We start from the raw sequence: 41,819 nt of genomic DNA, 5'->3' as shown, positions 1-41,819 counted from the left end.
TCCATCAGCTTTTCGCTGATCTCGTTGACCCTCGCCGGGTCATGGCCTTTCTTCGGTGACACCGTAGTCATTATCGGTGAAACTCCTTCTAGATCAGAGCCTCACACACAAACTTCCTGACACTCTCACAGACAACAAGGCGAGGCGGATCTTCCACTTCTCCTTCTCGGTACCCAACTTGCGGACTCGCTGTTCAATGAGCACCAACTGATCCAGTGACTTCGCAGTCTGTCGGGCAACACGAACAGCATTAGCCTGCTGGCGAGAAAACCGAGTCTTTCCGTAATAGACCTCGTAGACGCCCTTCCAATCGGCAACGCGGGTGGGGTTGGCGCCGGCGTCGACAAGCTGCTGGGCGTTGAAACTACCCAGCAGGTCGATGGCGTTGCCTGCGCCCACATGCGCCGCGAATTGGTTCATGCCACAAACGTTAAACCGCGCGCAACCCACAATCCACCAAACGATGTCTACTTCAGTAGACATCGCCTAAACGGGCAGGCCACAGGGCACAGAAATGGACGAAACCCCGCCGCACACCGCGGTGTGAAAGGGCGTGGGGCGGGGTGTTGTGGGAGACAGTGTGGTGTCGTCAAGCGAAAGCGGGAGAAGGCCGTCGTCGACATCGAGATCAGTGAACGCCCAGCGAATTCAAAACTGGACAACTACATATTCGTCTACATTCGGGCGCAAGGCCGGATAACAAAGTCCGCGCACAACGACCCGTAGGAGCACCAATGGATGAAGCAGCCTGGAAGAACTTCAAACGCACTTTCAAACAAGAGCTGGATCCTCGCATCGACGCAGCGGTAAAGCAGGGCGACGCTTCGACGCTGGTCGCCTTGTACAACCAGATGTGGGCCATGTTCCCCGGTGATGAGGAAGACACCGAGAAGCTCAAACTCATCCTGAACACCGCATTGGCGCAGATGATGCGACTGGGCGCCTACAACGACATGGCTCGGTGGTTCCACCGCTTCGCCCGGTGGTACCCGGAAGACGACCAGGAACGCCGGTTCTATGAAGGTGTGATCGAATGGCACGTTGGCTCCCCAGAGTGGGCACGGGCGATCTTTTCCGGGCTGTACGAAGAGTTCGGTACGGCCGGGTTCGGCAAGGACAAAAGCTATGTGGCTGTCGCTACAGGTGAGATCACTAGTCCCGAAGAAACTCCCGCACAGCAATCCGAGGTCGACTCACCGGAGGTGCAAGAGCTCGCCGAGCGCATCAATGATCTGATGGATGCCGAGGATTACCGTTCTGCCATCGAGTTGTGCCACCAAGGTTTGGCACTTCTGGGTAATCCCCGGTTGGCGGACGGGGCCATGTGGTTCTTAGGCACAATGGGCGATGCCCTAATAGAACTTGGTGAATGGCAGGCCGCCCGCGATGCGTTCTTCGAGGCAACGCAATCCCCCGGCGGAATCGAGAACCCGTATATCCAACTGCGGCTGGGTCAGTGCGAGTACGAGCTCGGCTACGAGCGACCAGCCGCAAACGGGCTCATCGCGGCATACATGATGGTCCCGGAGATTTTTGAAGAAGAGCCTCCGCGTTACCTCCAGTTCTTGAAGGATCAGGGGCTGATTTAGGCGGTCTGATTCTTACAGGCCGTATGCCTGGATCAGGTTGAGGCCGATGATGCAGACGATCCAGATGATCGCCACGGCCACGGTGTAGCGGTCGAGGTTCTTCTCCACGACGGTGGAACCGGACAGGTTCGCCTGGACGCCGCCGCCGAAGAGGGAGGACAGGCCGCCACCTTTGCCCTTGTGCAGCAGAACGAAGACAGTCATCAGCAGGGATGCGATGACGAGGATGATCTGCAGTGCGAGGGTCATGTGATGATGCCTCCATATCGGGTACGGGCGGTTAACCGTTCACATATTACATGAACGGGCAAGCTTCCCCAGCATCGGCGTGCCGGGGAAGCTTTGGGGTGAGGGCCTTTAGGCGCGGACTGCGTCGCCTGCGGCGGCGATGAGTTTGGCGAAGTCGTTGCCGTCGAGGGATGCGCCGCCGACGAGGCCGCCGTCGACATCGGGCTGGCCGATGATGTCGGCAATGGTGTCGGCCTTCACGGACCCGCCGTAGAGGATGCGGATGGAGGAGGCGACGGTGTCGTCGGCAAGCTCGGCGATGAGGCCGCGGATGGCGGCGCAGATCTCCTGGGCGTCTTCAGCGGACGCGCTCTTGCCGGAGCCGATGGCCCACACGGGCTCGTAGGCGATCACGGTCTTGGCGAGTTCCTCGGTGGACAGGCCAGCGAGCGATTCGCGCGTTTGCTTGACGACGAAGCCCACGTGCTCCCCTGCCTCCCGCACCTCCAAGGGCTCACCGACACAGACGATCGGGCTGATGCCGTTGTCGAGTGCGGCCTTGGCTTTAGAGGCGACGAGTTCGTTGGACTCGTTGTGGTAATCGCGGCGCTCGGAGTGGCCGACGACGACCCACGTGCAGTCCAGCTTGGCCAGCATCGCCGCGGAGATCTCGCCGGTGTGGGCACCGGACTCGTGGGCGGAGACGTCTTGGGCGCCGTAGGTGATCTTCAGCTTGTCACCCTGGACGAGGGTCTGCAGGGACCGCAGGTCGGTGAAGGGGACGGTGAGCGCGACGTCGACGTCCTCGTAGTAGTCGCCCGGCAGCGCGAATGCGAGGCGCTGCGCCTGGGAGATGGCCTCGAGGTGGTCGTAGTTCATCTTCCAGTTGCCGGCGATCAGTGGTGTGCGTGCCATTAGTGGTGGCTCCTTTCGCTCTAGTTCTGTTCCAGGACGGCGACGCCCGGAAGTTCCTTGCCTTCGACGAGCTCGAGGGAAGCGCCGCCGCCGGTGGAAATGTGGGAGAAGCCGTTCTCGTCGAGGCCGAGCGTGCGCACAGATGCGGCAGAGTCGCCGCCGCCGACGACGGTGAAGGAGCCGTTGTTCGCGGTGGCGTCGATCATGGCCTGGGCGACGGCGCGGGTGCCGTCGGCGAAGTTCGGCTTCTCGAACACACCCATGGGGCCGTTCCAGAACACGGTCTTGGAGTCGGCGATGATCTCTGCGTACTTCTTGGCGGTCTCCGGGCCGATGTCGAGGGACATCCAACCTTCAGGGGTGCCGTCGAGGTCGACGACCTTGCGGTCGGCATCGTTGTCGAATTCGGAGGCGACCACGAGGTCGACCGGCAGGACAATCTTGTCGCCGTACTTCTCGATGAGTTCCTTGCAGGTGTCCACCATCTCTTCCTGCAGCAGGGAGGCCTGGGTGTTGTGGCCCTGCGCGGTGAGGAAGGTGTAGCACATGCCGCCGCCGATGATGACCTTGTCAGCCTTCTCGGCCAGAGCCTCGATGACACCGAGCTTGTCGGAGACCTTGGAGCCGCCGAGCACGACGACATACGGGGAGGTCGGGTTGTCCTTGACAGAGGCGAGCTTTTCCACCTCGTCCTGGACAAGGTAGCCGGCGTAGGCGGGAAGGCGCTTCGCTACGTCAAACACGGAGGCCTGTGCGCGGTGAACAACGCCGAAGCCGTCGGAGACGAAGGCGCCGTTGTCTGCGGCCAGGGCGGCGAGCTCATCGGCGAAGGTGCCGCGCTCGGATTCGTCCTTGGAGGTCTCACGGCCGTCGAAACGCACGTTCTCGACGAGGAGCACATCGCCTTCAGACAGGCCGTTGGCGCGCTCGTGAGCGTCCTCGCCGGTGACATCGGATGCCAGGGCGACGTACTGACCGAGCTTGTCGGACAGGGCCTCTGCCACAGGCTTGAGGGAATACTTCGGGTTGACTTCACCTTTGGGACGGCCGAGGTGGGCGGTGAGGATGACCTTGGCGCCGCCGTCGATAAGCGCCTTGATGGTGCGCAGCGACGCGTCAATGCGTCCGGCGTCCGTGATGTTGCCGTCGTCGTCGAGCGGGACGTTGAAGTCAGAGCGGACGAGCACGTGGCGTCCGTCGACGCCCTCCTTGAGCAGTTCGTCGATGGAACGTACAGCCATGATTTTTACTCCTTGGAATCAGGGTGAAACGAGCAAAACCCGGACAGGGTGCAAGACTGCACTCTACCCGGGCATCGCGATTGGAAGTTGTGGTTTAGAGGTTGTCCGCGACGTGCTTGGTCATGCGGATGTACTGGGACGTGTACGAGAACTCGTTGTCGTACCAGGAGATGATCTTCACCAGGTTGCCGTCGATGACGCGGGTCATGCCGGCATCGAAGATGGCGCCGTGGGAGTTACCGATGATGTCGGAGGACACGATCGGATCCTCGGTGTACTCCAGCGCGCGGCCGAACTCGGTGTCCTGCACAGCGTTCTTGACTGCCTCGTTGACCTCCTCGACAGTGACGTCCTTGCCAACGGTGACGGTGAGGTCGGTCGCGGAACCGGTGATGGTCGGCACGCGCATCGCGAAGCCGTCGAGCTTGCCCTCGAGCTCCGGCAGGACGAGCGCGACGGCCTTGGCGGCACCGGTCGTCGTCGGGACGATGTTCTGGGCTGCGGCGCGGGCGCGGCGCAGATCCTTGTGCGGCGCGTCCTGGATGCGCTGGTCGCCGGTGTAGGCGTGAATCGTGGTCATCAGGCCGCGCTCGATGCCGAATGCGTCGTTGAGGACCTTGGCCACCGGAGCCAGGGAGTTGGTGGTGCAGGACGCGGCGGAGATGATCGTGGTGTCGTTGGTGTAGTCGGTGTGGTTCACACCCCACACGTAGGTGCCGTCGACCTCCTTGCCCGGTGCGGAGATGATGACCTTCTTGGCGCCGGCGTCGATGTGGGCCTTCGCCTTCTCGCCGTTGGTGAAGATGCCGGTGCACTCGAGCACGATGTCCACGTCGGCGTCGCCCCATGCGAGGTTTGCCGGATCCTTCTCGGCGGTGACTTCGATGCGCTTGCCGTCAACGGTGATCGACTCATCGTCGTACGTGACCTCGCGGCCGATCTGGCCGTAGGCGGTGTCGTACTTGGTCAGGTGAGCCAGGGTCTCGTTGTCGGTGAGATCGTTGATCTTCACCACCTCGAGGTCGTCGGCGTACTCGTTGAGGATAATGCGGAACGCGGAGCGGCCGATGCGGCCGAAGCCATTGATGCCAATACGGGTGGTCATGTGTGAGTGCTCCTTCGGGGAGTATTGGGTTCCTTCTGTTAGACCGTGCGATGTTTCTTTGTCAATTCGCGGTCTCCGAAACCCAGTGTAGAGAATTGGACTCTCCCCCGCAGTCGCTTTTCGACGACTGCGTACCCCACCTTTCCAGCACCGTTACAGCACCGAGGGCGAACTATGCTTCCTCGTCGACGGCGGCGTGGGTGTCGGGGATGCCGAGTTCTTCGGCGCGTTTGTCCGCCAGCGAAAGCAGTCGGCGGATGCGTCCGGCAACGGCGTCTTTGGTCATCTGGGGGTCGGCGAGCCGGCCGAGTTCCTCGAGGGAGGCGTGGCGGTGCTTGACGCGGAGGTAGCCGGCGTCGGCAAGGTGCTCGGGCACGTCATCGCCGAGAATGTTCATGGCGCGGTCGACGCGGGCGGCCGCTGCGGCGGCTGCTTGGGCGGAGCGGCGCTGGTTCGCATCATCGAAATTGGCGTGGTGGCTGGCACTGGTGCGCTCATCGCGAATCTTGCGTTTTTCATCCCATTCGAGGCGGGTGCGGGGTGCGCCCATGCGGGACAGGAGGATGCCGATGGCGTCACCGTCGCGCACGAAGACGCGTTCGGTGCCGCGGGTCTCTTTGGTCTTGGCCGGCACGGACAGGCGACGTGCGAGTCCGACGAGCGCCAGGGCGGTTTCCTGCCGTGGGCAGATCACTTCGAGATTGGAGGTGCGGCCGGGTTCGGTGAGGGCTCCGCGCGCGAGGAATGCCCCGCGCCATGCAGCTTCGACCTCGGCGGTGGTGCCGGAAATGATTGTGCGGGGCAGCCCCACGACAGGGTGGCCGGAGGCCGTGACGAGCTTGAAGCGGCGGATGACATCGCGGGCGCCGTCGGTCACGGTGACTTCGTAGCGAGTCTCGCGGGAATTGCTGCCAGCTGCAACGGAGTCGACGGCCACGTCGACCTCGCATACGTCGCGGATGGTGGTGGCGAGGTGATCAGCCACGGCGAGCTCAGCGAAATCGGCACGCACCTCGATGCCCTGCAGCCCCTGGGTGAACTCCCCTGCCACGCGGAGCATCGCGGTCGCCTCGGCGATGCGGGCGTCCGTCCCTGACGGGGTGACCGCCAGCAATTCGTCTTTGACTTTCGCTGTCAACGCCACGTGAGAGTTCTCCCTTTCCCTGGTGCCAGCAACGTTTCGTGAATGAACCGGTAGCTGTGCGACAGTCTAGTTTCCGTCGAGTTCCGCCGTGATGGCAGCTGCCAATTTGTCCGGATCGTGCCTGTTCATGGGCTCACCCGATGCATCGATTTCGCGGAGATCCGCGAACACCATCCGCGCGCCAGCTTGGTCGGCGGTGCGTGTGAGGTAGCTGCGTTCCCCTGCGGTCAGGTCGGTGCCGTTATCGACCAAGAACATGTCCACGTGTAGCTCGGGTGCATGTTGGCTCAAAACATGAATGTGGCGTTCGGTGGAGAATCCGGGGGTCTCCCCTGCTTCAGGCGAGAGGTTGAGGATCACCACGACGGTGGCCTTGGTCTCGTTCAAGGCTGCCACGATCTCCGGGATGAGCAGGTGCGGCAGCACTGAGGAAAACCAGGACCCGGGACCGATGGTGACGATGTCGGCGTTCAAGATAGCGTCCACCGCCTCCGGGTTCGCGGCTGGCTGGGCCGGGTGCAGGCGAACGCGGCGGACGGATCCAGGAGTCGTGGCGACGGCGACTTGGCCGCGGACGGAACGGATCAGACGCGGGTCGTCGTCAAGCCCGGCGACTTCTGCTTCGATGTCGAGCGGCTCGAGCGCGACCGGCAGGACGCGTCCTTTTGCGGACGTCCAGCGCGTGACGGTATCGAGTGCTTGCTGGATATTCCCCGTCATTTCGGTGAGACCCGCAATGATGAGGTTGCCGACGGCGTGCCCCGCCATAGCCCCGTTTCCACCGAAGCGGTGCTGTAATGCATCGCGGCGGAGATCACCGTCGTCGGTTTCGGGGGTCAGCGCCGCCATGGCCATGCGCAGGTCGCCGGGAGGGATGACAGCGAGTTCGCGGCGCAGGCGGCCGGAGGATCCGCCGTCGTCGGCGACGGTCACAACGGCGTGGACGCGGCAGGCCTCGGGGTCGCAACCGTCGCCGTCTTGTGCGCTGGTCATGCGTTTAGCGGCGATCAAGGTCTGATGCAGGCCGTGGCCGCCACCGAGACTGGTGATGCGGAGTTGGGTCATGGTCGGGTTGCTGTTCTTTCTAGTGGCGCTGCAGGTCGCGGTGCATGACTGAGACGTCGAGGCCTGCTTGCTGGGCGAGCCTGCGGCCGACTTCTTCAGAAATCGCGACGGATCGGTGGTGACCGCCGGTGCAGCCGATTCCGACGGTGACGAAGTCTTTTCCTTCGTGTTTGTATCCGTCCATCATAGAGGTCAGTAGTTTGACGACACCATCGACGAAGTCCCCGGCACCAGGACGCGAGAGCACGTAGTCGCTGACGGGTTTATCGACGCCGCGGAAGTGGCGGAGTTCTTCGATCCAGTAGGGATTCGGCAGGAAGCGGACGTCGAAAACGAGGTCAGCGTCGCGCGGCGAGCCGTGCTTGAAGCCGAAGGATTGAACGGTGACGTGCTGCTTGGCGGAGTCGAGGTCGCCGATGGACGCTTCGATGGCGCGGCGCAGGTCGTGGATGGACAGGTTAGAGGAATCGATGATCACGTCGGCGGTGTCGCGCACGCGGGCAATTTCCGCGCGTTCGCGGGCGATGCCGACGCTCAAGGGGTAGTCGCCCTGGAGAGGGTGGGTGCGCCGGACGCTGTCGAAGCGGCGGATGAGAACATCATCACGCGCTTCAAGGTAGAGCACGAAGGGGTTGAAGCCGCGATCACGCGCGACGCTGATCATCTCCATCAGGGAGCCTTTGAAAATGCGGGCGCGAACATCGGTGACGACGGCGAGCTTGTCCACGGGCGAGTCCTTGCGCGCCGCGAGGTCCATGAGCTCGAGAATGAGTTGCGGCGGGAGGTTCTGGGAGACGAAGTAGCCCTTGTCCTCGAAGACTTTCGCGGCGGAGGACAGCCCGCCACCGGAAAGACCCGTGATGATGACGGGTCGCAGCTCAGTTGGGGTGGTCATGTGCCCCATCGTATCCAATTGCACGCTTGACGACGTCAGCTTTTCCGCAGATGCTCGTACACCGTTTCCGCGAGCTTGGGACCAATCCCCTTGACTTCTGCAATGTCGTCGACGCTGGCTTGTTTGAGCTTTTTCACGCTGCCGAAATGTTTGACTAGGTCGCTGCGACGAGCGGGACCGAGGCCGGGGATCCCGTCGAGGGCGGACGCGCGCATGCGTTTGGAGCGTTGCTGCCGGTGGTAGGTGATGGCGAAGCGGTGCGCTTCGTCGCGGATCTGCTGCAGCAGGTACATGCCTTCGGAATTGCGGGGCAAGATAAGGGGTTCATCGTCGTCGGGCACCCAGATTTCTTCGAGGCGTTTAGCGAGACCGATGAGGGTGACGTCGATAATGCCGAGCTCATCGAAGACTTTCTGCGCGGCGGTGACTTGCGGCTTGCCGCCGTCGACGATGAACAGCTGCGGCGGGTACGCGAACCGCTTGTTGTCGGTGGTCTCCGTGGAAGCGTCGGCGAGTTCCTCGTCGGTGAAGCTGGTCTCGTCGAGGTCCGGGTCCTCCGGGTTGGCCAGCTTGTCCTGGTTGTGGCGCTTGAAGCGCCGGCGAGTCACCTCGGCGATGGAGCCCACGTCATCGCTGCGGCCGTCGCCCGCGGCTTCCTTGATGCGGTAGCGGCGGTAGTCGGATTTCTTGGGCAGCCCGTCTTCGAAGACGACGAGCGAGGCGACGACGTCGGTGCCCTGAATGTGGGAGATATCGGTGCACTCGATGCGCAAGGGTGCGTCATCCATGCCGAGGGCGTCTTGAATGTCCTGGAGTGCCTGCGACCGCGCGGTGAGGTCGCCGACGCGCTTCAGCTTGTGCTGGCGCAGCGATTCCTTGGCGTTGCGCTGGACTGTCTCCATGAGCGCCTTCTTGTCGCCGCGCTGCGGGACGCGGAATTCGACGGGGCCGCCGCGGAGCTGTTCCAACAGTGCCCGGGTCTCTTCCGGCTCGTCCGGCATCACTTGAACGAGAATCTCGCGTGGGACAGGCATCGGCGGGCGGATTTTCTCGTGCGATTCCTGGTCGACACCGCGGCGCCGGACCTTCTTGGCCGCCAGCCGTTCATCCTCGGCTTTTTCCTGCTCCATGCGTTCGACAGCATCGGAATAGTGCTGCACCAGGAAATTCTGCATGAGGGCGGGCAAGGCGGGATCGGCTTCGCCGTCGTCAAGCCGTGTGAGCGATCCCGGCTCGTCTCCCGTTTTCTCGACGACCCACCCGCGCTGCGAGCGGATCCGACCCTCGCGCACGGCGAAGATCTGCACGGCGGCCTCGAGCTCGTCGGTGTCGAAGGCGATGATGTCGGCGTCTGTGTCGATGCTGAGCACGACTGTCTGGCGCTCCATGACCTTCTTGACGGCACCGAGGTCGTCGCGCAGCCGCGCCGCTTTTTCGAATTCGAGGTTCTCGCTCGCCTCCATCATCTGGCTGGTGAGCCCTTTGACGACGTCGTCGGTACGGCCAGACATGAAGCCCATGAAGCCGGAGACGATCTCGTCGTACTCTGGCTCGTCGACACGCTGCACGCATGGCGCGGAGCACTTGTCGATGTAGCCGAGCAGGCACGGCCGCCCGAGCTGCTCGTGGCGGTTGAAGACGCCGTTGGAGCACGTTCGGACGGGGAAGACTCGCGTGAGCAGGTCCAGCGTTTCGCGTACAGCCCAGGCGTGGGAGAACGGCCCGAAATAGCGCACGCCTTTGCGGCGCGGACCGCGGTAGAAGAACGCGCGCGGGTAGCGCTCCCCCACGCTGACGGCGAGCATCGGGTACGTCTTGTCGTCGCGGTACATGACGTTGAACCACGGGTCGTACCGCTTGATCCAGGTGTATTCGAGCTGGAGCGCTTCGACTTCACTGGCGACGACGGTCCACTCCACCTTGGAAGCGGTAAACACCATCTGGCGGGTACGCGGGTGGAGCTGCTCCGGCGGCTGGAAGTAGTTGTTCAGGCGGGCGCGGAGATTTTTCGCTTTGCCGACGTAGACGACGCGTCCGGCGCCGTCGCGGAATTTATACACGCCCGGCTCGGTGGGAATCGTCCCGGGCGCGGGGCGGTAGGTAGCTGGGTTGACCACAGCGACTGCCCCTAGTCTTCCGGCATGTAGCGGGCCTCGAGACGGCGGAATTCCTTCACCGACTCGACAGCGCGCTCTTTATCGCCTGACTGAATGGCCCACAGCGGGACGTACTCAAATTCAGGGAGTTCGAGGCGGGCCATGCGTGAGCCGCGCGGGAACGACAGGCCGTAGACGACGACCCACGGGTAGAAGCGGGTCCCGATGATATTGCGGACCTCCACCCCGTCCTCGTTCGCGCGGACGCGAGGGCGGGTGAGCGCCAGCCACACGAGCACGGACAGGATCAGCCCGATCGCCGGAAAAGCAAACTTATCGACGGTCGTGATCGCCGCTCCCGTGAATTCCACGTCCACCATCACGCCGGTGAAGATATGCGCCGCCATGATCACGATGACGGCGGCGAGAGCAACGCGACGCAGGTATTTCGAGGCGATTTCAACTTCCCACGGCTTGGTCGAGGTGACCGCGTGCGGGTCGAGTGCGTTGAAAAGGGCAATATCGCGGTCGCGGTCAGGGATGTGCTCGTTGCCTCCGTTTTCGGCCTTGGCTACCTCATTGACCACGTGTCTCCCCTTTGTCGTTCCTTTTCTCGCGCAAGTGCTGCGCGGCGGGGCCATGGTCGCGTGTGCCCCGCCGCTGTGTCGCTGACTGCGAAAGCCAGCCCTGTTACTGCGGTGTCTTTTTACCAGGCGTCGTGAGCGTCGCCGCGGGTGAGCTTCATCAGCGGGAAGCGCTCGATTTCTTCCATGACCTTGGCCGCACCGACAGCGGCGGCGAATGCCTCTGCGCCCTTGTCCTCATGGGCGTCCGGGCCGCCGGTGCGGTCCATCGCCTGCGCGTAGGTGTCCACAGTGAGGACACCGTTGCCGACCGGGACAGACATGTCCAGGGCGACGCGGGTGAGGCCGTCGGTGACGGAACGGCAGACGTAGTCGAAGTGCGGGGTTTCGCCGCGGATGACGCAGCCGAGAGCCACCACAGCGTCGAAGCGCTTGGCGGCGGCCTGCGCCATGAGCGGGAGCTCCATTGCGCCGGAGACCATGAACACATGGACCTCGGCACCAGCTGCTTCAGCCAGCTCCACTGCGCGTTGGATCAGGTGGTCCACGACCTCAGCGTTCCACTCGGTTCCGACGACGGCGACACGCATGCCTTTCGCGTCGATCTTATCCGGTGACGTGTCGGGCGCTCCGAAAATCATGGTTGCTCCTTAATCAGTTTCGAACATCTTCGGCGAAGAGTCGTACAACCCCATCTTAGATGCCATGCGCCTTATCCCATTCTTTGACTACAGGGAGGTCGTGTCCCATTCGGTCTCGCTTGGTCCGCAGGTACTTGATGTTGCTGTGCGAAGGTGCGATTTCCACGCGTGTCCGGCCCAGAACGACCGGACCGTAACCGCTCAACGCCTCCACCTTAGCGGGGTTATTCGACAACACCTCCATCGAGGCGAGGCCGAGGTCAGCGAGAATGTGACCGGCGACGGAATATTCGCGCGCGTCAGCTGGAAGACCTTGCTCGAGATTGGCGTCGACTGTGTCGAGGCCGTCCTCCTGCAGGCGGTATGCCCGTAGCTTCGCGGCCAGACCGATGCCGCGGCCTTCGTGGCCGCGCAGATAGACGATCACGCCTCGGCCGGCCTCCTGGATGATCCTCATCGACTCGTGCAGCTGCGGCCCGCAATCGCAGCGTCGCGAACCGAACACGTCGCCAGTCAAACACTCTGAGTGCACGCGGACGAGGACGTCTGCACCGCCGGAAACGTCGCCGTGGACGAGGGCGATGTGCTCGGAGGCGTCGATAAGCGATTTGTATGCGTACGCAGTGAAGTCCCCGTACTCGGTGGGAAGCGTCGTCGAGACAACGCGCTCGACAATGCGCTCCGCGCGGCGGCGGTACGCGATGAGCTGGGCGATGGAAATCATCTTCAGGCCGTGCTCGTCGGCGAAACGGCGAAGCTCGTCACCGCGGGCCATGTCCGTCGGGTCGTCTTCGGAGACGATCTCGCACAGCGCGCCGACCGGCTGACACCCGGCGAGCCGCGCGAGGTCCACCGATGCCTCCGTGTGCCCGTCACGGACGAGCACCCCGCCGCGGCGGGCCCGCAACGGCACGACATGGCCCGGACGGGTGAAATCCGCGGCGGTGCAGGCTGGATCGGAAAGGCGACGGATCGTCTCCGCGCGACAACGGGCGGAAATGCCGGTGGTGCCGGTAGCCGCGTCAACGGTGACGGCATAGGCAGTGCTGCGCGCATCCTCGTTCACGGCGACCATCGGTGGCAGGTCGAGGCGCGTGGCTGCCTCTTCGTCCATGGCCACGCAGATATAACCAGAGGAATAGCGCACCATGAACGCGACGAGCTCCGGGGTGGCGTGCTCGGCCGCGAAGATCAGGTCGCCCTCGTTCTCGCGGTCCTCGTCGTCCACCACAACGACCGCTTCACCGCGGTCGACCGCCGCAACAGCTTCTTCAATTGAATCGAGTCGCAGGGTGTCCGTCATGAGGACTAATGGTAGACCCCCACCATTTTCTCAACGTATTTGGCCACCACGTCGACCTCGAAGTTGACGGTCTCGCCCACGGTGAGCTCTCCGAAAGTGGTGTCCCGCAGCGTTGTCGGGATGAGGGAGACTTCGAGATAGTCCTCCCCCACCGCTGACACAGTCAAGGAGGTGCCGTTGATCGCGATGGAACCCTTCTCAACGACGTAGTGGCAAAGCGCTGCCGGCAGGGAGAAACGCAGGACGTCCCAGTGCTCGGAGGGCGCACGGGAGATGAGTTCGCCTACTCCATCGACGTGGCCTTGAACGATGTGCCCGCCCAGGCGCGTGCCAACGGACACAGCGCGTTCGAGATTGACGCGCGAACCAGACTCGTAGCTGCCGAGTCGAGAGCGGTCGAGCGTTTCCTTCATCACGTCCGCGGTAAACACTCCGTTGACTGAATCGACGACGGTCAAGCACACGCCGTCGACGGCGATGGAGTCACCAGGTGCGGCGTCGGAGGTGACGGTCGGACCTGACACTGTCAGGCGCACAGCGTTATCCAACTGCTCAAGTGTTTCTACGGTGCCGATTTCTTCCACGAGGCCTGTGAACATTAGTCGCTCTCCTTGTCGTGTGGTCGCGGGCGGCGCAATTCGACGACGGCGTCGTCCCCGAGGGAGAAGGCGTCGTACAGCTCGAAGCGGTGGGCGTCGGCAAGCGTGCCGGCGAGTGGCCCGTCGAGCAGACCCCGTCCGCTGCCGAGCAGCATGGGCGCGAGGTAGGCGTGGACGCGGTCCACGACGTCGAGCTCGAACACGCTGCGCATGAGCGTCGGGCCGCCCTCGACGAGGACATCGCGGGCGCCGGATTCATACAGGGCATCGAAGGCTTCCTGTGGGGTGGCGTATTGCTCGAAGCCGAGGCGCGTCAGGTTTCCGTCGGGCACTTGCCGTGTGCCGACAACGACCCTGCGCGGCTGGTGCTCAAGGAAGGATCCGTCGCGGTCGCGGGCGGTGAGCGATGGGTCATCGGCGATGGCGGTGCCTGTCCCGATGACGATCGCGTCGCGCATTGCACGGTCGAAATGCGTGTATTGGCGGGTGTTGTCGGAGGTGATCCACTGGCTCGTGCCGTCGGATGCCGCGGTGAAACCGTCGAGGGTGGCGGCGAATTTCGCGGTGACGGACACGCGGTCGTACACCGTCGCGTCGAGCCACGGCTCGAGACCGTCGACTGGGTAGCTCACTTCGGTGACCTGCACTCCGCTGGCGCGGAGATGCTCTGCACCTCCCGTGGCGAGCGGGTGTGGATCGCGGTGAACGAAATAGACGTGCGCAATACCTGCCTCCATGATGGCTTCGGCGCATGGGCCTGTCCGGCCGGTGTGGTTGCAGGGTTCGAGGGTGACGGCGAGCGATGCGCCGCGGACACGCTCGGGCGCGGTTGCGGCAGCGGCATCGAGGGCGACGCGTTCAGCGTGCCGGCCGCCGACGGGTTCGGTAGCTCCGGTGGCGATGATGCCCGCGTCGTCGAAAAGTGCGCAGCCAACAGGCGGATTCGGGCTCGTCGTTCCACGGACACGTTGGCCCGCATTCGTTGCGGCGATCATCGCGGCTTGAACAGCCGGAGACATGTCCGCGTGAAAGTGTGCGGTCATGCTAACGCTCGGAGGCCGCGGTAGCGAGAGTACGAAGGGTCTCTACCGCCTCGGCCGGGTCTTCGGCGCCGAAGACCGCGGAGCCTGCGACAAAGGCGTCCACACCAGCTTCGGCCGCCAGGGCGATCGTGGATTGGGCGATGCCGCCGTCGATGCCGATGATCGTCGATAAGCCAGCTTCTTCGATGCGTTCGCGCGCGGCCGCGACCTTGCTCAGCACTTCAGGCATGAATTTCTGGCCGCCGAAGCCCGGTTCAACGCTCATGATCATGACTTGCTCGAAATGCTCGAGGTCGTCGAGGTACGGCTCGATCGGGGTGCCGGGCTTGATGGCGAATCCAGCCTGAACTCCCAAGTCATGGATCTGCTTCGCCGCGGCGATATGGTTATCGGTCGCCTCAATGTGGAATACGAGACGGTCGCCGCCAGACTTGATATAGGTCTCAAACCAGGTTTCCGGCTCCTCGATCATCATGTGGATGTCCAGGAACTGGTCAGTCACGCCGTCGACGGCTTTGGTCACGTCGGGCCCGAAGGAGAGATTGGGCACGAAGTGGCCATCCATGATGTCGACGTGGATCAGGTCAGCGGACGGCACTTTGCGCACGTCAGCACCAAGATCGGCATAGTCTGCGGCGAGGATCGACGGGGCGATGTAGATCATGACCCCAGACTATCGCTTTCGCAGGGCGGCGAGGAACATCGCGTCGGTGCCGTGGCGGTGTGGCCACATCTGTGCACTCACGTGCGGGCCGAGATCGCCCATCTCCGGCAGCACGTCACGCACGTCGAGCTCGTCGGCATCGCCTGCAGCGAGCTGCTTATCGACGATCCCCCGCGTCTCCCTTTCATCCGGCGAGCACGTGGAATACACGATGACACCACCAGGCTTGGCCAACCGCACGGCGGAGGCCAGAAGCTCGGACTGCAGCTTAGTCAGCTCCGCGATGTCCTCCTCGCTCTTGCGCCACCGGGCCTCGGGGCGGCGGCGCAGCGCACCCAACCCGGAGCACGGAGCGTCGACGAGCACGCGGTCGTATCCCGGCTCGAGCCCCGGGTCGCGGCCGTCGGCGACGTGAACCGTCACCGGCATTCCTTCAGTGGATTTCCGGATCAGGTCCGCGCGGGTCGCGCTGACTTCGATCGCGTCAACGCGTGCGCCGTCGATGGCAGCCAGCGAGCCCACGAGTGCCGCCTTGCCGCCCGGCCCCGCGCACAAGTCGAGCCAGCGTCCACCATCGTCGGCGACAGGCAGTTCGGCCACAGCACGGGCAATGAGCTGCGAGCCTTCATCCTGCACAGCGGCCATCTTGTCGCGGACGGGCTCGAGCGAACCTGGGTCTCCGCCCTCGTCGAGGTACACGGCGTACGGGCTGTAGCGTCCTTCTTCCCCACCGGTGACCAGCGCTAGTTCCTCTGCCGACATCTCGCCCGGGCGTGCGACGAGGTGAACGATCGGGCGCTGCGAGTCGGCCTGGAGAGCTTCCTCCAGCTCGCCAATCCCGACGACGCGGGCGAAAGACTGCGCGATCCATTCCGGGTGCGCCGTGCGGAACGCAACGGCTGCGATCTCACCGTCCGGGGTGAGCTTGTCCATCCACTTCTCGACGCTCGTGCGGGATATCGTGCGCAGGATGCCATTGACAAAGCCCTTCGCTTTTTCCGCACCCGCGGCCGCAACGAGACGGACTGAGGTATCTACCGCAGCGTGGTCGTCGACACGCGTGAACAGCAATTGGTACGCGCCCAGGCGCAAAGCGGTGAGCACCGCCGGGTCGAGGCCGTCCAGCGGCCGGGACGAGCAGTTGGCGATCACTGCGTCGAGAACACCGAGCGTGCGCAGCGTGCCGTAGGCGATCTCTGTGGCGAATGCCGCGTCGCGCCCAGTGATCTTCCGCTCCCGGAGAATCTGAGGCAGGACCAAATTGCCGAATGCATCCTCGACTTCCACCCGCAGCACCGCGTCGAAAGCGGCTTGGCGAGCCGGATCGCCGATACTTCCGACACCGGCATTCCTGCCACGGGGCTCGCCTGAATCGCGGGAATCGCGGGCTCGGCGGGGGCGACGCGCGCCGTCGTCACGCCTCGGCGAATGTTTCTTCTCCCCGTGAATCGCTTCTTGCGCAGCCTGTTCCTTCGCGCGCTTGGTGCGGGACCGGAAACCTCCGCTCACTCGAATGCCACCCCTTCATTGTCCTGCAGACCGCGCGCCCAGTCGGCCGCGGCCATCATCTTCTTGCCCGGGGGTTGAATCTGGCCGAGCGCCACAGCTTCGGTGCCAGTACCAACATGGACCGCAGATTTGCTCACAGCGACCTGCCCCGGGGCCAGTTTCTCGGCGGCGGAATCGATGCTTACAGGCCCGACCTTGACACGGTCCCCGTCCAGCGTGGTCCATGCACCGGGCCCCGGGGTGTATGCGCGGACCGTGCGGTCGATCTCCGCGGCAGGAGCGGACCAATCGACCCGGGCGTCGTCCTTGCTGATCTTCGGCGCATACGTCTCTTCCCCCTTTTGCGGAGTGAAAGTCGCGTGCCCGGTAGCGAGATCGTCCATCGTGCGCACGAGTAGATCGCCGCCGGAATAAGCAAGCCGGGTCAGCAGGTCATCCGCCGTATCAGTCGGCTCGATGCGCTCCGGCTCCTGCAGCAAGATATCGCCGGTATCCAGGCCCGCATCGATGCGGAAGGTCGTCGCCCCGCTGTATTCGTCGCCGTGCAGAATTCCCGCTTGCACCGGCGCGGCGCCGCGCCAACGCGGCAGCAACGAGAAATGCAGGTTCACCCACCCATGCGTGGGAATGTCCAAGAAATCCTCCGGAATGAGGTTGCCGTATGCCACGACCGGAATCGCATCGGGCGCGAGGGCTTCAAGCGTGGCCTTGACCTCCTCATTGCCTTTGAGTTTCTCCGGAGTGAGAACCTCGATTCCGTGCTCCTGCGCCAGGGCCTTCACCGGCGACGGGTGCAACGTGCGACCGCGCCCCTTCTTAGCGTCAGGACGCGTCAGTACAGCCACCACTTCATGCTCCGAGGCGATGAGCTTCTCCAACGCCACCACCGCCGGCTCCGGTGTTCCCGCGAAAACCACACGCATGTTTCTGCCTTCCTCCTGCTCTCTCCTACTCGCTCGCTACTCGCCCGTGAACCAATCCATACCGCGGATCATCTGCATTGCTTCTTTCCGCACCTCGGGTTCAAGCCGCCGCAAGAAGAGCACGCCGTCCAAGTGGTCAGTCTCGTGCTGGATGCAACGCGCGAGCAGACCGTTGGCGCGCAACGTCACGGGGCGCCCGAATTCGTCCCGGCCGGTCGCCACCACCGTCTCGTGGCGGGCCACATCAGCCTGCAGATCAGGAATCGACAAACAGCCTTCCGGGCCGATCTGCACCATGTCGTCGATCGGCGTCCATTCCGGGTTGATCAATGCGCCGCGCATGCCGTCGCAGTCGTACACAAAGACCCGCTTGGTCAAACCGATCTGGTTGGCAGCCAACCCGACGCCGCCGGCATCGTCCATGGTCTCGAGCATGTCGTGGACGAGGCGCTGCAACGCGTCGTCGAAAAGCTCGACGGGGGCGGCCTGCGTGTTTAAAACCGGATCACCGAAGATCCTGATGGGACGGACAGTCATGGCAGCCCAGTCTACGTGGCGCACGAGCGCTAGCCGATGTGCATCGGGTTCACCTGGATCCGCAACGGCAGATCCTGCTTGCGGGTCGCGCGGTTCACCGCTGCCGCACGAAGCGCTTTGCCCAGCGCTGTGCGCGTGGACAGCGGGGTACGGATGAGGACACGCTGAGCCTGCCCGGCGGTGCGGCGGTCCCATTCACCGGGCAGGTCCACACCGGCGGGAAGATCGACGGGACCGAGAATGTCTACTTCTGCGGGTAGGTCAATGTGGTCGAGGAAATCGTTCAGTGACTCCCGCGGGCTATCCACTGCCGCCATGTGCACAGCCGGCGGGAAGCGCACCTCGCGTCGCTGGGCGAGCTCTAGTGCCGCATGGCCTGCCGCATCCCAGCGAATCAAATGCTGGACGACTGGGAGTGCTGCATCAGCGACCACGACCACTTCCCCGCCTTTGCCATGCGGAGCGACCAGCGTGGCCGCCGCCATCCACTTCGCCATGGTCTCCTCCGCGGCGCGCAGGTCTGGCCGGCCGAGCAACGCCCATGTGTCCAACAGAATCGCGGCGCCGTACGCACCGCCGTCGGCGACGCGCGGCTCAGCACCAGGAGTGGCCACGACGATCGCCGGCTTATCATCCACCTCTGTGTGAATGCGCTCGCCCCATGACGCAATCACTTTATGGGGCGAAAAGGCACGTCCCAGTTCTTCCGCCGTACGCTGCGTTCCCACCACCACGGCACGCAACCGGTGCGAACCACAATTCGCGCACACATAAGCGCTGTCCATTCGCCCGCACCACCGGCACGTCGGCGCGGCGGCTTCATTGCCGGACGGCAGCCCGAGCGGACCGTTGCACGCGCGGCACCGCGCGGGGGCACGGCAATTCCCGCACGCCAAAGACTGGACATACCCGGCCCGGGGCACCTGGAACAACACTGGCTTGTCGTCGTTGAGCGCGCGCCGCGCCGCTTCGAAAGCGACAGATGGAAGACGTGCAGCGCCAGCCCGTGGATCGCGCTCCAGTTCGAAATCGCTGTCGCCAGCGGCGTGAATGTGTGGTGAGCGCGTTCGCAGGCTCGTGCGCGGGGCGATGAGATCGTGCGCCCAACCGGACTCGACTAAGAGCTGCGTTTCGGCGGTGCGAGCATGACCGCCGATGATCAGCGAGCATTTCTCCACCGCAGACCGTGTTGTGAGCACCTCCCGAGCATGCGTGTACGGGGCACGGGGATCCACGAGCGAATCGTCACCGTCGAACATGACCACTGCCAGCCGCAGATTCTCCACCGGCGCGAACGCGGCGGAACGAGTACCAACGACGAGACGCCCCTGGCCGTGCAGGATTGAAAGGAAACGGCTGTAGCGTGCCTGCGGGCCGAGCGAGGCAGTGAGAGTAGTGATCTGGCGCGGGCCCACAACCTGCCGAAGTGCCGTGTGCATTCGGTCCACATCGGTCTGGTCCGGCACGACAATGAGCACTCCGCCACCGTCGGCCGCGATCTTAGCCGCCAATGCGGACAGTGCATCTGCCCAGTCATCACCAGGCGCAATCTGCCACGCAGCACGGGCGACAGTGCCGCCGACCACCGCATCGACAAACGACTCGCCGTGGGAATAAGCGCTCCACCCCGACAGGTCCGGTTCTTCCACGCTGCCGAGCTCCTCCCACGGCGTTGCGGTGTCCGTCGACTCTGCTTTGGTGTGGCGGGCAGGAATCGCAAAACGGATGATGTCGGAGCGGGTCCCGGCATAACGGTCAGCCAACGCGTCCACGAGTTCGCGCATCTGACGCGGATAGACCACCTCCGGCGAGACCACACGCTCAATGAAACGGAGCTTGCCGTCGTGGTCCGACTCAGCGGTGCGCACGAGCACCAGCGCGTCGACGAGCCTGCCCGCGAAACGGATGCGCACGCGCACCCCCGGTTGGGCATCAGCCGACTGACTTTCGGTCACCAGGTAGTCGAAGCCACGGTCCAGGTGCGGCAACCCCAAAAGTGGCAGCACGTGCGCGACCGGGTTGGCCGCGGCGGGGGCACTGTTGGAGCTTCCTGACATGCACCAAAGTGTAACGGCCACAGCGACCACATCATCGTGACCTATTTGTTACCTGGACTTTTACCCTGAAAATCGCGTGTAAATGCTTGCCAAAAAAGTGCACGAGACGCATAATCAATTCGGTTTCAGTCGTTCGTCGTTGGAAAGTGCGCTTTAGCTGTGAAACGCTCCGTTATCGCTTCTTCGTTGGCTCTGATCACCACCGTCATGCTGGCTGGCCCCGCTACCGCTGGGCCGCTGTCGGCTAATCCGGGTCCATCACTGAATCCGGATCCTGCCGCGTTGAGTTCGCAGGTATCGCACAACATCTCCTCTGGTGTTGAAAACGGCATGCGCCAGGCATACGACGCTCTGCCTCCCGACATGAAGAAGGCGATCCCGGAGGGTCTCCGCCCGGTTCAGCAGACCCCGCATCCGCGCACGCAGCCGCTGCCGAAGGAACCCTCCATGTGCTTCGACACCAATGGCCGTAAGAAGCCAGCACCGGAGACCCCGCCTGCATGCACGAACACCGTGGCGCTCACCTACGATGACGGCCCGTCGCCGGAGACGACGCCGCGTCTGCTCGACATTCTGAAGAGCAAGGATGTCAAGGCGACATTCTTCGCGATCGGCACCAATTCTGACGCTTTCCCGGACCTTCTCCGCCGCGAGCGCGATGAGGGGCACCTGGTAGCCAATCACTCGTACAACCACCCGCCGCTCAACGCGATCCCCGAGGATCGAGTCGGCCGCGAACTCGACGAGAGCAGCCGTGCCATCGAATCGGCATTGGGCACCAAGCCGCACTGGCTGCGCCCGCCCTACGGCGCGACGAACGACCGTGTTGCCGCTATAGCCGGTGAGCGCGGCATGGCGCTGGCACTCTGGGACGTGGACACTGCCGACTGGCAGAACCGCAATGCGGACATCACCTGCCGCAATGCCGTGGACAATGCCCAGGCAGGCTCAATCATTCTCATGCACGATATCCACCCCAGCACCGTGGATGCCGCCGCCTGCATCATTGACGGACTCCGTGCGAAGGGTCTCCGCCCAGTCACCTTGGACGAGATGATCCAGCCGGAGCCGGGTCGCACCTACACCAGGGCCGAATAACGAATCACTCCCCCTCACCCACCTCATTGCTTTCCCCTGGCCGTGTGCGCAAACACACGGCCAGTCGCATTGAATCTACTTTTTCGATCGCATAAGTTCGGGGCATGAGTGAATCGGATGCGGTATTCGTCGATAAGCAAAATGACGGAAAACCTAAGCGTCGAGGCTGGCAAAAGGTCACCCCGTATGTGATGTTCGCGGTGTACTTGCTCGGCCCTTTGGTGCTGATTCCGGCTGTCGGCGAAGAAAACGCCGGCGCCCCAACCGCGGGACTGATCTTGGGTACCGCTGCTTTGTTCGGCTTCATCGACGGCTGGACGTACCGTCCGACCTGGTCCCTGCCGTTTATCGCGGGCCTGGCGTTCATGGTCGCGAAGCTGCTGTATTTCAACGACGCCGTCATCTACTTCATCGCTGTCATCATCATCGCCGCCGCTTTCGGCCATCTCGCGGGCCTGCTGGCTGGAACCGCCGGGGATGATGACTAAGTGCTAGAGACCTGGGTACTCGACCATCCCGATTATGGGCGCATCGAGGTGCGCTCCGGCTTCGACAAAGATTTCCTCGCCGCCGACCCCGATTGGCCGGGCGAACCTCCAGAGAAATTCAAAGATGACCCGGACGCCGGCGAACGCGCACCCGCCGACGCGAAACCGTGGACGCGTCTCGGCGAGTTCAGGAAGAATCCCCCTTTGCGCCTGCAGGTGCTTGTCGACGGTGAGGTGCAGCACCAGTACGACGGAATCGAGCAAGGCACTGCCCGGCTACCCCTGCGTGGCCCGGGCAAGAAGGACAAGCTCGAGCTCTTTGTCAGCCTCGGCACAGACCGTTCCAAGCCGCACCTGCGGTTGCAGGTGAACACCTTCAAGGACATCCTGCAGATTGAATTCCGTGAGGGCTCGACGGTCGTCGAATTCGATCCGCCTGCTGGTTCGCGCGGCGAACGGCGCCGCGCGATGATGCAGTCCAGCCCCGTCCGGCGCACAGCGATTCCCATCATCGAGGGACTCGGTAAATCCGGCTGGGCGATCGCCGTGCTTGTCCTGAGCCCCCTGATCGGTCGATTTTTGGACTGGTTGTCGCAATTCCTGCCGGACTGGAAGCTGCCTGAATTCACGCTGCCCCATGTCGACCTGCCTGTGCCTGATCTTCCTCGGGTCACGCTGCCGACGCCGAATATCGACCTGCCCAATCTGCCGTCGCTGCCGCCGCTTCCCGAGTGGGTGCAGCTCATGATGGAGTACTCGAAAATCTGGGTGCCCATCGTCGTCGGCATTGTTGTGGGAATCATCGCACTGCGCAATTACCGCAAGTCGGAAGCAGAAAAAGAGCAGTGGCGCGAAAACAGCGCCTCCGCCGACACAGCGGAAGCGCGTCCGTCCAGCACACGTGAGCAGCCTGGACGAACCGAAGGGGATTCCGCCGAGGAGACGAACCCCTACCGGCCGAAGGATTAGAGCCCGGCAGCCGACTTCAGGTCGTCGACCTTGTCCAGTGCCTCCCACGGGAAGTCCACGTCGGTGCGGCCGAAGTGGCCGTAGGCGGCGGAATCCGAGTAGATCGGGCGGAGCAGATCCAATTCACGGATGATTGCGCTCGGGCGCAGGTCGAAGACCTTTTCTACTGCCTGCTGGATCGTCTCGTTGGTCTGGCCTTCAGCTGCGGTGCCGAAGGTCTCCACGTACAGGCCGACCGGGGTCGCACGACCGATCGCGTAAGCGACCTGGACCTCCACGCGCTTAGCCAGGCCTGCTGCGACAATGTTCTTCGCCACCCAACGCATCGCGTACGCCGCGGAGCGGTCCACCTTTGACGGGTCCTTGCCAGAGAAGGCGCCACCGCCGTGGCGGGCCATGCCGCCGTACGTGTCCACGATGATCTTGCGTCCTGTCAGGCCCGCATCGCCCATCGGGCCGCCCAGCACGAAGGAACCGGACGGGTTGACCAGCAGCTTGGTGTCCGGTGTCAGGAAGTGAGCCAGCCCGGCATCCTCAAGCACCCACTCGAGGACATGCTCGCGCAGGGCGGCCTCTAGCTCTGCGCCGGTGAAGTCTGGGTCGTGCTGGGTAGAGATGACCACGGTGTCGAGATACACGGGGGTGTCGCCGTCATAAGCGAAGGTCACCTGTGTCTTGCCGTCTGGGCGCAGGCCCCGAACAACCCCTTCTTTGCGCACCTGGGTGAGGCGGCGCGAGAGTCGGTGCGCGGTAGAGATCGGCAGCGGCATGAATTCCGGGGTCTCGTCGGTGGCGTAACCGAACATCAGGCCCTGGTCGCCGGCACCGGACTGGTCCTCTTCCCCGGTGGAGGTATTCGAGCGCACTTCGAGCGAGTCAGTGACGCCGTCAGAGATCTCGGCGGACTGGTCGCCGATGGAGATATTCACGCCGCAGGTGCGGCCGTCGAAGCCGACCTCGGAGGAAATGAACCCGATTTCGACGAGCTTGTCACGCACGAGTTTGGCGATATTGGAGTACGCCTTCGTGGTCACCTCACCGACGACATGAACCTGGCCGGTGGTCACCAGCGTTTCTACGGCCACGCGCGACAACGGGTCCTGGGCGAGCATGTCGTCCAGAATGGTGTCGGAGATGGCATCGCAGATTTTATCGGGGTGCCCTTCAGTGACGGATTCACTGGTGAAGAGGCGGTAGAAGGGGTCTGTCATCGTGTGGTCGGTCCTTTGTCTTAGACGGCTGTCTCATAGCGTGACCCGCGTCGTGCGCGGCGCGCACACAACAATAGACCAAGCTGTCTAAAGAAGACAACCTCACTGTCTGTTTAAAGAAAGCGCTTCGATTCCGTCCCAGATCCGCGCAGCTACCACGTGCTTCGGACCGTCCGGAATTTCCTCGACGTTCCCGCCCTTGCCGATCAGCCAGCCGCTGTTGCGCAATTCACCGAATACCGCACCACCGGCGACGGAGTTGACCATGAGCAGGTCTGCGCCCTTGCGCTCCAGCTTCGCCTTGCCGTATTCCAGCGGGTTGTCCGTCTCCGCGGCAAAGCCCACGATCGTCGCCGCAGTCTCGCCCGCATCGCGCTTTTCGACGAGGCCTTTGAGGATGTCCGGGTTTTCCACCATGTGCAGGGTGGCCAGCGCATCGTCGGACTCGCCCTTCTTCAGTTTCGAGTCCGCTTCATGCTCCGGCCGGTAGTCGGACACAGCCGCCGCCATGATGACGATATCCGCATCCGCTGCTGCCTGGTCCACCGCTTCTTTCATTTCGCGTGTGGACTGCACTTTGATGATCTCCGCCCCCGGCGGGGTGTCCAGTGCATCGGTGTCGCCAGCCACGATCGTGACATCGGCCCCGCGGTGGGCTGCGATGTCGGCCAGCGCGAAGCCTTGGCGTCCGGACGACCGGTTGCCTATATAGCGCACCGGGTCAATATTCTCTTGCGTGCCGCCGGCGCTGATGACGACTTTCTTGCCCTGCAGCGAAAGACCGAACGAACCGGTCTCGAGGACGGTGCGCGCCATCTCGGCGATCTGCGCGGCTTCGAGCATCCTGCCCGGCCCGGTGTCCGTTCCAGTCAAACGTCCGTGCGCTGGTTCCAGCACCACGATGCCGCGACGGCGCAGCGTCGCCACATTGTCCTGCGTGGCGGGGTTCTCCCACATCTCCGTGTGCATCGCCGGCGCCAGCACGACCGGACAGGTAGCCACCAGCACCGTTGCCGTCAACAGATCGTCGGCTCGTCCCGCAGCAATCCGCGCAATGGTGTCCGCGGTCGCCGGCGCGATGACGATGAGGTCCGCGTCCTTGCCCACGCGAACGTGCTGCACTTCGTCCACGCGTGAGAACACATCGGTGTCCACCGGGTGACCTGACAATGCCTCGAAGGTCGCCGCCCCAACGAAATTCAGCGCCGCCGGCGTCGGCACAACGCGCACGCTGTCTCCGCCCTCGGTGAACTCTCTGACGAGGTGGCATGCCTTGTACGCGGCAATTCCGCCCGCGACTCCGACGACGACGTTGCGGGGTGTTTTCGTGTTCTCACTGGGCTCTGGGCTCATGGCCCCCGAGCTTACCCACCACCGCTAGGTCCGGGGCTGCCGGACCCAGTCCCCGATGACCCCGGGCACCACTTCAGGTGCCTCACCAAGCAGTGCTTTCAAGTTTCCTTCACGCTCGACCGCCGATGTCACTGCTTGCACCTTTCCCCGCTTGCCGCTGTTCGCGCCTGCCCCGCGATGACCAGCTCCATACATGCCCGGCCCTCCGGCTACCGCTCCCCGCGCGCCTGCACCGTTGCCTGTCTGTCCTCCACCGACGAACGTGTTGCTGCCCTGGCCGACAGCGCCAGTGCCCATGCCCGCACCAGATCCAGCACCGAATCCTCCCATCGGTCCTGCAACCGCACCAGCGCCAGCACCAACACCAGCGACACCACCCAGGCGACCACCGCCCGCAGCACCAGATAGGCCCGCACCACCACGTGCGCCGCCAAGTGCTCCTCCTAGTCCGCCTGCACTACCTGCCGCCCCACGACCCGCACCGCCCAGCGGTGCCATCGCCGGACCGCCAACCCCGCCCGAACCTCCAGGGCCAATTCCTGCCGCAGCACCAGCGCCAGCGCCACCAGCAAGTCCGGTTCCTGCACCGGCTCCCAGCGAGCCCAGTTGGCCCATGCCCGGCAAGCCTGCACCAGCACCACCACCTGCTCCAACACCAGCGCCACCGCCGGCACCGCCAGTGAGACCTGTCAGTGACGGCGGCATTGATGGTGCGGCCGCTGTTGCTGCCTGCGTCGGTGTCGCTCCCGCCGCGATGGATTGGAGCATATCCGGGTTCGGCCGCCCGAACTGCTCGACGACTTGGCTCGGTGTCGACGCGTAGGCCAAATCCCTGTAGCCGGCATTCGACAGCGCCTGCTGCACGATCTTGGGCAGCGGGGTGTCCTCAAACGTCGGCGTTCCCGCCGCGGCCGTGCCCGACTGATTTGTTCCGTTCCCATTCGGCGCACCCAGCTCTGGCAACAGCTGCGTGAACAGCGGTGTCACTGGCACGAGCTCGGTGGTGAGCTTCGGTGAAAATGCAGTCAGGAAAGTTTCCTCGAATGTCTTGGCCAGACTCGCATTCGGTATCGCACGCGCTACTGCGAGCGCCGCCGCGACTTGGAGTGCGTTCGCCTCGGTCACTGTGACCAGACTCGCGGTGTGCGTGGATAGCGCGCTGGCATTAGCCATGTATTCGCCGCCCGCAGTCTCGATTTGCCCGAGGTTCTCGATCGCCTTCGCGATGGACTCGGTCTCCGACGACCCCTGCAGGTCGGCGATAGCACCAGGAATATATGACAGCGCCTCCCCGATCGTTGCTGCCGTGTCCGCCCAGTCCGTCGACATTCCCGACATCGACGCCACGTCAGTAGCAATCAGCTCCGTATTCAACGTATCCAAGCTGAATGGCTTTCCCGCCACCGGATTCGTCGCGGTGAAGTTGTTCACCGTAGGTTGCTCGGTACTGACATTCTCGATGACCGCTTCCAGGCTCTTCCCCATCACCGATTGCCCGACATTCCCCAGCACATCCGCGAAGCTGTTGTCCGCCATCTGATAGCCCGTCAGCTGCGCGGTGAGAAGGTCGACGGCATTGGCAAGATGCTGCGCCAGCCCTTTCGTCGCTTCAGGTTCGTTATCGGATCGAATCGTACTGTGCATCGAGCCTGACTCGTCCAGACCAGATACTGCAGAAAAGCTTCTGATGCCGACGCTAGTTAATGGGAAAAAAGTATTCGACAATTTCTCCCTAGCGTCTACGAGTTTGGCAGTAGCACTTTGTACATCACTTGTCTCAAGTCTCATTTTCCCCCCGATTAATTGCCTATATTTGGTAAAGCGCTTCTAGTATTTCGATGGAACGATTACAGAGTTCGTCATGGTCGTAGACATTTTCGATACCCCCAACTGCTGCGGCGAACTGACCCCGGGTTGTATCAACCGCGGCGTAGCAGATATCGGCTTCGACGCCGATCGGACCGTAAGAGTAGACACTCGGGACTACGTCTGAAACGCCAGTTTCGACGATTGCGCCCTGATCGACCGCCATCATGAGATTGGCTGATCCACCGATCACGACATAGCTCAGTCCGCTAGTATCACCAGGCTTATCCAAGAAGCACGAGTAGATGTCCTTAGTTTCCGACCGCTTACTCTCCCCCTCCGTCTCAAACCCGATGCGGGCAAACTCCTCGGGGGAGATTTCTTCGCAGGGGTTGAAGATATTGCCTTTGACGTCGTCGTAGACGAAGTCGCCGAGGACAACGTCGCCGCTTTCGAAGTGGAAGGCGGGTGGGTCGTCTTCGGATGGGGTGGTTGGGTTTGGTGCGGTGGATGAGCTGACGTCGGATTCAGCGGATGGGTGCTGGGTCTCGGCGACAGCGGAGTTGAGAGCGGGTGCGGGATTCACCGTGAGGGATCCTCCCGACGAGCAGCCGGCCAGCACCGCTACCAACACAGCCCCCCAAGCGGCAAGGAATGCGCGGGCAGACGTAGTCCCCCAACTATGCGTCGTGCGCCGTGACATTCCCATTTCCTCCGTCCCCCCAGTGCGGTGGATGTCGCCTGTGTTCGTAGTGGTGCTGGCCGACAGACACAAGGATTACATGAGTCAAGCAAAAATAAAACGAAACGATGTCTACTTCAGTAGACATCGGGATGGCCGCGACCAACACCGCAGGTCAGAGGGCTAGAGAAGGGGGCGGAGGACAAGAAAAAGCGGGCTACGGACCAAAAATCGGTCGCGTAGCCCGCTTTTACGGGGGTGAAAATGGGGGGAAGCCTTACTGGCCTTCCTCGTGCTCCAGGAGACCGTGCTCGATCTCGCGGAGGGCGATGGACAGCGGCTTCTCGCCCGGCTGCGGAGTGACCAGGGGTCCGATGAACTCGAACACGCCCTCGTCCTGCTCCTGGTAGTAGCTGTTGATCTGGCGGGCACGCTTGGCCGCGAAGATCACCAGGGCGTACTTGGAGGACACCTTGGTCAGCAACTCGTCGATAGGCGGGGCCGTGATGCCTTCAGGCGCGTCGTACACCTGCTCGTTGACGTCGGCGGTCTCCGCCGAATTAGCAAGATCGTTGGTCACGTTGCTCACTCACACCTACTCGTTGTTTGGACGCTGGACGCACAAGAGAATATCACTGATCCCCTGCACAGCCTCATCCAGATCGTTGTTGACAATGACATCATCGAACTCGTCCTGAGCGGCGAGCTCAGCACGGGCCGTTTGGAGACGACGCGCGATCACGTCTTCGGTTTCCGTCGCGCGGCCGGTGAGGCGCTCAACGAGCACCTCCCAGGATGGTGGGGCGAGGAAGACCGTGATGGCCTCCGGCATAATCTCCTTGATATTGCGGGCGCCGACTAGGTCGACCTCGACCAAGACCGGACGGCCGGTATCAAGGGCTTCACGCACGGGTGCGGCGGGAGTGCCGGAACGTTGCAGGCCACCGTGAATGTCAGCCCATTCGAGCATCTCGCCCGCATCGATCCGCTCCTGGAAGGACTCCGGGGACACAAAGAAGTAATCCTTGCCGTCCACTTCGCCCGGGCGCGGGTCGCGCGTGGTCATGGAGACGGAGAAGTACAGGTCCTCCACTTCCTTGCGGAGGCGCTCGACCACCGTCGACTTACCAACGGCGGAAGGGCCAGCCAAAACAACCAGCCGGCCCTTCCCATTCACGTTTGTCACCGATTATTCCCCGAAACCGAAGCGCTCGAGCAGAGCGCGACGCTGACGGTCACCCAGGCCGCGCAGACGACGGGTCTGAGCGATCTCGAGCTCCTCCATGATCTCACGTGCCTTGACCTTGCCCACCTTCGGCAGAGCCTCGAGGAGAGCCGAGACCTTGGTCTTGCCGATGATCTCGTCAGACTCAGCCTTTGCGAGAACCTCCTTGAGGTTCGTGTCGCCGCGCTTCAGGGATGCCTTCAGCTCAGCACGCTGCTTGCGTGCTTCCGCAGCCTTAGCGAGAGCTTCCTGGCGCTGTTCCGGGGTCAGTTCGGGAAGGGCCACTGGTTCCTCCAATGTGTTAGGGGTTAAGTTCTGATCCAGCTTATGAACCGATTCGACACTGTCGCAAAAGAATTACACAGTTGCAACTCGTCGACGTGGGATAACTGTACCACTGAGCGGTTCTAGACACGATGTTTGACGTCTTGTTTTGCCACGTCATCGCATCGACGCCTATAACCTACCAGCAGTTTTCATCACACAGAATTTGAGGGTCGGTTTAGCGCTACACTACCAGCGTTTTCGCCGCTTTGCGCAGCTCAGCGATATCAGGCCCAGAGGACAACACTGAGCGGGAGACATTCGGAAAGACGAGGTGGGCCTGATCGCCAGCAATCCGGGCAACGTCCTCCATTGTCGCGCCCTGGGCACCGACGCCCGGCATGAGCACCGGAGCATTCAGCGCGTTGAGACGCGGCGGGTTCTTCACCGTCGCGCCCACAACGACACCAACGTGCCCCACGTGCCCGGCCGCGGAGCCGGACTGGCCGTTTTGCGCACGCTTATCGACGTTATATCCAGCGCATTCGTCCACCATCTGCTGCGCCACGGACACACCGCTTTCGCTGAGCGTCTGCGACTGGAAGCCTTCTGCCTCCGGGTTGGAGTTGGCGGACATGACGAACACACCGCGTCCTTCCCGGCCAGCTAGTTCAATGGCCGGCGTGAGCGATCCCACCCCGAGGTACGGCGTGAGCGTGACAGCATCACAGCACAGCGGGGAATTATCGTCGAGCCATGCCAAGGCGTAACCCTCCATGGTTGAACCGATATCACCACGCTTGGCGTCGGCCACGACGAGGGAGTCGCTCTCCCGCAATTGGGACAGCGTCTCCTCGAGGACCGCGAAACCTGCAGAACCGAAGCGCTCGTAGAAGGCGACCTGCGGCTTGATCAGCGCGACGTGGCCGACAAAGGCCTCCACGCAGCGCAGGGAGAACTCCCGCAGACCGTCGACATCCGGGCTCAACCCCCAAGCGTCGAGGAGTGCCTCATGGGGATCGATGCCGACGCACAAGCGGCCGTACCGCTCCCCTGCCTCGACGAGTCGATTACCGAAATTTCGCGGGGTGCTCTGGTTATCGTCGTGGCCCATTCTCTAGTTCTCTTCTCTAGTTCTCCGCCGGTGCTGCGTGCTCGAGTTCCTGCAGGCTGGTCACCGTGATCTCGTTGGCCCGCAAGGACTCGATGCCCTGGACTGCCGCGGTGACACCCTGGACCGTCGTCATCATCGGCACATTCGAGACCACGGCAGCCGCACGGATGTCGTAGCCGTCGTGCCGAGCACCCGCGGATCCAGCCGGCGTGTTCAGAACCAGGTCCACTTCGCCTTCCAGGATTCGGTCGACGATGGACTTGCCCTCAACACCGTCGCGCACCTCGGACGCCTTCAACGCGACCTCGCACTCAATGCCGTTTCGACGCAGCATCTGGGCAGTACCTTCCGTCGCCAGCACATTGAAGCCCATCGTGTACAGACGCTGGATCGGGAAGATTAGGGTGCGCTTGTCACGGTTGGCCAGGGAGACGAACACAGTGCCCCCGGTTGGCAGTTCGCCGAACGCAGCTGCTTCCGCTTTCGTAAAGGCGACTCCAAAGGACGGGGCCAGGCCCATGACCTCGCCGGTGGACTTCATCTCGGGCCCGAGAATAGTGTCCAGCACCGCACCGTCTGGACGGCGGAAGCGAGTGAACGGGAGGACCGCCTCCTTCACCGCGATCGGGTGCTCCAGCGGTAACGATCCACCGTCATAATCGGTCGGCAGCAGCCCCTCGGACTGCAACTCCGCGATGGTGGAGCCCATCATGATGCGGGACGCAGCCTTGGCCAGGTGCACACCTGTGGCCTTGGACACGAACGGCACAGTGCGGGATGCGCGCGGATTGGCCTCGATGACGTAGAGGATGTCGTCTTTCAGCGCGAATTGGACATTCATCAGACCTTTGACCCCGATGCCATGAGCCAAAGCCTCGGCGGAGCGGCGCACCTTATTGATGTCGTCCGGGCCCAGAGTCATCGGCGGCAGAGCACAAGCAGAGTCGCCGGAGTGAATGCCGGCCTCCTCGATGTGCTCCATCACGCCGCCAAGGTAGACATCCTTGCCGTCCGACAGCACGTCGACGTCGATCTCGATCGCGTTGTCCAGGAAGCGATCGACGAGCACCGGGTGGTCCGGGGTCAGCTCGGTTGCGCGATCGATGTAGTCGCGCAGGTTCTCCTCGTCGTAAACGATTTCCATGCCACGGCCGCCGAGCACGTAGGAGGGGCGGACCAGGACCGGGTAGCCGATGCGGTCGGCGACCTCGCGGGCCCCGTCAAAGGAGGTCGCGGTGCCGTAGGCCGGGGCAGGCAACTTAGCTTCTTCAAGTACCTTGCCGAATTCGCCACGATCCTCCGCCATGTCGATGGCCTGCGGGGTGGTGCCCACGACGGGAACACCTGCGTCGGCAAGCTTTTGCGCGAGGCCCAGCGGAGTCTGGCCACCAAGCTGGACGATCACTCCGGCGACGGTGCCCGTCGCCGCCTCGGCACGGTAGATCTCCATGACATCCTCGAACGTCAACGGCTCGAAGTACAGCCGGTCGGCGGTGTCGTAGTCTGTGGAGACGGTCTCCGGGTTGCAGTTGACCATGACCGTTTCGTAACCCACGCGGGAGAGCTCGAGCGCCGCGTGAACGCAGGAGTAGTCGAACTCAATCCCCTGCCCGATGCGGTTCGGGCCGGAGCCCAGGATGATGACCTTTTCCTTGGCTGCCCCGCCCTGCGCGGTGCCCACGGCCCCCACCTCGGACTCAGCGTTCGGATCGTACTCGTAGGCCGAGTAGTGGTACGGCGTCTGCGCCTCGAATTCGCCGGCGCAGGTGTCCACCGTCTTGTACACCGGGTGGATGCCCAGGGACCAGCGCAGAGAGCGCACACCGTCTTCGCCGGCGAGCTCCGGACGGAGCGCGGCGATCTGGGCGTCGGAAAGTCCGTACACCTTGGCCTCGCGCAGCAGGTCGGCATTGAGAACAGGGGCGTCGATAAGCTGCCCGCGAAAATCGATGAGTGCCTCGAGCTCGGCGAGGAACCACGGATCGATGCCACTGGCCTCGTAGACCTGCTCGATGGTGCCGCCGAGACGAAGCGCGAGCTCGACGTCGTACATGCGCTTATCCGTCGGGCGCTTCAGGTCGTCGAGGACGGCGGCGAGGTCGTTCTCGCGGCCCTCCGCGAAGTACGCGTCCGGCTTCGTCCAGAAACCGCTCGGCTTGTCCTCCATCGAACGCATGACCTTGTTCAGGCCCTGAATGTAGTTGCGGCCGATGCCCATTGCCTCGCCCACTGCCTTCATGGAGGTGCCCAAGGTCTCGTCCGCACCCGGGAATTTCTCGAAGGCGAAGCGCGGCATTTTCACGATCACGTAGTCGAGCGTCGGCTCGAACGCGGCCGGCGTCACGCCGGTGATGTCGTTGGTGATCTCGTCGAGGGTGTATCCGATGGCGAGCTTCGAGGCGATCTTTGCGATCGGGAAGCCGGTGGCCTTAGAAGCGAGCGCAGAAGAGCGCGACACGCGCGGGTTCATCTCGATAGTGATAATGCGGCCGTCGACGGGGTTGACCGCAAACTGGATATTGCAGCCGCCGGTGTCCACGCCCACCTCGCGGATAATCGCGATGCCCTGGTCGCGCATGGTTTGAAACTCGCGGTCAGTCAGCGTCAACGCGGGGGCCACCGTGACGGAGTCGCCCGTATGGACGCCGAGAGCGTCGACGTTCTCGATAGAGGCGATCACGACAACGTTGTCGTCGCCGTCGCGCATGAGCTCGAGCTCGAATTCTTTCCAGCCGAGGATGGACTCCTCGATGAGGACGTTCGCCTCCGGGCTAGCGTCCAAACCGTCGCCGGCGATGCGCTCCAAATCCTCCATGGTGAAGGCGAGGCCGGAGCCGAGGCCGCCCATGGTGAAGGACGGTCGGACCACGACAGGCAGTCCGAGCTCTGCCACGGTCTCCTTCACTTCGTCCATGTTGAAGCACACGCGAGAGCGCGCGGAATCGCCGCCGATCTTAGCCACGATGTCCTTGAATTTCTGGCGGTCCTCGCCGCGCTCGATCGCGTCGATATTCGCGCCGATGAGCTCGACACCGTGCTTGGCCAGAATGCCTTGCCGGTCGAGCTGGATCGCGGCGTTCAGGGCGGTCTGTCCGCCGAGGGTGGCCAGAATGGCGTCGACCCTGTGGCCCTGTTCTGCCTCACGGGCGAGGATTCGGTCGATGTATTCCGGCTGGATCGGCTCGACGTAGGTGTGATCGGCGAATTCCGGGTCGGTCATAATCGTCGCCGGGTTGGAGTTGATCAAAGTGACGCGGAGGCCTTCCTCCTTGAGCACACGGCACGCCTGGGTGCCCGAGTAGTCGAACTCGCAGGCCTGGCCGATCACGATCGGACCAGAGCCGATGACCAGGACGTGGTTGATGTCGTCGCGTTTCATTAGTTCCCTTCCTGGTTATTTCTGCTCGGTGGCCGCGGTTGGGGTACCGGTCCCGTTCTTCTTCACCTTGTAGCTGTCCATGAGCTCCACAAACTGGTCAAAGAGCGGGTTTGCGTCGTGCGGGCCGGCGGCGGATTCCGGGTGGTACTGCACGGAGTACGCCATGCCGGACTCGAGTGCCACGCCCTCGACGACGCCATCGTTGAGGCAAGTGTGCGTGATCAGCGCCGGACCGAAATCGGTGTCGAATGTCGTTCCTGCCGCGATCTTTTCGGAGGTGAAGCCTTCCGGCGCCTTCACTGCGAAGCCGTGGTTCTGGGAGGTGATGTCGATTTTCCCGCTGGTATGGTTCTTCACTGGGACATTCACACCGCGGTGGCCGAACTTCAGCTTGTAGGTGTCCAGTCCGAGCGCGCGCCCCAGGATCTGGTTGCCGAAGCAGATACCGAACAGCGGCGTGCCGTCGGCGATGATGTCGCGGGTGACCGCCACCATGTCGTCGGCGGTCGCCGGGTCACCCGGGCCGTTGGAGATGAACACGCCGTCGGGGTTGTGCTTCTTGACCTCCGCGTACGGCGTACCGGCCGGGACAACGATTGTCTCGATACCCCGCTGGGAGAAGTGTTCCGGCGTGGCCGTCTTGATGCCCATGTCGTAAGCGACGACGGTGTAGCGCTTGTCCCCCTTAGCCTCGATCACGTAGGGCTCGTCGGTGGACACGTCCGCGGACAGGTCCGCGCCCGACATCGCGGGCTGCTCTTTGACGAGAGCGACGAGCGCGTCGACGTCGCCGCGCGCCTGCTCGCCGGTGAAGATACCGGCGGCGATGGAACCGTAGTTGCGCAGGTGGCGGACGAGCGAGCGGGTATCCACCCCGTGGATGCCCACGATGCCCTGGCTGCTCATCTCATCCTCGAGGCTGCGCTCCGCGCGCCAGTTGCTGACCCTCTTGGACAGGTCGCGGATCACCAGTCCAGCAACCCAGATGCGGTTGTCATGGGACTCGTTGTCCTCGTCGTTCCACCCGGTGTTCCCGATCTGCGGGGCCGTAGCAACCACGATTTGGCGGTGGTAGGACGGATCCGTCATCGTCTCCTGGTAGCCGGTCATGGCAGTGGTGAAAACGGCCTCTCCGAACACGGGCTCGGTGTCGGCGCCGGCCGCGCCGAAGGCGAAGCCCGAGAACGTGGTGCCGTCGGCCAGTACCAGCACGGCGGGGATGCGTTCAGTGCTCATGTGTGTTTCCTTCTTCGTTTCGCTCTATTCACGCTGCTTCTGCGCCTCTCCCCCATGCGGGAGCGGTGCTCGTGCTGGTCAGTCTGTGTCTGTGTTTTTGTCGGAGTCGATGTTGCTGTCGGCTCCGCTTCCAGCCTCGGCGAGGAGGAAGGTCTGTTCACCGCGGAGCCAGGTGCCCACCACGCGCGCCGCGAATTCCGCGCCCTCGTACGGTGTGTTGCCTGACTTCGACGCCATCTCGTCGCCGAGGGCGGTCCACCCGGCGTCTGGGTCGACGAGGGTAAGGTTGGCCGGCTCGCCCACCTCGATCGGGCGGCCCTGGTCGGCGAGACGGAGGATCTCCGCCGGGCGCTCGCTCATGACTTTGGCCACGAAGCGCCAGTCAGCCAGGCCCGATTCGACGAAGACCTGCGCGATGATCGCGAGTGAGGTTTCCAGGCCGATCATGCCGGGCTTGGCGTTTTCAAATTCCACGCACTTATCTTCGGAGCCGTGCGGGGCGTGGTCGGTGGCGACGACGTCGATGGTGCCGTCGAGCAGCGCGTCGCGCAGAGCGATCGTGTCGCGGTCCTCGCGCAGCGGCGGGTTGACCCGGTAGACACCGTCGTAGCTCTCCAGCTTCGCGTCGGTGAGCAGAAGATGGTGCGGGGTCACTTCGGCGGAGACGTCGATGCCCTGCTCCTTCGCCCAACGCAACAGGGAGACGGTGCCCTCGGTGGATGCGTGGCAGAGGTGGTAGCGACCGCCATAATCACGGGTCATGATGAGGTCGCGCGCCACGACGGATTCTTCGGCGACACGCGGCCAGCCGCGCAGGCCGAGTCGTGCGGCGTTCTCGCCCTCGTGGGCGACGGAGCCGTCGGTCATGCGGTGGTCTTCAGCATGCTGTGCCAGCACCACGTCGTAGGCCTTCGCGTACTCGATGGCGCGGCGCATCAGCTGCGGATCGTTCACGCACTTGCCGTCGTCGGAGAACATTGTGACGTGCCCGCGGGACATCAGGCCGATCTCGGTGAGCGATTCGCCTTTTAGCCCCTTGGTGATAGAGCCGACCGGGTAGACATCGCACTTGCCGTAGGCCTGGCCTTTGTCCCACACAGCGTCGGCGAGGAAAGGCTGGTCGATCACCGGCTGGGTATTCGCCATTGTGAACACGGCGGTGAAGCCGCCCTTGGCCGCGGCATCGGAACCGGTGGCGATGGTCTCGGTGTCTTCGCGTCCGGGCTCGCGCAGGTGGACATGCATGTCAACGAGGCCGGGGAGCAGCACCTTGCCGCCACAGTCCATGATTTCGTCGGCATCGTCGAAGGGGTTCTCGCCGATGGAGTCGATCACGCCGTCGGCGACGTCGATGAGAATATTGGTTTCGTCTTCGCCGTAGGGGCGGACGTTATTCAATGCGAGTGTCGTCACTGCCCTACTCCTTTCCTTCCAGCGTGTCTGCTCCGCTCGCCAGCAGCGTGAACAAGACCGCCATGCGGGTGTACACGCCGTTGGTGACCTGGTCGAGGACCACAGTGTTATCGCGGTCGGCGACGTCGAAGTTGATTTCCATGCAGCGCAGCATCGGGCCCGGGTGCATGATCAGGGTGTCGTCGCCGAGCATGTCCGCGCGGTCCTTGCTCAGTCCGTACAGGGTCGCGTATTCGCGGTGCGACGGGAAGAACCCGCCGTTCATGCGCTCAGCTTGGACGCGCAGCATCATGACTGCGGCGATCGGCGCTTCCTTTTCACTGCGGGCATTTTGCAGCGCAGCATCGAAGTCGTACTCGACCGAGCACGGCCAGTGCTCCACACCAGTCGGCAGCAGTGTCGGCGGAGCGACGAGCACAACGTCTGCGCCGAGTGCGTGGAGCAAGTCCACGTTGGAGCGGGCCACGCGGGAGTGCAGGATATCGCCGACGATGAGCACCTTCTTTCCGGCAACGTCGCCGATGTGCTGGCGCATCGTCACAGCGTCGAGAAGCGCTTGCGTCGGGTGCTGGTGCGAGCCGTCGCCCGCGTTGATGATGGCGGCGCCGGGCACCCACTCGCGGAGCAGGTTCGGCGCGCCGGAGGACGGGTGGCGCATGATGATCGCGTCGGCGCCCACGGCGCGCAGCGTGCTGGCGGTGTCCTTGAGGGATTCGCCCTTTTTCACGCTGGAGCCCGAGGCGGAAACGTTGATGACGTCCGCGCTCATCCATTTGCCCGCTGTCTCAAACGATGAGCGCGTGCGGGTGGAGTTCTCGTAGAACAGCGTGAAGACAGTCCTGCCGCGCAGAGTGGGCAGCTTCTTCATCTCGCGTCCGTCGAGCGCCTCGCGGAAACGGTCGGCTTCGTCCATCAAGCCGACGATCTCCTCGCGGCTTAGATCCGCGATACTGATGAGGTGCTTCATTCTTCGACCTCCTCTTTGACTAGGAGGACGGCATCGGCGTCATCGAGCGGAGTGAGCGTCACTCGGACGTCTTCCGTGATCGCCGTCGGAATATTCTTGCCCACATAATCCGCGCGGATCGGAAGCGCACGGTGGCCGCGGTCGACTAAGACCGCGAGCTGGATCGCTTCCGGGCGTCCGATATCGCTCAAGGAGTCGAGCGCGGCGCGAATGGTTCGTCCGGAAAACAGCACGTCGTCGACGAGAACGATCGTCGCTCCGTTGATGTTGCCCGGGATATCGGTCGGGGCCAAGGCGCGGTGCGGGCGGCCGCGGAGGTCATCGCGGTAGAGCGTCACATCGAGGCTGCCGACGGGAACGCTCACCCCCGAAAATTCCTCGATCGCTGCTGCGATGCGCTCGGCCAAGGGCACTCCGCCGGAGGGAATGCCCAACATGATCAGTGGTGGAGCACCGTCGGAATCGAGTGCAGTTTTCTCGATGATCTGGTGCGCGATGCGTGCAATCGTGCGCGAGACGTCACTAGCGTCAAGCAACTCTGTGGCACTCATCGAACCTCCTTCCCCGCCTCTCTGTGCGGAATTTAAAGGATGCTTCTTTTTGAGCCTGCCTATGCTTGGTAGACCCCTGCCACAGTAGCACTCCACCGCCCGCGTTTTTCGAACGAACAGGTCACCCGCTTTGTCACTCGCCGCAACGCACACCATCGACGCACCGCTTGCCGACGTTTGGCGCTGGCACACCATGCCCGGCGCCGTGCACCGCCTGACTCCGCCGTTTTTGCCGATGACAGTCATCTCTGGAGCTGATTCACTCAAAGACGGCACCACCGTGTTCTCCCTGCCCGCCGGCCAGAAATGGGTCGCCCGCCACCAGCCGCAGGGCAAGGAAAACTTCTTGGGCATTAAGGAAGACTTCTTGGGCGCTAAGCGCTAGGCGCAGCGGGCGGATGAGAGATGTAGCCTAGGGTGCCATGACAACACCGAACGACAATCCCGTCACGGACCCAGACGCCGCCGGCGTTAACGCTGATGCCGACGTTGTCCGCGACGTCACGCTGGCCGATATCGCCACCGTCCTCAAGGGAGAAGAACTCGAATACCGCTTGGAAGAGCCGGTCGTGCGCACCGGTTTCGTCAACGCCGCCATGGTCTTCACCATCGACGACGGCACGCTCGTATTCGAGTCCGTCTGGCGCGGCGAATTCGTACCCGAGGATGTCCCTTCGCTGCTGCACGCCACCAACGAGTACAACCAGACGCATTTCACCCCGACGCTGCGCTTCTTCCAGAGCGAAGAGAACACCCTCGCCATCACCGGTGTGCGCACCCTCGATGTGAGCAAGGGCCTGTCGCCGAATCAGCTCGGCGCCTTCGTTGTCACGTCGATCCACTCGACGATGCAGGCATTTGACTACCTCGCGCAATCTTTCCCGACTGCTGTGACGTGGGAGGAGAACTAATATGACCGACCAGAACACGACCCCCAGCCAAGTCACGATCGACCGCATCGTCGACGCCGCCTCCCAGTCCGGCATCGGGCTTTCCGCCGACGCCAGCGGCCGCGCTGCCCACGGCACGTATGAGGAGCTCGAACTCATGGCGGTTCTGCTCGACTCAGTGTTCATTGTCCGCGCTGACTCGGAGACCGATACCGCAGCCGACTCCCCCGACGCGTCCTACTACCTGGCCGCCAACGAAGTGAACTCGACGCTGATCGGCGCGCGTGCGATCGTGGGCAACCGCGCCGAGAATATCGTCGTGCGCACGGAGGCCGAGCAGTCCGTCGCAGCCGGCATGACTGACGCGCAGCTGCGCTCCGCTGTTCAGACCGCCGTCAATGGTGTAGTCAGCGCGCACAACGCTATGTCTGCTCTCCACGAGCAGATCGCTGAGGCGCAAGCAAAGCTGGCTGCGGAAAACAGCCAGGATTAACTCACAACGCTCCCACCCCACTGTGGTGAATAATAGGGGCACAAAAGGACACCCACCGTAGAGAGACACCCAGCAACGGAGCACCGCGATGACGAACCCACATGGCCATCAGTACCCGCAGCAGCCGGGCGGCTATTCGCACTACGGGTCTGGTCCGCACGGCTATCAGCACGGCGGACCACAGCAGGGGCCGCAACCAGGCCAGCCCTTCGCTCAACCGTCGCCGTACCACTCCATGCCGCAGAACGATAAGTCGGGTACCGGCTGTCTCGCCTGGTTTATTGCGCTCACCGCGCTTCTCCCAGTCCTTCTCGGCGTCATCGCCATCTTGGTCCTCATCGGAGGGGTCTACTTCGCCATGATGGTCTCCGAAAGCGGAGAAACGTCAAGCTCCACCACGTCGTCTTCTGTCACGGCCACGTCGACAGTAGCGACACCCACTGCATCGACGACTCGCCCCACTGCGCCGGGCGGGGATTCAAGTTTCGAACCGCCCGAGCCCTCGGGAAGCCCGGGCTATATCCGCTAGCCGAATTATTTCCGCAGTTCGTGGTTCAGAGCTTCTAGCTCAGCACCGCCAGACATTTCTTTTGTGAGCTCATCCAGTGTCACCTCGTCACGTGAGGCGTTGAGTTCTTGGCGGCCGAGCTTCAAGATCGTGAAATGGTCGCCCACCATGTACGCATGGTGCGGGTTGTGGGTGACAAAGACGACGGCGACACCACGGTCGCGTGCCGAGGCGATGAATTTGAGCACCACTCCCGATTGCTTCACGCCCAATGCTGCGGTCGGCTCGTCGAGCACCACCACGCGCGCACCGAAATAGACGGCACGCGCAATAGCCACTACCTGGCGCTGACCGCCGGAGAGATTGCCGATCTCCACGTCGACGTCGGGAATATCAATCCCCATCTCATGTAGCTGCTCAGAACAGATACGCTTCATCTCAGCTTGCTTCAGCGTTCCGAAAGCGCCGGTAAGCTCTTGACCTAAGAAGAAATTGCGCCACACGCTCAGCTCATCCACGACTGCGAGGGTCTGGTACACCGTGGCGATACCGGCATCAATCGCGTCGCGGGGTGAGGATAAGGTGGCGGGTGAGCCGTCGATAAGCAACTCTCCACTCGTTGGTTCGTGCAAACCCGCGAGAATCTTGATGAGCGTGGATTTTCCGGCGCCGTTGTCGCCGAGCACGCACGTGACCTCTCCTTCTTTGATGTCGAGGTCGACTCCGCGGAGGGCGTCGAAGCTGCCGTAGGACTTGGTGATGTCCCGCAATTCGATGATGGCCACGGGCTACCTCCGCTTCGTGATGTTGGCGAACGACGTGTTGGTGAACACTGCGAAAAGCAGCATCGCGCCGAGGAAGAACTTGAACCAGTCGGGATTCCACCCGGCGTAGACAATGCCCTGGTTCGTCATGCCGAAGATCAGCGCGCCGATCATCGTGCCGACGGCGGTGCCGCGGCCGCCCTTCATCGCGCAACCGCCGATGACGGCCGCGATGATGTACAGAAACTCGTTGCCCACGCCCTGGCCAGCTTGGATGGAATCGAACGCGAACAGCGTGTGCATGCCCACGAACCAGGCGGCGAAGCCGACTGTCATAAATAGTGCGACCTTGACGCGGCGCACGGGGACGCCGACGGCGCGCGCGGCTTCCTCATCCCCTCCGACCGCTGTGATCCAGTTGCCGAATTTCGTGCGGAAGAGAATGAACGAGGCGATGGCGACGAACAGCAACCACCAGACGACCGTGACGCTAATACGCACGTCGCCAATGTGAAAACTGCCCGCGAAGAATGTGCGCGCCGACGGGAAGCCCTCCATATCGGCGATCGTCGGTGTAGCCACCTGGCCGGTGACCAGCTTGGTCACCGCGAGGTTGAGGCCTTGGAGCATGAGGAATGCGGCCAGGGTGATGAGGAAGCTGTCGATGCCTGTGCGTGAGACGAGAATGCCATTGAGCGCACCGATGCCGAGAGAAATGAGCAGGGCAAGACCTGCTCCCACCCACGAGTTCAGGTGCAGGTTGTAGTTGAGCATCGTCGCCGCGAGTGCCGCGGTGGTGACGGCGACACCGGAAGACAGGTCGAATTCGCCGCCAATCATGAGAAGACCGACGGCCAGCGCAACAATGCCGAGCGTCGAGCTAGCGTAAAGGATCGTCGCTATCGCCTCGAACGAACGGAATGCGGGCGCGACGGCGAGAAACAGCGCGAGGATGACCAGGAAACCGAGCAAGCTGGCCAGCTCCGGACGGCGGATCAGCTTCGCCAGGCCAGTATGAGTCCTGAGTCGGTCGTCCGGTGCCGTGTCCTGCGGTGAGACGTGCGCTGTCACGTCTTTGTCCGGCTGCGGTGCGGCTGTGCTCATCGCAACCCCTTCTTCGCCGCCTCAGTGACCTTGTCCACGTTGGTGCTGTCGACGAAACTGGGGCCGGTGAAGACCGGTTGACCACCGCCGAAGGTGCCGCCGTTGCGCTTGGCCACCCAGAGCGAATCCACCGCCAGGTACCCCTGCAGGTACGGCTGCTGGTCCA

At 63.2% G+C, this 41,819-nt stretch carries 42 protein-coding genes and 1 pseudogene (1 of these 43 only partly in view); 8 read left to right on the top strand and 35 right to left on the bottom strand.

All coding sequences use genetic code 11. The features are described 5' to 3' along the window. Positions 1-93: 93 nt before the first annotated feature. Positions 94-420, bottom strand: coding sequence for a hypothetical protein (locus tag ACUY2Y_RS10145; protein ID WP_448326186.1), 327 nt, complete (start codon positions 418-420; stop codon positions 94-96). Positions 421-734: 314 nt separating this feature from the next. Here ACUY2Y_RS10145 and ACUY2Y_RS10140 point away from each other — a divergent pair, with 314 nt between their 5' ends. Then, positions 735-1,589, top strand: a complete 855-nt coding sequence (locus tag ACUY2Y_RS10140; protein ID WP_448326185.1) for a tetratricopeptide repeat protein — start codon at positions 735-737, stop codon at positions 1,587-1,589. A gap of 12 nt (positions 1,590-1,601) precedes the next feature. Here the strand turns inward: ACUY2Y_RS10140 and secG are convergent, their stop codons facing one another. From secG to ACUY2Y_RS10050, 18 genes are all read right to left on the bottom strand, one after another. Continuing rightward, positions 1,602-1,838, bottom strand: a complete 237-nt coding sequence (gene secG / locus ACUY2Y_RS10135) for a preprotein translocase subunit SecG (protein ID WP_076599434.1) — start codon at positions 1,836-1,838, stop codon at positions 1,602-1,604. Between the two features lie 108 nt (positions 1,839-1,946). Beyond that, entirely contained in the window at positions 1,947-2,732 is a 786-nt protein-coding gene (tpiA, locus tag ACUY2Y_RS10130) for a triose-phosphate isomerase (protein WP_448326183.1), read from the bottom strand. 20 nt (positions 2,733-2,752) lie between these two features. After that, complete coding sequence (locus tag ACUY2Y_RS10125) at positions 2,753-3,973, bottom strand: phosphoglycerate kinase (protein WP_210573382.1); 1,221 nt, start codon at positions 3,971-3,973, stop codon at positions 2,753-2,755. Between the two features lie 94 nt (positions 3,974-4,067). Further along, entirely contained in the window at positions 4,068-5,078 is a 1,011-nt protein-coding gene (gene gap / locus ACUY2Y_RS10120; RefSeq protein ID WP_448326181.1) for a type I glyceraldehyde-3-phosphate dehydrogenase, read from the bottom strand. A gap of 172 nt (positions 5,079-5,250) precedes the next feature. Beyond that, on the bottom strand, positions 5,251-6,222 hold the full coding sequence (gene whiA, locus ACUY2Y_RS10115; protein ID WP_448326179.1) for a DNA-binding protein WhiA: 972 nt from the start codon (positions 6,220-6,222) through the stop codon (positions 5,251-5,253). 66 nt (positions 6,223-6,288) lie between these two features. Next, the gene (locus ACUY2Y_RS10110) at positions 6,289-7,287 is read right to left on the bottom strand and encodes a gluconeogenesis factor YvcK family protein (protein ID WP_448326177.1); all 999 of its coding nucleotides are present in this window, start codon (positions 7,285-7,287) and stop codon (positions 6,289-6,291) included. 19 nt (positions 7,288-7,306) lie between these two features. Further along, positions 7,307-8,191, bottom strand: coding sequence for an RNase adapter RapZ (gene rapZ / locus ACUY2Y_RS10105; RefSeq protein WP_448326195.1), 885 nt, complete (start codon positions 8,189-8,191; stop codon positions 7,307-7,309). A 26-nt stretch (positions 8,192-8,217) separates the two neighbouring features. After that, positions 8,218-10,299 carry an excinuclease ABC subunit UvrC gene (uvrC, locus tag ACUY2Y_RS10100; RefSeq protein ID WP_448326176.1) on the bottom strand — a complete coding sequence of 694 codons (2,082 nt, stop codon included), beginning with the start codon at positions 10,297-10,299 and terminating at the stop codon, positions 8,218-8,220. Positions 10,300-10,310: 11 nt separating this feature from the next. Further along, positions 10,311-10,865, bottom strand: a complete 555-nt coding sequence (locus ACUY2Y_RS10095; protein ID WP_448326174.1) for a PH domain-containing protein — start codon at positions 10,863-10,865, stop codon at positions 10,311-10,313. 119 nt (positions 10,866-10,984) lie between these two features. Next, the gene (gene ribH / locus ACUY2Y_RS10090; protein WP_448326172.1) at positions 10,985-11,503 is read right to left on the bottom strand and encodes a 6,7-dimethyl-8-ribityllumazine synthase; all 519 of its coding nucleotides are present in this window, start codon (positions 11,501-11,503) and stop codon (positions 10,985-10,987) included. Between the two features lie 55 nt (positions 11,504-11,558). Continuing rightward, entirely contained in the window at positions 11,559-12,806 is a 1,248-nt protein-coding gene (locus tag ACUY2Y_RS10085; RefSeq protein ID WP_448326171.1) for a bifunctional 3,4-dihydroxy-2-butanone-4-phosphate synthase/GTP cyclohydrolase II, read from the bottom strand. A 5-nt stretch (positions 12,807-12,811) separates the two neighbouring features. Beyond that, on the bottom strand, positions 12,812-13,405 hold the full coding sequence (locus ACUY2Y_RS10080; RefSeq protein WP_448326169.1) for a riboflavin synthase: 594 nt from the start codon (positions 13,403-13,405) through the stop codon (positions 12,812-12,814). Next, on the bottom strand, positions 13,405-14,424 hold the full coding sequence (ribD, locus tag ACUY2Y_RS10075; RefSeq protein ID WP_448326167.1) for a bifunctional diaminohydroxyphosphoribosylaminopyrimidine deaminase/5-amino-6-(5-phosphoribosylamino)uracil reductase RibD: 1,020 nt from the start codon (positions 14,422-14,424) through the stop codon (positions 13,405-13,407). The genes ACUY2Y_RS10080 and ribD overlap by 1 nt, the downstream gene beginning before the upstream one ends. A gap of 25 nt (positions 14,425-14,449) precedes the next feature. Further along, positions 14,450-15,112, bottom strand: a complete 663-nt coding sequence (gene rpe, locus ACUY2Y_RS10070) for a ribulose-phosphate 3-epimerase (RefSeq protein WP_448326165.1) — start codon at positions 15,110-15,112, stop codon at positions 14,450-14,452. Between the two features lie 9 nt (positions 15,113-15,121). Continuing rightward, positions 15,122-16,621, bottom strand: a complete 1,500-nt coding sequence (locus ACUY2Y_RS10065; protein ID WP_448326164.1) for an RsmB/NOP family class I SAM-dependent RNA methyltransferase — start codon at positions 16,619-16,621, stop codon at positions 15,122-15,124. Further along, positions 16,618-17,544, bottom strand: a complete 927-nt coding sequence (gene fmt / locus ACUY2Y_RS10060) for a methionyl-tRNA formyltransferase (protein WP_448326162.1) — start codon at positions 17,542-17,544, stop codon at positions 16,618-16,620. Before fmt ends, ACUY2Y_RS10065 begins: the two co-directional genes overlap by 4 nt. A gap of 36 nt (positions 17,545-17,580) precedes the next feature. Next, entirely contained in the window at positions 17,581-18,081 is a 501-nt protein-coding gene (gene def, locus ACUY2Y_RS10055; protein ID WP_210573408.1) for a peptide deformylase, read from the bottom strand. 29 nt (positions 18,082-18,110) lie between these two features. After that, complete coding sequence (locus tag ACUY2Y_RS10050; protein ID WP_448326160.1) at positions 18,111-20,138, bottom strand: primosomal protein N'; 2,028 nt, start codon at positions 20,136-20,138, stop codon at positions 18,111-18,113. Positions 20,139-20,297: 159 nt separating this feature from the next. Between ACUY2Y_RS10050 and ACUY2Y_RS10045 the strand changes: the two genes are divergently transcribed. The 3 genes from ACUY2Y_RS10045 (at position 20,298) to ACUY2Y_RS10035 (ending at position 22,693) form a co-directional block, all read left to right on the top strand. Beyond that, positions 20,298-21,236, top strand: a complete 939-nt coding sequence (locus ACUY2Y_RS10045; RefSeq protein ID WP_448326158.1) for a polysaccharide deacetylase family protein — start codon at positions 20,298-20,300, stop codon at positions 21,234-21,236. A gap of 104 nt (positions 21,237-21,340) precedes the next feature. Next, positions 21,341-21,724, top strand: coding sequence for a hypothetical protein (locus tag ACUY2Y_RS10040; protein WP_296145050.1), 384 nt, complete (start codon positions 21,341-21,343; stop codon positions 21,722-21,724). Beyond that, on the top strand, positions 21,725-22,693 hold the full coding sequence (locus tag ACUY2Y_RS10035) for a hypothetical protein (protein WP_448326156.1): 969 nt from the start codon (positions 21,725-21,727) through the stop codon (positions 22,691-22,693). Here ACUY2Y_RS10035 and metK read toward each other — a convergent pair. From metK to pyrR, 13 genes are all read right to left on the bottom strand, one after another. Next, positions 22,690-23,904 (bottom strand): methionine adenosyltransferase, encoded by a 1,215-nt coding sequence (metK, locus tag ACUY2Y_RS10030; protein WP_210573418.1) that lies wholly within the window; start codon positions 23,902-23,904, stop codon positions 22,690-22,692. The genes ACUY2Y_RS10035 and metK overlap by 4 nt on opposite strands. 102 nt (positions 23,905-24,006) lie before the next feature. Then, positions 24,007-25,257, bottom strand: coding sequence for a bifunctional phosphopantothenoylcysteine decarboxylase/phosphopantothenate--cysteine ligase CoaBC (gene coaBC, locus ACUY2Y_RS10025; RefSeq protein ID WP_448326154.1), 1,251 nt, complete (start codon positions 25,255-25,257; stop codon positions 24,007-24,009). Positions 25,258-25,281: 24 nt separating this feature from the next. Beyond that, positions 25,282-26,901, bottom strand: a complete 1,620-nt coding sequence (locus ACUY2Y_RS10020; protein WP_448326153.1) for a hypothetical protein — start codon at positions 26,899-26,901, stop codon at positions 25,282-25,284. A gap of 163 nt (positions 26,902-27,064) precedes the next feature. After that, complete coding sequence (locus ACUY2Y_RS10015; RefSeq protein WP_259899872.1) at positions 27,065-27,766, bottom strand: DUF3558 domain-containing protein; 702 nt, start codon at positions 27,764-27,766, stop codon at positions 27,065-27,067. A gap of 256 nt (positions 27,767-28,022) precedes the next feature. Continuing rightward, a complete protein-coding gene (gene rpoZ, locus ACUY2Y_RS10010; RefSeq protein ID WP_204211912.1) occupies positions 28,023-28,334 on the bottom strand; it encodes a DNA-directed RNA polymerase subunit omega in 312 nt (103 codons plus the stop codon). Positions 28,335-28,340: 6 nt separating this feature from the next. Beyond that, positions 28,341-28,931 carry a guanylate kinase gene (gene gmk, locus ACUY2Y_RS10005; protein WP_448326150.1) on the bottom strand — a complete coding sequence of 197 codons (591 nt, stop codon included), beginning with the start codon at positions 28,929-28,931 and terminating at the stop codon, positions 28,341-28,343. 3 nt (positions 28,932-28,934) lie between these two features. Next, the gene (gene mihF, locus ACUY2Y_RS10000; RefSeq protein ID WP_210573428.1) at positions 28,935-29,255 is read right to left on the bottom strand and encodes an integration host factor, actinobacterial type; all 321 of its coding nucleotides are present in this window, start codon (positions 29,253-29,255) and stop codon (positions 28,935-28,937) included. 223 nt (positions 29,256-29,478) lie between these two features. Beyond that, the gene (gene pyrF / locus ACUY2Y_RS09995) at positions 29,479-30,348 is read right to left on the bottom strand and encodes an orotidine-5'-phosphate decarboxylase (RefSeq protein WP_448326148.1); all 870 of its coding nucleotides are present in this window, start codon (positions 30,346-30,348) and stop codon (positions 29,479-29,481) included. Positions 30,349-30,364: 16 nt separating this feature from the next. Next, complete coding sequence (gene carB, locus ACUY2Y_RS09990; RefSeq protein WP_448326145.1) at positions 30,365-33,727, bottom strand: carbamoyl-phosphate synthase large subunit; 3,363 nt, start codon at positions 33,725-33,727, stop codon at positions 30,365-30,367. Positions 33,728-33,742: 15 nt separating this feature from the next. Then, on the bottom strand, positions 33,743-34,963 hold the full coding sequence (carA, locus tag ACUY2Y_RS09985; RefSeq protein ID WP_448326143.1) for a glutamine-hydrolyzing carbamoyl-phosphate synthase small subunit: 1,221 nt from the start codon (positions 34,961-34,963) through the stop codon (positions 33,743-33,745). Positions 34,964-35,041: 78 nt separating this feature from the next. Further along, the gene (locus tag ACUY2Y_RS09980) at positions 35,042-36,376 is read right to left on the bottom strand and encodes a dihydroorotase (RefSeq protein WP_448326142.1); all 1,335 of its coding nucleotides are present in this window, start codon (positions 36,374-36,376) and stop codon (positions 35,042-35,044) included. A gap of 4 nt (positions 36,377-36,380) precedes the next feature. After that, on the bottom strand, positions 36,381-37,343 hold the full coding sequence (locus tag ACUY2Y_RS09975; RefSeq protein WP_448326141.1) for an aspartate carbamoyltransferase catalytic subunit: 963 nt from the start codon (positions 37,341-37,343) through the stop codon (positions 36,381-36,383). Then, positions 37,340-37,894, bottom strand: a complete 555-nt coding sequence (pyrR, locus tag ACUY2Y_RS09970; RefSeq protein WP_448326139.1) for a bifunctional pyr operon transcriptional regulator/uracil phosphoribosyltransferase PyrR — start codon at positions 37,892-37,894, stop codon at positions 37,340-37,342. The genes ACUY2Y_RS09975 and pyrR overlap by 4 nt, the downstream gene beginning before the upstream one ends. 130 nt (positions 37,895-38,024) lie before the next feature. On the opposite strand from pyrR, the pseudogene ACUY2Y_RS09965 reads away from it, so the two are divergent. From ACUY2Y_RS09965 to ACUY2Y_RS09950, 4 genes and pseudogenes are all read left to right on the top strand, one after another. Then, positions 38,025-38,228 (top strand): annotated as a pseudogene (locus ACUY2Y_RS09965) (TIGR01777 family oxidoreductase); the annotation flags it as partial. A gap of 88 nt (positions 38,229-38,316) precedes the next feature. Continuing rightward, positions 38,317-38,805, top strand: coding sequence for a YbjN domain-containing protein (locus ACUY2Y_RS09960; protein WP_448326137.1), 489 nt, complete (start codon positions 38,317-38,319; stop codon positions 38,803-38,805). Between the two features lies 1 nt (position 38,806). Continuing rightward, positions 38,807-39,277: a hypothetical protein gene (locus ACUY2Y_RS09955; RefSeq protein ID WP_448326135.1), complete on the top strand. Its 471-nt coding sequence runs from the start codon at positions 38,807-38,809 to the stop codon at positions 39,275-39,277. Positions 39,278-39,365: 88 nt separating this feature from the next. Further along, positions 39,366-39,806 carry a hypothetical protein gene (locus ACUY2Y_RS09950; protein ID WP_448326133.1) on the top strand — a complete coding sequence of 147 codons (441 nt, stop codon included), beginning with the start codon at positions 39,366-39,368 and terminating at the stop codon, positions 39,804-39,806. A gap of 5 nt (positions 39,807-39,811) precedes the next feature. Here the strand turns inward: ACUY2Y_RS09950 and ACUY2Y_RS09945 are convergent, their stop codons facing one another. The 3 genes in view from ACUY2Y_RS09945 to ACUY2Y_RS09935 are tightly spaced (at most 3 nt apart) and all read right to left on the bottom strand, a layout consistent with a single transcriptional unit that may run on beyond the window. Next, the gene (locus tag ACUY2Y_RS09945) at positions 39,812-40,570 is read right to left on the bottom strand and encodes an ATP-binding cassette domain-containing protein (protein WP_448326131.1); all 759 of its coding nucleotides are present in this window, start codon (positions 40,568-40,570) and stop codon (positions 39,812-39,814) included. A gap of 3 nt (positions 40,571-40,573) precedes the next feature. Next, positions 40,574-41,653: an ABC transporter permease gene (locus tag ACUY2Y_RS09940; RefSeq protein WP_448326129.1), complete on the bottom strand. Its 1,080-nt coding sequence runs from the start codon at positions 41,651-41,653 to the stop codon at positions 40,574-40,576. Continuing rightward, positions 41,650-41,819, bottom strand: the 3' portion of a protein-coding gene (locus ACUY2Y_RS09935; RefSeq protein ID WP_448326193.1) for a substrate-binding domain-containing protein. The gene runs 820 nt beyond the window's last position; only the last 170 of its 990 coding nucleotides appear in the window; its start codon lies off the right edge, out of view; the stop codon is at positions 41,650-41,652. The genes ACUY2Y_RS09940 and ACUY2Y_RS09935 overlap by 4 nt, the downstream gene beginning before the upstream one ends.

Source organism: Corynebacterium sp. 20-84 (assembly GCF_053479455.1).
Note: the sequence above shows the minus strand (reverse complement) of the source record. Positions and strands in the feature narration are given on the sequence as shown.

Coding starts and splice junctions, on each gene's coding strand:
- ACUY2Y_RS10145 (WP_448326186.1), bottom strand. CDS start 420: ATGAACCAATTCGCGGCGCATGTGGGCGCAGGCAACGCCATCGACCTG.
- ACUY2Y_RS10140 (WP_448326185.1), top strand. CDS start 735: ATGGATGAAGCAGCCTGGAAGAACTTCAAACGCACTTTCAAACAAGAG.
- secG (WP_076599434.1), bottom strand. CDS start 1,838: ATGACCCTCGCACTGCAGATCATCCTCGTCATCGCATCCCTGCTGATG.
- tpiA (WP_448326183.1), bottom strand. CDS start 2,732: ATGGCACGCACACCACTGATCGCCGGCAACTGGAAGATGAACTACGAC.
- ACUY2Y_RS10125 (WP_210573382.1), bottom strand. CDS start 3,973: ATGGCTGTACGTTCCATCGACGAACTGCTCAAGGAGGGCGTCGACGGA.
- gap (WP_448326181.1), bottom strand. CDS start 5,078: ATGACCACCCGTATTGGCATCAATGGCTTCGGCCGCATCGGCCGCTCC.
- ACUY2Y_RS10110 (WP_448326177.1), bottom strand. CDS start 7,287: ATGACCCAACTCCGCATCACCAGTCTCGGTGGCGGCCACGGCCTGCAT.
- rapZ (WP_448326195.1), bottom strand. CDS start 8,191: ATGGGGCACATGACCACCCCAACTGAGCTGCGACCCGTCATCATCACG.
- ribH (WP_448326172.1), bottom strand. CDS start 11,503: ATGATTTTCGGAGCGCCCGACACGTCACCGGATAAGATCGACGCGAAA.
- ACUY2Y_RS10085 (WP_448326171.1), bottom strand. CDS start 12,806: ATGACGGACACCCTGCGACTCGATTCAATTGAAGAAGCTGTTGCGGCG.
- ACUY2Y_RS10080 (WP_448326169.1), bottom strand. CDS start 13,405: ATGTTCACAGGCCTCGTGGAAGAAATCGGCACCGTAGAAACACTTGAG.
- ribD (WP_448326167.1), bottom strand. CDS start 14,424: ATGTCTCCGGCTGTTCAAGCCGCGATGATCGCCGCAACGAATGCGGGC.
- rpe (WP_448326165.1), bottom strand. CDS start 15,112: ATGATCTACATCGCCCCGTCGATCCTCGCCGCAGACTATGCCGATCTT.
- fmt (WP_448326162.1), bottom strand. CDS start 17,544: ATGCGTGTGGTTTTCGCGGGAACACCGGAGCCGGCGGTGGTGGCGTTG.
- def (WP_210573408.1), bottom strand. CDS start 18,081: ATGACTGTCCGTCCCATCAGGATCTTCGGTGATCCGGTTTTAAACACG.
- ACUY2Y_RS10050 (WP_448326160.1), bottom strand. CDS start 20,138: ATGTCAGGAAGCTCCAACAGTGCCCCCGCCGCGGCCAACCCGGTCGCG.
- ACUY2Y_RS10040 (WP_296145050.1), top strand. CDS start 21,341: ATGAGTGAATCGGATGCGGTATTCGTCGATAAGCAAAATGACGGAAAA.
- metK (WP_210573418.1), bottom strand. CDS start 23,904: ATGACAGACCCCTTCTACCGCCTCTTCACCAGTGAATCCGTCACTGAA.
- coaBC (WP_448326154.1), bottom strand. CDS start 25,257: ATGAGCCCAGAGCCCAGTGAGAACACGAAAACACCCCGCAACGTCGTC.
- ACUY2Y_RS10020 (WP_448326153.1), bottom strand. CDS start 26,901: ATGCACAGTACGATTCGATCCGATAACGAACCTGAAGCGACGAAAGGG.
- ACUY2Y_RS10015 (WP_259899872.1), bottom strand. CDS start 27,766: ATGTCACGGCGCACGACGCATAGTTGGGGGACTACGTCTGCCCGCGCA.
- pyrF (WP_448326148.1), bottom strand. CDS start 30,348: ATGGGCCACGACGATAACCAGAGCACCCCGCGAAATTTCGGTAATCGA.
- carB (WP_448326145.1), bottom strand. CDS start 33,727: ATGAAACGCGACGACATCAACCACGTCCTGGTCATCGGCTCTGGTCCG.
- carA (WP_448326143.1), bottom strand. CDS start 34,963: ATGAGCACTGAACGCATCCCCGCCGTGCTGGTACTGGCCGACGGCACC.
- ACUY2Y_RS09975 (WP_448326141.1), bottom strand. CDS start 37,343: ATGAAGCACCTCATCAGTATCGCGGATCTAAGCCGCGAGGAGATCGTC.
- pyrR (WP_448326139.1), bottom strand. CDS start 37,894: ATGAGTGCCACAGAGTTGCTTGACGCTAGTGACGTCTCGCGCACGATT.
- ACUY2Y_RS09960 (WP_448326137.1), top strand. CDS start 38,317: ATGACAACACCGAACGACAATCCCGTCACGGACCCAGACGCCGCCGGC.
- ACUY2Y_RS09955 (WP_448326135.1), top strand. CDS start 38,807: ATGACCGACCAGAACACGACCCCCAGCCAAGTCACGATCGACCGCATC.
- ACUY2Y_RS09950 (WP_448326133.1), top strand. CDS start 39,366: ATGACGAACCCACATGGCCATCAGTACCCGCAGCAGCCGGGCGGCTAT.
- ACUY2Y_RS09940 (WP_448326129.1), bottom strand. CDS start 41,653: ATGAGCACAGCCGCACCGCAGCCGGACAAAGACGTGACAGCGCACGTC.